The 55714-nt window shown below is 64.4% G+C and carries 56 protein-coding genes and 1 pseudogene (1 of these 57 cut by a window edge); 20 read left to right on the top strand and 37 right to left on the bottom strand.

Annotated elements, in window-relative coordinates; genetic code table 11:
• Window positions 1-549, top strand: the final stretch of a protein-coding gene (locus LB520_RS15090; RefSeq protein ID WP_224638011.1) for a sodium:proton antiporter. Its footprint begins 873 nt before the window's first position; only the last 549 of its 1422 coding nucleotides appear in the window; its start codon lies off the left edge, out of view; its stop codon occupies window positions 547-549.
• Between the two features lie 239 nt (window positions 550-788).
• On the opposite strand, the gene LB520_RS15085 is transcribed toward LB520_RS15090, so the two are convergent.
• The 8 genes from LB520_RS15085 to gcvA (LB520_RS15050) all read right to left on the bottom strand — a co-directional run bounded on the left by LB520_RS15085 (window position 789) and on the right by gcvA (LB520_RS15050) (window position 9843).
• The gene (locus LB520_RS15085; protein WP_224638010.1) at window positions 789-1517 is read right to left on the bottom strand and encodes an ABC transporter ATP-binding protein; all 729 of its coding nucleotides are present in this window, start codon (window positions 1515-1517) and stop codon (window positions 789-791) included.
• Complete coding sequence (locus LB520_RS15080; protein ID WP_140846411.1) at window positions 1510-2238, bottom strand: ABC transporter ATP-binding protein; 729 nt, start codon at window positions 2236-2238, stop codon at window positions 1510-1512. Before LB520_RS15080 ends, LB520_RS15085 begins: the two co-directional genes overlap by 8 nt.
• Complete coding sequence (locus tag LB520_RS15075) at window positions 2235-3197, bottom strand: branched-chain amino acid ABC transporter permease (RefSeq protein WP_224638009.1); 963 nt, start codon at window positions 3195-3197, stop codon at window positions 2235-2237. The genes LB520_RS15080 and LB520_RS15075 overlap by 4 nt, the downstream gene beginning before the upstream one ends.
• Window positions 3194-4075 (bottom strand): branched-chain amino acid ABC transporter permease, encoded by an 882-nt coding sequence (locus LB520_RS15070; protein WP_224638008.1) that lies wholly within the window; start codon window positions 4073-4075, stop codon window positions 3194-3196. The genes LB520_RS15075 and LB520_RS15070 overlap by 4 nt, the downstream gene beginning before the upstream one ends.
• Window positions 4076-4290: 215 nt before the next feature.
• On the bottom strand, window positions 4291-5595 hold the full coding sequence (locus LB520_RS15065) for an ABC transporter substrate-binding protein (protein WP_224638007.1): 1305 nt from the start codon (window positions 5593-5595) through the stop codon (window positions 4291-4293).
• 153 nt (window positions 5596-5748) lie between these two features.
• Window positions 5749-7191, bottom strand: a complete 1443-nt coding sequence (locus LB520_RS15060) for a hypothetical protein (RefSeq protein WP_224638006.1) — start codon at window positions 7189-7191, stop codon at window positions 5749-5751.
• 183 nt (window positions 7192-7374) lie between these two features.
• Window positions 7375-8679 (bottom strand): nicotinate phosphoribosyltransferase, encoded by a 1305-nt coding sequence (pncB, locus tag LB520_RS15055; protein ID WP_224631517.1) that lies wholly within the window; start codon window positions 8677-8679, stop codon window positions 7375-7377.
• Between the two features lie 189 nt (window positions 8680-8868).
• Window positions 8869-9843, bottom strand: coding sequence for a transcriptional regulator GcvA (gcvA, locus tag LB520_RS15050; protein WP_095768121.1), 975 nt, complete (start codon window positions 9841-9843; stop codon window positions 8869-8871).
• A 212-nt stretch (window positions 9844-10055) separates the two neighbouring features.
• On the opposite strand from gcvA (LB520_RS15050), the gene speB reads away from it, so the two are divergent.
• The 4 genes from speB to LB520_RS15030 all read left to right on the top strand — a co-directional run bounded on the left by speB (window position 10056) and on the right by LB520_RS15030 (window position 13437).
• Window positions 10056-11111, top strand: a complete 1056-nt coding sequence (speB, locus tag LB520_RS15045; protein ID WP_224531636.1) for an agmatinase — start codon at window positions 10056-10058, stop codon at window positions 11109-11111.
• 140 nt (window positions 11112-11251) lie between these two features.
• Window positions 11252-12049: a transporter substrate-binding domain-containing protein gene (locus tag LB520_RS15040; RefSeq protein WP_224638005.1), complete on the top strand. Its 798-nt coding sequence runs from the start codon at window positions 11252-11254 to the stop codon at window positions 12047-12049.
• A gap of 75 nt (window positions 12050-12124) precedes the next feature.
• Window positions 12125-12793, top strand: a complete 669-nt coding sequence (locus tag LB520_RS15035; RefSeq protein WP_224638004.1) for an amino acid ABC transporter permease — start codon at window positions 12125-12127, stop codon at window positions 12791-12793.
• Complete coding sequence (locus tag LB520_RS15030) at window positions 12790-13437, top strand: amino acid ABC transporter permease (RefSeq protein WP_224629654.1); 648 nt, start codon at window positions 12790-12792, stop codon at window positions 13435-13437. Before LB520_RS15035 ends, LB520_RS15030 begins: the two co-directional genes overlap by 4 nt.
• Before the next feature lie 40 nt (window positions 13438-13477).
• Here LB520_RS15030 and LB520_RS15025 read toward each other — a convergent pair whose 3' ends face one another.
• Entirely contained in the window at window positions 13478-14881 is a 1404-nt protein-coding gene (locus LB520_RS15025) for an MATE family efflux transporter (protein WP_224638003.1), read from the bottom strand.
• Window positions 14882-15122: 241 nt separating this feature from the next.
• Between LB520_RS15025 and LB520_RS15020 the strand changes: the two genes are divergently transcribed.
• From LB520_RS15020 to LB520_RS14995, 6 genes are all read left to right on the top strand, one after another.
• Window positions 15123-16040, top strand: coding sequence for an AraC family transcriptional regulator (locus LB520_RS15020; protein WP_140846401.1), 918 nt, complete (start codon window positions 15123-15125; stop codon window positions 16038-16040).
• A 277-nt stretch (window positions 16041-16317) separates the two neighbouring features.
• Window positions 16318-17592, top strand: coding sequence for an ABC transporter substrate-binding protein (locus LB520_RS15015; protein ID WP_224638002.1), 1275 nt, complete (start codon window positions 16318-16320; stop codon window positions 17590-17592).
• Between the two features lie 102 nt (window positions 17593-17694).
• Window positions 17695-18561 (top strand): carbohydrate ABC transporter permease, encoded by an 867-nt coding sequence (locus LB520_RS15010; protein ID WP_224531626.1) that lies wholly within the window; start codon window positions 17695-17697, stop codon window positions 18559-18561.
• Window positions 18562-18572: 11 nt separating this feature from the next.
• Window positions 18573-19385 (top strand): carbohydrate ABC transporter permease, encoded by an 813-nt coding sequence (locus LB520_RS15005; protein ID WP_411969894.1) that lies wholly within the window; start codon window positions 18573-18575, stop codon window positions 19383-19385.
• Window positions 19386-19399: 14 nt separating this feature from the next.
• The gene (locus tag LB520_RS15000) at window positions 19400-20446 is read left to right on the top strand and encodes an NAD(P)-dependent alcohol dehydrogenase (protein WP_224638000.1); all 1047 of its coding nucleotides are present in this window, start codon (window positions 19400-19402) and stop codon (window positions 20444-20446) included.
• Between the two features lie 2 nt (window positions 20447-20448).
• Window positions 20449-21534 (top strand): ABC transporter ATP-binding protein, encoded by a 1086-nt coding sequence (locus LB520_RS14995; protein ID WP_224637999.1) that lies wholly within the window; start codon window positions 20449-20451, stop codon window positions 21532-21534.
• A gap of 364 nt (window positions 21535-21898) precedes the next feature.
• Here the strand turns inward: LB520_RS14995 and LB520_RS14990 are convergent, their stop codons facing one another.
• From LB520_RS14990 to gcvA (LB520_RS14950), 9 genes are all read right to left on the bottom strand, one after another.
• Window positions 21899-23485, bottom strand: coding sequence for an FGGY-family carbohydrate kinase (locus LB520_RS14990; RefSeq protein WP_224637998.1), 1587 nt, complete (start codon window positions 23483-23485; stop codon window positions 21899-21901).
• The gene (locus LB520_RS14985) at window positions 23482-24165 is read right to left on the bottom strand and encodes an HAD family hydrolase (protein WP_224637997.1); all 684 of its coding nucleotides are present in this window, start codon (window positions 24163-24165) and stop codon (window positions 23482-23484) included. The genes LB520_RS14990 and LB520_RS14985 overlap by 4 nt, the downstream gene beginning before the upstream one ends.
• A gap of 82 nt (window positions 24166-24247) precedes the next feature.
• Window positions 24248-25726, bottom strand: coding sequence for a mannitol dehydrogenase family protein (locus tag LB520_RS14980; protein WP_224637996.1), 1479 nt, complete (start codon window positions 25724-25726; stop codon window positions 24248-24250).
• A 148-nt stretch (window positions 25727-25874) separates the two neighbouring features.
• Entirely contained in the window at window positions 25875-26645 is a 771-nt protein-coding gene (locus LB520_RS14975; RefSeq protein ID WP_224637995.1) for an L-iditol 2-dehydrogenase, read from the bottom strand.
• Window positions 26642-27646: an ABC transporter ATP-binding protein gene (locus LB520_RS14970; protein ID WP_224544809.1), complete on the bottom strand. Its 1005-nt coding sequence runs from the start codon at window positions 27644-27646 to the stop codon at window positions 26642-26644. Before LB520_RS14970 ends, LB520_RS14975 begins: the two co-directional genes overlap by 4 nt.
• 46 nt (window positions 27647-27692) lie before the next feature.
• Complete coding sequence (locus LB520_RS14965) at window positions 27693-28517, bottom strand: carbohydrate ABC transporter permease (RefSeq protein WP_140846390.1); 825 nt, start codon at window positions 28515-28517, stop codon at window positions 27693-27695.
• Between the two features lie 205 nt (window positions 28518-28722).
• On the bottom strand, window positions 28723-29595 hold the full coding sequence (locus LB520_RS14960; protein WP_224637994.1) for a carbohydrate ABC transporter permease: 873 nt from the start codon (window positions 29593-29595) through the stop codon (window positions 28723-28725).
• A gap of 143 nt (window positions 29596-29738) precedes the next feature.
• Complete coding sequence (locus LB520_RS14955; protein WP_224637993.1) at window positions 29739-31049, bottom strand: ABC transporter substrate-binding protein; 1311 nt, start codon at window positions 31047-31049, stop codon at window positions 29739-29741.
• Window positions 31050-31223: 174 nt separating this feature from the next.
• Window positions 31224-32132 carry a transcriptional regulator GcvA gene (gene gcvA / locus LB520_RS14950; protein ID WP_224637992.1) on the bottom strand — a complete coding sequence of 303 codons (909 nt, stop codon included), beginning with the start codon at window positions 32130-32132 and terminating at the stop codon, window positions 31224-31226.
• Between the two features lie 110 nt (window positions 32133-32242).
• Here gcvA (LB520_RS14950) and LB520_RS14945 point away from each other — a divergent pair, with 110 nt between their 5' ends.
• On the top strand, window positions 32243-32428 hold the full coding sequence (locus tag LB520_RS14945) for a hypothetical protein (RefSeq protein ID WP_095768101.1): 186 nt from the start codon (window positions 32243-32245) through the stop codon (window positions 32426-32428).
• Between the two features lie 21 nt (window positions 32429-32449).
• On the opposite strand, the gene LB520_RS14940 is transcribed toward LB520_RS14945, so the two are convergent.
• Entirely contained in the window at window positions 32450-33406 is a 957-nt protein-coding gene (locus LB520_RS14940) for a sugar-binding transcriptional regulator (protein WP_095768100.1), read from the bottom strand.
• 208 nt (window positions 33407-33614) lie between these two features.
• Between LB520_RS14940 and LB520_RS14935 the strand changes: the two genes are divergently transcribed.
• Window positions 33615-34247, top strand: a complete 633-nt coding sequence (locus tag LB520_RS14935) for an HAD family hydrolase (protein WP_224637991.1) — start codon at window positions 33615-33617, stop codon at window positions 34245-34247.
• A 407-nt stretch (window positions 34248-34654) separates the two neighbouring features.
• Here the strand turns inward: LB520_RS14935 and LB520_RS14930 are convergent, their stop codons facing one another.
• The 8 genes from LB520_RS14930 to ureC form a co-directional block, all read right to left on the bottom strand.
• Entirely contained in the window at window positions 34655-35422 is a 768-nt protein-coding gene (locus LB520_RS14930) for a class II aldolase and adducin N-terminal domain-containing protein (protein ID WP_224637990.1), read from the bottom strand.
• An 82-nt stretch (window positions 35423-35504) separates the two neighbouring features.
• Window positions 35505-36137, bottom strand: a complete 633-nt coding sequence (gene ureG / locus LB520_RS14925; protein ID WP_224637989.1) for an urease accessory protein UreG — start codon at window positions 36135-36137, stop codon at window positions 35505-35507.
• Window positions 36134-36574 (bottom strand): DUF3995 domain-containing protein, encoded by a 441-nt coding sequence (locus LB520_RS14920; protein ID WP_224637988.1) that lies wholly within the window; start codon window positions 36572-36574, stop codon window positions 36134-36136. The genes ureG and LB520_RS14920 overlap by 4 nt, the downstream gene beginning before the upstream one ends.
• Window positions 36571-37281: an urease accessory protein UreF gene (locus LB520_RS14915; protein WP_411969893.1), complete on the bottom strand. Its 711-nt coding sequence runs from the start codon at window positions 37279-37281 to the stop codon at window positions 36571-36573. Before LB520_RS14915 ends, LB520_RS14920 begins: the two co-directional genes overlap by 4 nt.
• Window positions 37235-37795, bottom strand: a complete 561-nt coding sequence (ureE, locus tag LB520_RS14910) for an urease accessory protein UreE (protein ID WP_224637987.1) — start codon at window positions 37793-37795, stop codon at window positions 37235-37237. The genes LB520_RS14915 and ureE overlap by 47 nt, the downstream gene beginning before the upstream one ends.
• Window positions 37792-38397, bottom strand: coding sequence for a glutathione S-transferase family protein (locus tag LB520_RS14905; RefSeq protein WP_318012097.1), 606 nt, complete (start codon window positions 38395-38397; stop codon window positions 37792-37794). The genes ureE and LB520_RS14905 overlap by 4 nt, the downstream gene beginning before the upstream one ends.
• A 58-nt stretch (window positions 38398-38455) precedes the next feature.
• Window positions 38456-39049: a hypothetical protein gene (locus LB520_RS14900; RefSeq protein ID WP_224637985.1), complete on the bottom strand. Its 594-nt coding sequence runs from the start codon at window positions 39047-39049 to the stop codon at window positions 38456-38458.
• A gap of 93 nt (window positions 39050-39142) precedes the next feature.
• Window positions 39143-40855, bottom strand: a complete 1713-nt coding sequence (gene ureC, locus LB520_RS14895) for an urease subunit alpha (protein ID WP_411969889.1) — start codon at window positions 40853-40855, stop codon at window positions 39143-39145.
• Window positions 40856-41022: 167 nt separating this feature from the next.
• On the opposite strand from ureC, the gene LB520_RS14890 reads away from it, so the two are divergent.
• Together LB520_RS14890 and LB520_RS14885 are read left to right on the top strand one after the other, a co-directional pair.
• On the top strand, window positions 41023-41400 hold the full coding sequence (locus LB520_RS14890; RefSeq protein WP_140843685.1) for a hypothetical protein: 378 nt from the start codon (window positions 41023-41025) through the stop codon (window positions 41398-41400).
• A gap of 159 nt (window positions 41401-41559) precedes the next feature.
• The gene (locus LB520_RS14885; protein WP_224638120.1) at window positions 41560-42045 is read left to right on the top strand and encodes a hypothetical protein; all 486 of its coding nucleotides are present in this window, start codon (window positions 41560-41562) and stop codon (window positions 42043-42045) included.
• 20 nt (window positions 42046-42065) lie between these two features.
• On the opposite strand, the gene LB520_RS14880 is transcribed toward LB520_RS14885, so the two are convergent.
• The 5 genes from LB520_RS14880 to LB520_RS14860 are packed head-to-tail and all read right to left on the bottom strand — an operon-like array spanning window position 42066 to window position 44470.
• Window positions 42066-42371 carry an urease subunit beta gene (locus tag LB520_RS14880; RefSeq protein WP_095768089.1) on the bottom strand — a complete coding sequence of 102 codons (306 nt, stop codon included), beginning with the start codon at window positions 42369-42371 and terminating at the stop codon, window positions 42066-42068.
• Window positions 42372-42378: 7 nt separating this feature from the next.
• The gene (locus LB520_RS14875; RefSeq protein WP_224631543.1) at window positions 42379-42972 is read right to left on the bottom strand and encodes a HupE/UreJ family protein; all 594 of its coding nucleotides are present in this window, start codon (window positions 42970-42972) and stop codon (window positions 42379-42381) included.
• 25 nt (window positions 42973-42997) lie between these two features.
• A complete protein-coding gene (locus LB520_RS14870; RefSeq protein WP_224637984.1) occupies window positions 42998-43252 on the bottom strand; it encodes a DUF1272 domain-containing protein in 255 nt (84 codons plus the stop codon).
• 12 nt (window positions 43253-43264) lie between these two features.
• On the bottom strand, window positions 43265-43567 hold the full coding sequence (locus LB520_RS14865; RefSeq protein ID WP_095805092.1) for an urease subunit gamma: 303 nt from the start codon (window positions 43565-43567) through the stop codon (window positions 43265-43267).
• 21 nt (window positions 43568-43588) lie between these two features.
• Entirely contained in the window at window positions 43589-44470 is an 882-nt protein-coding gene (locus LB520_RS14860) for an urease accessory protein UreD (RefSeq protein ID WP_224637983.1), read from the bottom strand.
• Between the two features lie 204 nt (window positions 44471-44674).
• On the opposite strand from LB520_RS14860, the gene LB520_RS14855 reads away from it, so the two are divergent.
• The 3 genes from LB520_RS14855 (at window position 44675) to LB520_RS14845 (ending at window position 46976) form a co-directional block, all read left to right on the top strand.
• Complete coding sequence (locus tag LB520_RS14855) at window positions 44675-44929, top strand: acyl carrier protein (protein WP_041003067.1); 255 nt, start codon at window positions 44675-44677, stop codon at window positions 44927-44929.
• Window positions 44930-44933: 4 nt separating this feature from the next.
• Window positions 44934-46142, top strand: coding sequence for a beta-ketoacyl-[acyl-carrier-protein] synthase family protein (locus tag LB520_RS14850; protein ID WP_224637982.1), 1209 nt, complete (start codon window positions 44934-44936; stop codon window positions 46140-46142).
• A 129-nt stretch (window positions 46143-46271) separates the two neighbouring features.
• Complete coding sequence (locus tag LB520_RS14845; protein WP_224637981.1) at window positions 46272-46976, top strand: glutathione S-transferase family protein; 705 nt, start codon at window positions 46272-46274, stop codon at window positions 46974-46976.
• A gap of 420 nt (window positions 46977-47396) precedes the next feature.
• Here LB520_RS14845 and LB520_RS14840 read toward each other — a convergent pair whose 3' ends face one another.
• The 4 genes from LB520_RS14840 to LB520_RS14825 form a co-directional block, all read right to left on the bottom strand.
• Complete coding sequence (locus tag LB520_RS14840) at window positions 47397-47717, bottom strand: hypothetical protein (RefSeq protein WP_224637980.1); 321 nt, start codon at window positions 47715-47717, stop codon at window positions 47397-47399.
• Between the two features lie 152 nt (window positions 47718-47869).
• Window positions 47870-48496, bottom strand: a complete 627-nt coding sequence (locus LB520_RS14835; protein ID WP_140843669.1) for a nucleoside triphosphate hydrolase — start codon at window positions 48494-48496, stop codon at window positions 47870-47872.
• Window positions 48497-48865: 369 nt separating this feature from the next.
• Window positions 48866-49972 (bottom strand): hypothetical protein, encoded by a 1107-nt coding sequence (locus LB520_RS14830; protein ID WP_224637979.1) that lies wholly within the window; start codon window positions 49970-49972, stop codon window positions 48866-48868.
• A gap of 241 nt (window positions 49973-50213) precedes the next feature.
• Window positions 50214-52022 (bottom strand): methyl-accepting chemotaxis protein, encoded by a 1809-nt coding sequence (locus LB520_RS14825; protein WP_224637978.1) that lies wholly within the window; start codon window positions 52020-52022, stop codon window positions 50214-50216.
• Between the two features lie 462 nt (window positions 52023-52484).
• Here LB520_RS14825 and LB520_RS14820 point away from each other — a divergent pair.
• Window positions 52485-53333, top strand: a pseudogene (locus tag LB520_RS14820) (D-alanyl-D-alanine carboxypeptidase family protein); the annotation flags it as partial.
• A 205-nt stretch (window positions 53334-53538) separates the two neighbouring features.
• On the opposite strand, the gene LB520_RS14815 reads toward LB520_RS14820, so the two are convergent.
• Window positions 53539-53988: a universal stress protein gene (locus tag LB520_RS14815; RefSeq protein ID WP_224637976.1), complete on the bottom strand. Its 450-nt coding sequence runs from the start codon at window positions 53986-53988 to the stop codon at window positions 53539-53541.
• Between the two features lie 501 nt (window positions 53989-54489).
• On the opposite strand from LB520_RS14815, the gene LB520_RS14810 reads away from it, so the two are divergent.
• Window positions 54490-55413: a DUF1003 domain-containing protein gene (locus LB520_RS14810; protein WP_224608179.1), complete on the top strand. Its 924-nt coding sequence runs from the start codon at window positions 54490-54492 to the stop codon at window positions 55411-55413.
• The last annotated feature ends 301 nt before the right edge of the window (window positions 55414-55714 follow it).

Below are 55714 nucleotides of genomic sequence, written 5' to 3'. Positions count from 1 at the left end.
CTGGTGCGCGACGCCATCATCCTGGCGCTCGCCTTGCTGTCCCTCAAGGTGTCGTACAAGAGCCACCGCGAGGCGAACGGCTTCACCTGGGAGCCGATCGCCGAGGTGGCGAAACTCTTTGCCGGCATCTTCACCTGCATCGTGCCGGTGATCGCCATCCTGCGAGCCGGCCATAACGGCGCGCTGGCGCCGCTGGTGGCCCTGGTCACATCCGCCGACGGTCAGCCGAACAATCTCGCCTATTTCTGGCTGACCGGGGCGTTGTCGTCGTTTCTCGACAATGCGCCGACCTATCTGGTGTTCTTTGAGCTTGCCGGCGGCGATGCGCACCACTTGATGACCGAGGCCGCCTCGACATTGGCCGCGATCTCGGCGGGCGCCGTGTTCATGGGAGCCAACACCTATATCGGCAATGCGCCGAACTTCATGGTCTTCGCCATCGCCCGGCATCGCGGCTTCAAGATGCCCGGCTTCTTCGGCTATATGGCGTGGTCGGGGCTGGTGCTGATCCCGACGTTCTTGATCGCCGGGTTAATGTTTTTTCGATGAGCTGAGCTACTCAATTTCCACCGCCGGCGCTGCCCCTCATCTGGCTGCCGCCATCTTCTCCCCGTGAACGGGGAGAAGGGGGCTGGCATCGCCGATTTCGCCAATCACCAACGTTGCAGAATGACCGCCGAGGTCGCGGCCAGCTTCTTTCTCCCCGTTCACGGGGAGAAATGCCCGGTAGGGCAATGAGGGGCAGCGCAGCCGCCGATAGTCTTGGCACCGACGCGCATTCGGCGCGCCTATCCCACCCCCACATACCTGCGCACCGCCGACGGGTCGGCGCGCAGTGCTTCGACCTCTACCGTCTCGCGATTGCGGCCGTTCTCGATGAACGAGACGCGGTCGGCGACCGAGAGCACGGCGTCGACGCGCTGCTCGACCAGGATGGTCGAGACGCCAAGCTCGCGCAGCTTCGCCACCGTCTCGCGGATTTTGGCGATCATCGAGGGCATCAGCCCTTCGGTCGGCTCGTCCAGCAGCAGCACCTGCGGCTCGAGGCAGAGCGCGCGGGCCATTGCCAGCATCTGCTGCTCGCCGCCGGAGAGTGTGCCGGAGCGTTGCCTCAGCCGCTCCCTGAGCAACGGGAAGAGATCGAGCACGCTCTCGCGGGTTTGCTTGCCCTTGCCGCGCGCCATCAGGCCGATCTCGATGTTTTCCGCCACCGTCATCTCGGCGAACAATCGCCTGCCCTGCGGCACATAGGCGACGCCGGCCTTCGGCACGTCATGCGCGGCGAGCCCGGTCAGTTCCTTGCCGTCCAGCCTGATCGAGCCGGCAGCCGCCGGAACTAGACCCATGATCGCCTTCAGCGTCGTCGTCTTGCCGGCGCCATTGCGGCCGAACAGGCAAAGCACCTCGCCTTTGTTGAGGATGAGATCGAGGCCGTAGAGCACCTGCACCTCGCCGTAGAAGCAATCGAGGCCGGAAATGGTGAGCAATCCGCCATTGGCTCCAATGGAGTCAGCCATGGGTCGCCCCGAGATAGGCATCCTGAACTTGCGTGTTGGCGCGGATCTCACCCGGCGTTCCTTCGGCGAGGATCTTTCCCGAATTGAAGACGGTGATGCGGTCGGCAAGCTGCATGACCACCGGCATGTTGTGCTCGATCAAAAGCACCGTAGCGTCCCTGGCGATCTCGCGCACCAGCATGATGAAATTGTCGATCTCGCTGTCGGCGAGACCCTGCGTCGGCTCGTCGAGGATCAGCAGGCGCGGCTTCAGCGCCAGGCCCATCGCGACTTCGAGCAGGCGCTGGTGGCCATAGGAAAGCTGCCCGGCAAGCGTGCCGGCGCGGTCGGCAAGGCCGGTCCGCTCGAGTGCCGCCATGACGCCGCTTCTCACCTGGCCCTTCGTGCGGCCGTCGGTCAACGTGCGCTGCACCGGCAGCGCGACATTGTCGAAGGCGGTGAGATTGGCGAAGACGCTGGTGATCTGGAATGTATAGGCGACGCCGAGGCGAACCCTTTTGTAAGCCGGCATGGCGGTGATGTCGGCGCCGTCGAAGACGACCATTCCGGAGGACGGCCGGATGCGGCCTGAGAGCAGGCTGACGAAGGTGGTCTTGCCGGCGCCGTTGGGGCCGATGATGGCGCGGATCTCGCCCGGCATCAGCGCGAAGTCGACGCCGTCGACGGCGCGCAGGCCGCCGAAATGGCGCGACAGGCCCTTGGTGGTGAGCAGCGGCATCATGGCAGCCACCTCAGCCAGCGCTCGCGGATGCTGCCCAGAATGCCTTTTGGGAAGAACAGCACCAACAGGATGAGCGCCACGCCGACGATCAGCAGATAGGCGGAGGTGAAGCCGCTGGTGATGTCGGTGACATAATACATGAACAGCGTGCCTACGAGCGGCCCGAGCGTGGTCGCGGCACCCCCGAGCAGGACCCAGAGCAGCGGCAGGATGGAATATTGCACGGAAGCGAAGCTCGAGCCGACATAGCCGAACAGCAGCGCATAGGCCGCGCCCGAGGCCGCGCAGATGGCCCCGGAGGCGACGACCGCGGCGAGCTTGTTGGCGACCGTGTCGTAGCCGAGCATCTTGGTGCGCTCCTCATTCTCGCGAATGGCGACCAGCACGCGGCCGAAGCGGGAGCGGACGACGGCTAAGGTGACGAGCAGAATGATCGAGAAAAGCGCCAGCGCGCTCATGTAGCGCACGGTCGGGTCGGTCAGGTCGAAGGATGCGCCGCCGATCGCGATCACCCGCGACGCCTGCTGGATGACCAAGCCCTGGTCGCCGCCCGTCCATGCGGCGAAATAGAGGATGAGCAGATAGAAGACCTGGGCGAACATCATGGTGACGATCATGAAGGCAACACCGGACGTGCGCAGCGCCAGCAGGCCGATGACCAGGGCGAGCAGCGCGCCACAGGCGATACCGGCGACAAAAGCTTCCGGGACGCCCCAGCCGAGATGATAGACGGTCAAGCCGGCGCCGTAGAGGCCGGCCGAGAAAAACATGGCGTGGCCGAGGCTGAGCAGGCCGACATAGCCGAAGAGCAGATTGTAGCCCATGGCGAAGACGGCGAGCGCCATGATGCGGGCGAACAGGCCCTGGTGGTAGTCCGGCAGGACGAAGTTCAGCGCGAACAGCAGCGCGATGACGCCGACATGCAGCGCATAGGTCTTTGCCGGCGAAGCATCCCTCATCGCGGCGTGGTCCCGAACAGGCCTTGCGGCCGGAACACCAGCACCATGGCGACGACCAGCGTGGCGATAATCTTCGCCAGGGTCGGCGAGAAAAACATCGAGATGATGCCGTCGGAAAGGCCGATCAGGACGGCGGCCACCACGGTGCCGCGCAGCGATCCCAGGCCGCCGATGATGACGACGATGAAGGAGAGCAGCAGCGGATCCTGCCCCATCAGGTAATGGGCCTGGCTGATCGGCACGATCAGCACCGCGGCGATCGCCGCCAGCATGGCGCCGACGGCGAAGACGCCGGCATAGACGCGCTCGACCGGGATGCCGAAGGCCTGCGCCGTCTCGCGGTCATATTGGGTTGCCCGCATGATCAGGCCGATCTTCGTTCGCGTCAGCACCAGCCAGGTGATGACCAGCAGAATGGCGGAGGCGGCGACCACCGAGAGTTTGTAGCCGGAATAGCCGAACCACGGCAGGAGAATGCGGTAGCTGAAAGGCGGCTCGACCGGGCGCGCCTCGGGACCATAGAAGGTCAGCGCCAGCTGCTGGATGATGTAGAGCATGCCGATGGTGGCGACGATGGTGCCTTCGGGATTGTAGTGGAGGCGGCGCAGCACCAGGCGTTCGGCAATCAGCGCGACCAGCCCGACCAGCAAGGGCGCGATCACCAGCGCGGCGATGAAACCGATCGCCGGGTGGCCGGAAATCGCCGTCGAAACCGCCCAGGCGAGCACCGCGCCCAGCATGAAGAACTCGCCATGCGCGACATTGACGACGCGCATGACGCCGAACACCAGAGACAGGCCAAGCGCCGTCAGCGCCAGCACGGCGGAGGTGACGAAGCCTTCGAGGGCGGCGAGGAGGAGATGGGGTCCGAAGTGCATCTAAACGCGAACGGATGCGCGAGGCACCCCCCTCTGCCCTGCCGGGCATCTCCCCCTCAGGGGGGGAGATCGGCTGTCCCTACCGCTTTCGCCAATCGCAAAGGCCGATAGGTGGCCGTCTTCGCACGAACTGCCGATCTCCCCCCTTGCGGGGGAGATGGCCGGCAGGCCAGAGGGGGGTGCCTTGGCGCTCACGTTTGCAGGAGCAGCTAAGCTCACAGCGCCTGCGTCGTGTAGTCCCCTTCCGGCTCGTAGAGACCGTCCTCGATCTTGGTCTTGTGGACGACCTTAAGCTTGCCGCCTTCGACCTTGGAGATGTTCTGGACGCCGAAGCATTGGTGGATCTTGCCGTTGAAGGTCTTCGGTCCCTGCGGATGCTCCGGCCCTTCGGCGAACTCCTTCAGCGCCTCGGTCGCCTCGACCAGCTTGGCGCGGTCTTCGGGTCCCTTGTAGCCGGCGTCTTCCATCGCCTTCTTGACCACGTAGAGCGTTTCCCAGCAGCCGAACATGTGGGCGGCGGTGGAGACGTCCTTGGGGTCGCCGACCGCGGCGCCGTTGTCGTCGATGCCGACCGCGGCGCGGTAGGCTTTCTGCGCCGCAGAATCGTCAGGCTGCGCATAGCGCGGAGAGCCTTCCCAGAAATGGCTGCCGTCGAGGAATTCGAGGCCGGGGCTGTTGATGTCGACGGCTTCGAGCGAGTCGATGAAGCCGAAGAGCTGCGGCCGTTGCGAGCCGTAGAACTCGCCGAGCTCCTTGACGAAGGTCAGCACCGCAGGGCCGACCATGACATGGTAGATCACCTCGGTCTCGGCCGGGATCTGCGGGAAATATTTCGTGAAGGACGACTCCGTCGGCGGGATGGCGATCTGGGCGATCACGTCGGCGCCCTGCGCCTTCAGCGCCGGCGGCAGGTAGTCGCGATGGTCGTAGCCGAAGGCGAAGTCGGGGAAGATCTGCGTCACCTTCTTGCCCGCGTTCGCCGCGATCCACGGCGCCATCGACTGGATCTGGCTCTTCACGTCGGTGATGCCGGGCTGGAAGACGTAGCGGTTAAGCTTGGTGGAGGCGACGTGATGGCCTTCGCTGACGACGAAATAGGGGATCTTGTTCTCGCCGGCGGCGGGCGCCGAGCCGATCACGACATGCGAGAACAAGGTGCCGAAGACGATGTCGGTCTTGTGCTGTTTGGCGAATTTGTTGACCACCTCGGCGCCGCGCGCCGGATCGGTGCCGTCGTCCTCGATGACCAGCTCGACCTTGCGGCCGCTGATGCCGCCGGCGTCGTTGATCGCCTTGACAGCGGCGGCGCTGGTCTTCTCGTACCAGCGACCATAGGCGGCGCCGATGCCGGTGCGGTGCAACTGGAAGCCTATTTTGATCGGCGCCGAGCTCTGCGCCTGGCTGTAACGGACGAAGCCCGGCGCCAGCGCCAGGCCGGCCCCGGCGGCGATACCCTTCAGCGCGGCGCGGCGCGACAGCGTCGTCTTGGAGAGGTCGAAAAATCCGTTCTTGTCAGCCATGTCGGTTCCCCTGTTTTTTCAGTCTTGACCAGCGATAAGGCGGCTAAGCCATCCCCTTCCGAAGGATGGGAAAATTGCATGTGTACAAACTAAATCACCAAAGCCGCGACGTGGCAAGCTAGCTTCCCTCGCGTCATGGCGGCGGCCCTTGTCTCATCCCGCCGTCGGCGTGGCAAGCAGCCACAGGCCGAACATTGTGTAGGCGATCATCAGCAGCGTGAGTGGAAGCTGGCTGAGCGCTGCGCGCGACGGCTGAGGATGAAGACGCCAGGCAAGGCCATGCGCGACCAGAACCGCCAGCACATGGCCGGCGATGATGACGCCGGCCTGCAGGTTCCACAGCCGCCAGGCGGACTCGGCGCCGGCGACGACACCGGCCTCGACCATCCTGTTGGCCGTGCCGAACAGGTTCCAGCCGAGCGCGAAAGGATCGGAGAGCGCGACCAGCGCATACTGGCCGTCGACCAGGAGCACGGTGAGGTAATGCGCGATATGATAGGCGAGCGCGATCGGCACGATCGACCAGACCAGCAGGCCGGCGGCTTTTCCGAGCGACTGCGCATCGCCGGCGAGGCGCTGTCCAAGAAAGGCGGCCAACGCGAACACCGCCGCAAGCAGGACGAAGGTGAGCACAAGGCCAAAGCTGCCGACGCCGATCAGCGCGGTGCGGCCGGGAAATTCCAGCGGGTTGACGCCGAACAGGCTGAGCCAGAAGAAGGTCTTCGACAGGCCGTCGAAGGACACCGAAGAAAGCGCCAGCAGGAGGAAAGCTGTGCCGCTCAGCGGCAGCGGGTCGCCGGCAAGCAGCTTCGCACCGGGCCAGCAGAGCGAGAGCCGACCATCAAGGCGTTCGGCAGGCGCGAAGCGGGCCACCATGGCGAAGAATACAGTGAGGAATTCGCCGCGATTGCTCCAGGCGTCGTAGCCGAAGATGAGCATCGCGACGAGGCTGGCCAGCCAGTAGAGGCCGGCGGCAAAAGCCAGGCGGGCCGGATCGTCGGGTGCCGGATCGATCAGCTCAAACCAGGCGAAGGCGAAGAACAGCACGAAGGCCGGCCAGTAGCCGAGCCAGTTGATCGGGCGCGACGGCGGGGCTTCGGCCCGTCGGCTGCCGACAAGCCGGCTCACGACGCGCCAGGGCCCATACCATGGGTTGAGCCACGCCCACAGGTCGCCGAGCATGCCTTGCAGCAGGGTGAAGCCGGCCCAGAGCGGCGTCCAAATCACGAGTGGGAGAGGGTTGGAAAGCGGGTCGCGACTGCCGGAGAGACCGGCAGCGACGAGAAGCGCAAAGCCGGCAAAGGAAATCAGGCTGACGACAATGCGGGGGGTGTCGCTGAAAGCAAATAGGGGTAGGCGCCGACGCCGAAAATTGTCGAGGGCGGCAGGCGGCAGCAGCGCCAGCACGAGGAAGCTGACGGCTACCGCCAGCGCGCCGCCGGCGATGTAGTAACCGGTCGGGAGGAGCAGGACGTGGCCGCGGTCGGAGGCATGGGCGAAGGAGGGCGTGGGGAGAGTGGCCGCCAAGGGAGTTGCGAGAAAGGCCAACCTCCAACGTTGGCGCTCTACGGCGCCCCCCTCTGTCCTGCCGGACATCTCCCCCTCTTGGGGGGAGATTAGCAGTTTCGGCGCCAGCTCTCCTCCTGCGACGTCGGAGATTGGCGAAAGCGGCGATGACAGCGTAATCTCCCCCCTAGAGGGGGAGATGTCCGGCAGGACAGAGGGGGGCGCGAAGGAACTCGGCTTATCCGGGAATTCCATTCGTCCGGGCCTTAAGCCTCACACCTTCACCAGCTGCTCCACCCGGCCCTTCTCGCCAAAAATCCTCAGATACCGCTTGATCTCCTTTTCGTCCCCAGTCGCCTTGGCGGGGTTGTCCGACAGTTTCACCGCCGGCCGGCCATTGGCTTCACTGACCTTGCAGACGAGCGAGATGGCGTCGAGGCTCTTGGTTTCGGTTGGCGCGCAACCCTCGAAATCATTGGTGAGGTTGGTGCCCCAGCCGAAGGACATGCGCACCTTGCCGCGGAAATGCTTGTAGGTCTCCTCGATGGTCTCGACTTCCAGACCGTCGGAGAAGATGAGCAGCTTCTGCTTGGGATCCCTGCCTTTCTCACGCCACCAGGAGAGGACCTTCTCGCCGCCTTCGATCGGCGGCGCGCTGTCCGGCCGGAAGCCGGTCCAATCGGCGATCCAGTCCGGCGCATCGCGCAGGAACGCGGCGGTGCCGAAAGTGTCGGGGAGCACGATCAGCAGATTGCCGCCATAATAGCGCTGCCAGTCCTGCAGCACCTTGTAGGGTGACTGCCTCAGCTCCTCCTCGGAATTGGCAAGGGCGGCGAAGACCATGGGCAATTCATGCGCGTTGGTGCCCAAAGCCTCGAGGTCGTTGTCCATGGCCAGAAGCACGTTGGAGGTGCCGGTGAAGGCATCGCCGATGCCTTCCTTCAGCGCCTCGACGCACCAGCGCTGCCACAGGAAGGAATGGCGGCGTCTTGTGCCGAAGTCGGAAATGCGGATGCCGGGCAGCGCCTTCAGCCGCTCGGTCTTAGCCCACATCTTGGCCTTGGCGCGGGCGTAGAGCACGTCGAGCGCGAACGGGCCGAAGGAGCGCATCGCCGCTCGCGAGCGCAGCTCGTTGATGATCGCAAGTGCCGGGATCTCCCAAAGCGTCGTGTACATCCAGGGCCCGGCGAAGGAGAGCTCGAACTGGCCGTCGCGCCTGGAAAGCTCGTATTCGGGCAGGCGGAAATCCTCGAGCCAGGCGAGGAATTCCGGCTCGAAGATCTGCTTGCGGCCGTAAAAAGTGTTGCCGCCCAGCCAGATCATTTCCTTCTTCGAGAAGCGCAGGGTGCGGGCGTGGTCGAGCTGTTCGCGCAACTCGCCCTCATCGATCTCATCGGCCAAACGCACCGAGGTGGTGCGGTTGATCAGCGTGAAGGTGGCATCGACTTTGGGATACATGCCCCAGATCATCTGCAGCATCAGAAGCTTATAGAAGTCGGTGTCCAGCAGGCTGCGGACGATCGGGTCGAGCTTCCAGGTGTGGTTGTAGACGCGCCGCGCTATATCCGTCTTTGCCATGCTCGCTCACCCATAAAGCACAACGCACGGGAACGCGGGCGCCACGCTTCAAATCCTTGTTCGATCAATTCCGGACGGAACCCCGTTGCGCGGAATTGCTTTAGCAACTGCCTCTTAGCACCGTATTTTCGAACGCGCTTGCTGCTTTGCAAGCTGGCCCGACAAAAAGCAGCTATGCAAGTCCAGCCGTCAGGACGCGGTCCTGGCGCCTATGACCTTGAGGGCGGGGCGTTTTCTGCGGCTCGGCACGCGGCCGGCGACCGGCGCATCGGCGCGGGCCTCGTCCTGCTCCTTCTCGGCGAACAGCCAGTCGATGAAGAGCTGCACGATCGGCGCCGAGCGCATCTCGTTGCGGCAGACGACGTAGAAATCGTCGACCGCCGGAACCGACAAACTGAAGGGCGCCACGAGCATGCCCCTGGCGAGCAAGGCGCGCGCAGTGACGGAATCGCCGAGCGCCACGCCATGGCCGTGCACGGCGGCCTCCGTCGCCATGCGGGCATCGCCCAGACGGTGGCGGCGGCCGCGTTCGAGATCGAGCGCGTCCGCGGCGGCCAGCCAGGTGTGCCATTCACGGCCATCGTCGCCATGCAGGAAGACGTGGTCGGCGAGGTCGCGGACGCTGCGGATCGGGCGGTTGTTGATCAGCGTCGGACTGACAACCGGAAACAGCTCCAGGCCGGACCACTTGCGTATCCAGCAGTCGCTCCAGCTGCCGTCGCCATAATGCACGCAGACGTCGATGTCCGCGGCGCGGATATCTTTGGGATCGTTGGACGGGATCAGCGTCAGCTGGATGTCCGGATATTGCGCCGTGAAGGAGCCGAGCCGGGGCGTCATCCAGAGCAAGAGCAGCGCCGGCACGCAGGAGACCGACAGCGCGCCGGCGCTTGCCGGCCGCGTCATGCGCTGGGTGGCGGCGGCGATGCCCTCGAAGGCCGCCGAGACCGCCGGCAGGAACTCCGCGCCATGCGGCGTCAGCTTCACGCGCTGCCCGCTGCGCTCGAAGAGCTTTACGCCCAGCGACTGCTCGAGTGCCTTGATCTGGTGGCTAACGGCGCCGTGCGTGACATTGAGCTCACCCGCCGCCTTGGTTAGCGAGGCGTGCCGCGCCGTGGCCTCGAAGGCGCGCAGAGGGTTCAGCGGCGGCAGGCGCTTGGCCATGAGGGGCTCCTCCTTTGTGAGATTTTCTCACAGCCAAGACCCTAACAATATCAATTGATTTTTCAAAGCGGCTGCCCGACACTTTTGCCCGGAACAGCTTCAAGAGACGTGGAATCCGCAACGCAGCGGCGGACAGCGATCCAGCCGGACAACAGGCTGGCTTGGCAAATCGCCCATACGGGCAGCGCTGCAGGCAGGCAGGAGGACCGGACATGGGTTACGATCGCGGCAAACTCGAAGCGTTGCGCCGCAAATATGGCGAGAGCCATGGCGGCGAGATGTTCGACCCGAAATTCCGCAAGGTCGCCGACAAGATCTTCAACAAGTCGGGCACACGCCTCGCCCCCTATTCCGGCATCCCGACTTTCCTCGCCGCGCCCTACCGCGAAATCGCGGCCGACAATCCGGATTTTGGCGACCTGCAGGTGGCGATGATCGGCGTGCCGATGGATCTCGGCGTCACCAACCGTCCCGGCTCGCGCTTCGGGCCGCGCGCGTTGCGCGCCATCGAGCGCATCGGCCCCTACAATCATGTGCTGGAATGCGCGCCGACGCATGAGCTGCGCGTCGCCGATATCGGCGACACGCCGTTCCGCAGCCGCTACCGGCTGGAGATCAGCCACGAAGACATCGAAAAGCGGACCAATCAGATCGTCGACGCCGGCGTGCTGCCGCTCTCCGTCGGCGGCGATCATTCGATCAGCCATCCGATCCTGAAGGCGGTCGGCAAGAAGACCCCAGTCGGTATGATCCATATCGATGCCCATTGCGATACCAGCGGGCTGTTCGACATGACCAAGTTCCACCATGGCGGACCGTTCCGCAACGCGGTGCTGGACGGCGTGCTCGACCCCTCGCGTACGATTCAGATCGGCATCCGCGGCTCGGCCGAATATCTGTGGGAATTCACCTACGAGTCCGGCATGACCGTCGTGCATGCCGAGGAGGTGACCGGCCTCGGCATCCCGGCCATCATCGAAAAGGCGCGCAAGATCGTCGGCGACGGCCCGACCTACATCTCCTTCGATGTCGACAGCATCGATCCGGCCTTCGCGCCCGGCACCGGCACGCCGGAAGTCGGCGGGCTGACGACGCGCGAGGTGCTCGAATTGCTGCGCGGGCTGAAGGGCCTCAACATCGTCGGCGGCGACGTGGTCGAGGTGGCGCCGCAATATGACGCGACCACCAACACCGCCCATGTCGGCGCGCAGGTCCTGTTCGAGATTCTGAGCCTGATGGTGTTCAGCCCAGCGATCAAGAAGGGCTGATGCCTCGCGCAATTCCGGACCGAAGCTATGGCGAAGGCGCCAAGCCTAAACCGCGTCTTCCGGAATTGCTCTGCCAACACGACCGCTGCGCTGGAGCCGGCGGCCGGTTTCAACAACAAGCTTCCAGCAGGGGAATAACAATGTTACTTCGCAACGCACTGAAATCCGTCATCACCGCAGCCGTCATCCTTGGCGCTGGTCTCGCCACGCAGGCGAAAGCCGACGCCGTCGACGACATCACGAAGGCCGGCGCCATCAATGTCGGCATCTTCTCCGACTTCCCGCCCTTCTCCTCGGCCAGCGCCGACATGAGCATCAAGGGCTACGACATCGACGTCGCACAGGCGATCGCCGATTCACTCAAGGTGAAGCTCAACCTGGTCAGCGTAACCGGCCAGAACCGCATCCCTTATCTCACCGACAAGCGCGTCGATATATTGATGAGCGTCGGCTACTCCAAGGAGCGCGAGCAGGTGATCGATTTCGCCGCCGCCTACGCGCCCTATTACATCGCCGTCATCGGCCCGGCCGAGCTTGCCGTCAAAGGCAAGGAAGACCTCGCCGACAAGTCGGTCGCCGTCAATCGCGGCACGCTTGAGGATACCTCGCTGACCCAGGCGGCGCCGGCTTCGACCGACATCCGCCGCTTCGACAACTACAATTCCGTCATCCAGGCCTTCATCTCTGGTCAGACGCAGCTGATGGTGGTCGGCAACGATGTCGGGGCGCAGGTGCTGGCCAAGCAGGATGCGCTGAAGCCGGAGCAGAAATTCCAGCTGCTCACCTCGCCCTCGCATATCGGCCTCAACAAGAATGAAGACCGGCTGAAGAAGGCGGTGAACGACGCCGTCGCCAAGATGCTGGCCGACGGCAAGCTTGACGAGAGCTCGAAGGCTTGGCTGAAGACGCCGCTTAATCCGGACAACCTGAAGGATTGATCTGCCTACCGGTTCGGCGCCGTAAGGGCGCCGAACCCCCTCTTAGGTCAGGCACCTCCAACAAGGTCAATCGCCATGGGCTACAGCCTCGACTTCGGCTGGCTTGCGGGTGCGGCGGGCGTGATCGCGCGCGGCGCGGCGATGACGCTGCTTTTGATCGCCGTCACGACGCTGGCGGGCACGTTCCTCAGCATCCTCGGCGCCGCCGGCAAGAGAAACGGCCCGAAGCCGCTTCAGCTGGCGATCGGCATTTATGTCGAGGTGATGCGCAACACGCCATTCCTGGTGCAGCTGTTCTTCATCTTCTTCGGGCTGCCCACGCTCGGGATCAGGCTCGACCCGATCCTTGCCGCGATGTTGGCGATGACGCTCAACATGGCGGCCTATACGATCGAGATCGTCGGCGCCGGGCTCGACGCCGTGCCGCGCGGCCAGAGTGAAGCCGCGCTGGCGCTCGGCCTCAGGCCCCGCCAGGTGTTCGTCAAGATCGTGCTGCCGCAGGCGCTGAAAGTGATCTATCCGGCGCTGACCAGCCAGATCGTCATCATGATGCTGGAATCGGCCGTGGTGTCGCAGATCGCGGTGCGCGAATTGACGTACGAGGCCGACATGCTGCAGGCGCGCACTTTTCGCGCCTTCGAGACCTATTTCGTGGTGACGATGGTCTATCTCGGCCTGTCTATGGGGCTGCGCCGGCTGCTGGTCGGCGGCGGCCGCCGTGTTCTGGGGGCGGGCGTGTCATGATCGAGTTCACCTTCTGGGACATCGTCCGCAACCTGCTGCTCGCCGCGCGCTGGACGGTGCTGCTGTCGCTCGCCGCGTTCATCGGCGGCGCGCTGGTCGGGCTGGCGGTGCTGTTCTTTCGCATCGCCAAGAACAAATGGGTCAAACGGATAGCCTCGGGCTATATCGCGCTCTTCCAGGGCACGCCGCTTTTGATGCAGCTCTTTTTGATGTTCTTCGGGCTGCCGATGCTGGGGCTGCGCATAGAGCCATGGACGGCGGCAGCGCTCGGGCTGACCTTCTTCGCCAGCGCCTATCTGGCCGAGATCTGGCGCAGCGGCGTCGACGCGCTGCCGCGCGGCCAGTGGGACGCCGGCGCCAGCCTCGGGCTTCACTATCTGCAGGAGCTCAGGCTGATCATACTGCCGCAGGCCTTCGCGATCACCCGCGCGCCGACCGTCGGCTTCCTGGTGCAGCTCATCAAATCGACGGCACTGACCTCAATCATCGGCTTCGAGGAACTGGTCAGGACCTCCAACGCCATCAACAACGCGACCTTCGAGCCGTTCAAGGTCTACGGGCTGGTGGCGCTGATCTTCTTCGTCATGTGCTTTCCGCTGACGCAATATGCACGGCGGCTGGAGCAGCGTGCAGGGGCGCGCTGAGCCGCCAAAAGGCCGCCGACCGGACCGCAGCCTTTGTTGATCAATGCCCGAAGGCGAGATGCGGCGCGATGCGGTCGCGCCTGAGCCAGCGCGCGAGCAGCAGCGCCGCCACTACGGCCAGTCCCGAGGCCAGGCCGATCCAGATGCCGACGCCGTTCAGGCCGAAATGGAAGGCGAGCAGCACGCCGAGCGGCAGGCCGACGCCCCAATAGCCGATCGCGGCGTAGATCATCGGCACCTTCGTGTCGTGCAGGCCGCGCAGCATGCCGGCCGCAACGGCCTGGGCGCCATCGAAAATCTGGAACAGCGCGGCGAAGGCAAGGAACGAGACGGCAAGCGTGATCACCCGGGCATTGGCGGGATCGGCAAGATCTATGAAGGCGCTGATCAGCGTGTGCGGCCAGAGAATCATCACCAATCCCATCAGCGCCATGAAGGACACGCCGATGACGAAGGCGGTCCAGCCGGCGCGCGATACGCCTTCCGGGTTGCCGGCGCCATGCGCCAGCCCGACCCGGACCGTGACCGCCTGGTTGAGACCGAGCGGCACCATGAAGGAGATCGAGGCGATCTGGATGGCGATGGCGTGGGCGGCCAGCGAATCCGCGTCGATCAGGCCCATCAGCAGGGCCGCTGCGTTGAAGATCGTCACCTCGAAGGCGAGGATGCCGGCGATCGGCAGGCCGAGCCTCAACAGGCCGCGGAAGCGCGGCCAGTCGGCGCGCCAGAAGCGGCCGAACAGACGGTAACGGCGAAACTTTTTCTCCTTGATCACCACGGCGGCGAGGCCGACGAACATCAGGGTGCTGGACAAAGTCGTGGCGAGGCCCGAGCCGGCGATGCCCATCGACCTGACGCCGAGATTGCCGAACATGAACACCCAGTTGAAGAAGGCGTTGCAGGCGACCGCGACGAAAACGATGATCAGCGCCCAGCCCGGCCGTTCCAGCGCCGAGATGAAGGAGCGCAGCACGATATAGCCATAGAAAGGCAGCACCGCCCATTGCAGCCAATGCAGATAGATGCCGGCCTCATGCGCGAGCTCCGGCTTCTGGCCCATGGCCAGAAGCACCGCTTCGCCATGCCAGAGAAAAATCCAGATCGGGATCGAGATGAGGATCGCCAGCCACAGGCCCTGGCGCACGGTGCGGCGCAGGTCGCGCACGGAATGGCGGCGGCGGCCGAGCTCGGTCGCCATCATCGGCGAGGTCGCCAGCATCAGGCCGAGGCCGAAGATCAGCGGCATGAAATAGAGGTTGGAGCCGAGCGCGCCTGCGGCGAGCGTATCGGGCCCGAGGCGGCCCATCATCATGACGTCGGTCGCGGTCATGGCGGTCTGGCCGAGATTGGTCAGCACCATCGGCCAGGCGAGCGCGATCGTTGCCCTGATTTCCTGACGCCAAAGGTTTTCCGGCGCGCGAGCGCCGGCTTCGATCGCAGACATTGTTCCGCTCTTTCAGAACACGGCGCGTCGGCCAAAGGGCCGGAAGCCGCACACACGGCGCAAAATGGCGCCATTTGCGTCGCCTTGTGAACGAAATGCGACATCATGGCAAGGGCAGAGGTCCGGCTAGCGATTGATCCAGGCGAAGCCGGGATTCCGCGACGCCTCTTTCATTTGCCGGCCGGGGGCTGCTACGGATGCCCTGGCATATTAAGCCGGCGCGCCATGCCGGGAGGAACGAATGCCGTTCAGGCGCAGAAAGAACACAGCCGCGATCCCGCGCACGGCGCCCGCCTTCGAGCACATCGTGACGGAGGCCAGCGAGAGCTTCCTGTGGCGGCTGGACGATTATCCGTGGGAGCGCAATGTCTGGAATTTCCATCCCGAATACGAAATCCATCTCTTGCGGAAATCGTCCGGCGTCGTGCTGGTCGGCGACCATATCGGCGAGTTCGGGCCGGGCTATCTGACCATCGTCGGCGGCGGGCTGCCGCATGACTGGGTGACGGCAGTGCAACCCGGCGAGCTTATCGAAGGCCGCGATATCGTGCTGCAATTCGATCCCGAACGGCTGCGCGGCTCCTCGGGGCTGCTGCCGGAGCTGCGCGAGCTGGAGCCGTTCCTGGAACGCTCGCTGCGCGGAATGGTCTTCCATGGCCAGACGGCGCTCGACGGCGCCGAGCTGATGGAACGAATGGGCGAGGTGCATGGGCTGGCAAGGTTCCGCATGTTCCTCGAACTGCTGGACCTTCTGGCCACCACCCAGGAATACGAGCTTCTGTCGTCGCCGGATTTTTCTCCGCTTCTCGACGCGGAATCGCTGGATATTATCCAGCGCTCGCTGACCTATCTGTTCCAGCACTTTGCCGAGGATCTGAAGCTGCCGGAGGTGGCGGCGTTGGCCGGGATGAGCGAAAGCACTTTCTCGCGCTTCTTCCAGAAGAACACCGGCAACTCGTTCAGCGACCACGTCGCCAAGCTCAGGCTCTGGCAGGCCTGCAAGCTGCTCGCCGACACCGAGATCCCGATCACCGACATCTGCTTCCAGGTCGGCTATATGAACATCTCGAACTTCAACCGCGCCTTCCTGCGCAAGCACAAGATGACGCCGTCATCCTACCGCAAGCTGTCGCGGCAGCGGCTGACGCTGCGGGCCTGATTTCGCCACCTAGCTTTTTGTTTCATCGCAATTCCGGACGGAAAACCGCTGCACACTTTCTGGAATTGCTCTAATCGTACTGATACTCGTGTGACGGACAGACTCTGCCGGTGCCATTTTTTGCGCCGCACAATGCATAAAAGTACAGGTCTGCTGCAACGGGGCTTCTAGTCTCGCCCCTTCCAACTCCTCATTTTGGCGGCGGGTCGCAGTCATGCGGGCGACGGTGAGGGTCGCTTAGCCCGCGGACTTGCTTGTTCCTGGAGGAGAAACATCAATGAAATCAAACCGGCTCGCTGCCAGCCTCGGTGCAGCTTTCGTGCTTACCGCTTCCGTTTCAACCGCAGCACTGGCGCAAGCGCCGGTCTGCTCGGCGCCAGTTAAGGTGCTGGCGCAGCCGCGCGACGGGCTGACGCTTCTGGAGGACTCCAAGGACGAGTTCAAGAAGTTGTCCGGCGCCTCGTTCCAGATCGACTATCTCAACGAGAACGACCGCCGCGCCAAGTCGCGCGCCGACGCCTCGACCGTCGGCAACTACAATGTCTACTATGTCGACGAGGCGAACGTCGCGCTGTTCGCTTCCTCGGGCTGGATCGCGCCGCTGACCGATTATTATCCGGCTGAATACGATTTCGCCGATTTCGATCCGGGCCGCCAGAAGGTCGCCACCTATGACGGCAAGGTCTGGTTCGCGCCGCTGACCGGCGGCGGCGACCTGATGGTCTATCGCAAGGACGTGCTCGAGGCCGCCGGCATCCAGCCGCCCAAGACGCTGGACGAGCTGATCGCCGACGTGCCGAAACTGACCAATGCCGACAAGGGCGTGTACGGCATCGCGCTGCGCGGCGCGCGCGGCTCGGGCGCCAATGTCTGGCGCTGGATGCCTTTCTTCAAGGCCTATGGCGGCAAGTGGTTCGACGGCGACAAGCCGGCTTTCAATTCGGACGCCGCAGTCAAGGCAACGGAGACCTATCTCAAGCTGTTCAAGGACTCGGCCCCCGGCACGCAGACCGGCAGCTGGGATGAATCGACCGGCGCCTTCCTCTCCGGCCAGGTCGCCATCCTCGTCGAATCGACGCCGCTGTCGGGCATGGCGGTGGACCCGAAGACCTCGCAGGTGGTCGGCAAGGTCGGCTTCCTGCCGCCGCCTTCGCCGCTGCCGGGCGGCGGCTATGGCCATGGGCTCGCCATCGGCACCAAGGCCAATGCGGATGACGCCGCGAAGAAGTGCGCCGGCCTGTTCATCGCCTGGGCGACGTCGAAGGAGAACGAGAAGCGCCGGCTCGACGCGCACCAGTTCGGCGAGCTGAACCGCACCAGTGTGCTCTCCAGCAAGGAATTCGCCGACATCTACGGCGCCGATCTCGGCAAGGCGCTGGCCGAAACCGGCAAGGTGACGGCGGTGAACTTCTGGCAGGATCCGCGCTGGCCCGATCTCGGCGACCGCTGGGGCATCATCCTCGAGGAACTGGTCACCGGCACTCGCACCGACATCAAGGGTGGCCTCAACGAGCTCGAGGCCTATGCCAACGAGCTGGTGAAAAAGAAGTAATCCTCCCGCCCGCGGCGCGTGGTTCGCGGCATTCGTCCGAATGCCGGAACCTGCGCGCCGCGGGACCTTCACCAGACAGCAGTAAAAATCCAAGGATAGGCAATGCGCCGACGTTCTTCCCTGCCGGTCACATTTCTGGTTCCTACTCTCGCCATCCTTCTGGTGCTGTCGATGGTGCCGACGCTCTACGCCATCGTGATCGCCTTGCAGAACCGCGAGTTGAGCACGACCGGCTACTCATGGGTGTGGTTCTCGAACTTCGCCGATCTCTTCCTCGACCGCCGTTTCCTCAACGCCGTCTGGGTTTCGGTGAAATGGGAGATCGTCACCGTGGTAGCGACGATGGTGGTGGCGATCGGGCTGGGTGTGCTGATGTTCGAGGTCGCCGGCCCACGCCTGCGCAATTTCTATTGCCTTTTGTTCATCATCCCGGTGCTTTTGCCGCGCGTCTCGGCCGCCTTCGTCTGGAAGTTCGCCTATCACCCGCTCTACGGCATCGCCACCTATCCCTACCGGCTGATCACCGGCGGGCTGATCTTCGATCCGCTGTCCAAGCCGGGCACCGCGCTCTTCGCCGTCGCTTCGGTCGATGTCTGGCAATGGGGCCTGTTCTTCGCCGTCATCGTGCTGAAGCTGCTCGAAACACTGCCGCCGCAGCCGATCGAGGCGGCTAGGCTCGACCACGCCAAGCGCTGGCAAATCCACGCCTACGTCACCTTGCCGATGCTGAAGGCGCCGCTGATCAGCCTGATGTTCGTCAAGATGATCGAGTCGCTGCGCTCCTTCGACCTGATCTATGTGATGACGCGCGGCGGGCCGGGCGTCGCGACCGAAACGCTCGACATGTACGCCTTCTCGCAAGGCTTCATCGAGTCCGGCAAGGTCTCCTACGCATCGGCCATGGCGGTGCTGATGATGATCGCGACGGTCATCACCTTCACCATGCTGTGGAAGCGGGTGCAGGCATGAAGCCATATCCGATAAGACCGGGCCGTCTGGTCGCCAAGGCCATCCTGGCGCTGGCCGGGTTCCTGGCCGTGTTCCCGCTTCTGTGGACGGCGCTCAACGCGCTGAAGAACAATGTCGACATCATCACGCGGGTGCCGAAGGTGATCTTCAAGCCGACGCTGGCCAATATCGGCTACATCCTCGGCCGGGACAGCGTGCTGACCGGGCTCTACAACTCGGTCGTCGCCTGCGGTTCGGCGGTGCTGATCGGCATCGTGCTCGGCCTGCCGGCGGCCTATGCGGTGGCGCGCTATCCCAACCGCTTCGCCGGCGACATCCAGTTCTTCGTCCTGTCGCTGCGTTTCCTGCCGCCGGTGGCGGTCGCCATCCCGCTGATGGTGATCTGGCTGCAAATCGGGCTCTACGACACTTTGCCGGCGCTGATCGTCACCTACTCGCTGCTGACCATCTCGGTGATCATGTGGCTGGCTATCCCGGCCTTCCAGGGCGTGCCGAAGGAGATCGAGGAGGCGGCCTTCGTCGACGGTTACGGCGTTTATGCCGTCTTCTGGCGGATCGCGCTTCCCGTCGCGGCGCGCTCGCTGATCGGCGCCATCGCCTTCAGCTTCGTGCTGGTCTGGAACGAGTTCCTGATCGCGCTGATGCTGTCGAGCTCCAACGCCAAGACGCTGCCGATCGTGGCTTCCGAGCTCTCCCAGCAAGGCATGAACGTGCCCTGGGGAATCCTCAACGCCTCGGTCGTGCTTCTGTCGCTGCCGCCGCTTTTGTTCCTCGGCGTTCTGAGCGGCTTCCTGAATTCCGTTTTCCGGCAAAAGAAAAGTTGATGCGAGGATACCCGATGCGGGCACTGGTGCTTGAGAAAAAAGGCGAACTGTCGCTGCGCGAGATCGCGCTGCCGCAAGACGTCGGACCGGACGACGTCAGGATCGCCATCCACACGGTCGGGGTCTGCGGCAGCGACGTGCATTACTACACGCACGGCGCCATCGGCAGCTACATAGTTCGCGAGCCCATGGTGCTCGGCCATGAGGCTTCGGGAACCATCGTCGAGGTCGGCGCCAATGTCACGAATCTCAAGGTCGGCGACCGCGTCTGCATGGAGCCCGGCGTGCCGAACCTTGCGTCGCGAGCGACGAAGCTCGGCATCTACAATGTCGACCCGGACGTCCGCTTCTGGGCAACGCCGCCGGTGCATGGCGTGCTCGCGCCCTACGCCGTCCATCCGGCGGCCTTTACCTACAAGCTGCCGGACAATGTCTCCTTCGCCGAGGGCGCGATGGTCGAGCCCTTCGCCATCGGCATGCAGGCGGCGGCGCGCGCTCGCATCGTGCCCGGCGATGTCGCCGTCGTCGTCGGCTGCGGCCCGATCGGCATCATGATCGCGCTCGCCGCGCTGGCGGGCGGCTGCTCCAAAGTCCTGATCTCGGACTTTTCCGCGCCGAAGCTGGAGATCGCTGCCCAGTATCCAGGCATCGTGCCGGTCGATATCGGCAAGCAATCGCTGGTCGACGCCGTCGCGGCGGCCACCGACAATTGGGGCGCCGACATCGTGTTCGAGGCGAGCGGCAGCCCGAAGGCCTTCGCCAACCTGTTCGACGTGGTGCGGCCGGGCGGCGCGGTGGTGCTGGTCGGGCTTCCGGTGGAGACGGTCGAGCTCAACGTGCCGGCGGCGATTTCCAAGGAAGTGCGCATCGAGACCGTGTTCCGCTACGCCAACATCTTCGATCGCGCCCTGCAGTTGATCGCCTCAGGCAAGGTCGACCTCAAGCCGCTGATCACCGGCACCTATGATTTCTCCGAGAGCATCAAGGCGTTCGAGCGCGCGGCGCAAGGCAGGCCGCAGGACGTCAAGCTGCAGATCCTGCTGACCGGGGAGAAGGGATAAAGATGTCCGCGATCGTTTGCTCCCATGTCGACAAGGCCTATGGCGCCACGACCGTCATCCGCGACCTCAACCTCGCGATCGAGGAACATGAATTCGTCGTGTTCCTGGGGCCGTCCGGCTGCGGCAAGTCCACGCTTCTCAGGATGCTGGCCGGGTTGGAGGATATCAGCGGCGGCGAGGTGTCGATCGGCGGCAAGGTGGTGAACGATCTCGAGCCCGGCGATCGCGGCATCGCCATGGTGTTCCAGAATTATGCGCTCTATCCGCACATGACGATCTTCGACAACATCGCCTTCGGATTGAAGCGGCAGAAGGTGCCGGCGAACGAGATCAGGAAGCGGGTCGAGGCGGTCTCGAAGACGCTCGGGCTGGAGCCCTATCTCGGCCGCAAGCCCACCGAGCTTTCCGGCGGCCAGCAGCAGCGTGTGGCGATCGCGCGCGCCATGATCAAGACGCCGAAAGTGTTCCTGTTCGACGAGCCGCTCTCCAACCTCGACGCCAAGCTGCGCAATCATATGCGCGTCGAGATCGCCAGGCTGCACCAATCGCTGAAGACCACCACCGTCTATGTCACGCATGACCAGCTCGAGGCGATGACGCTGGCCGACCGCATCGTGTTGTTGAAGGATGGCGTGATCGAGCAGATCGGCTCGCCGGCCGAAATCTATCGCCGCCCGGGCAATCTGTTCGTGGCCGGCTTCATCGGCACGCCGAACATGAATTTCATCGACGTGACGGTCGGCAAGGGCAAGGATGGCTGGACTCTGACCGGCGCCGGAACCGTGCTTTCGCTCGGTGGCCAGAGTTTCCACCTGCAGCACGGCGATCGCGCCGTGCTCGGGATCCGGCCGCCCGACCTGACGCTGGCCGGCGTGGGCGCAAGCAACGTCCTGCAAGGCACCGCCGATCTCATCGAGTTCCACGGCAACGACGCGCTGGTAACCTTCGGCTCCGGCGGCAAGGAGATCAGCGCGCTGGTGCCGGCCCGCGAATGCCCGGAGTTACGCGCGCCCGTGCGCTACACGTTCGAGGAAGAGAGCATCCACCTGTTCGACGCGGAGACCGGCAAGTCGCTGCGCAAGCAGTAGAGCAATTCCGCCCGGAATTGCCTGGGGGATGCACACATTTCCAAGTGGCTGGTCTATGGCGATAGCGTGCATTGGAGCTTGGCGCATGCATTGGCTAATGTAGCGCTGGTCGACCCCCACTCCGTCTCGGCTTCGCCGAGCCACCTCTCCCCCGTTCGACGGGGTAGAGGAAAGGCGCCAAGCTTTTTAGCCATCAACTGTCGTCCAGCAAGGCTCCCTTCCTTTCCCTCCGGAGGGGGGAAAGGTGGCGCTGCGAAGCAGCGACGGATTGGGGGAACCACGCGGCAATCAAGCCTCGGCCTGATCCGTCACGCCAGTCACAGAAGATGTGTGCATGGCGTAACCGGAATTGCGTGGATGGAAGCTATCCGATCGCGTCGAGCGCCTGCCGCTGGCGGTGCATCTCCAGGAAGATCCGGTAGTCGCGGTCGAAGCGGGCGCCGGCTTGCTTGTTGGGGGCGCGCGTCCTGCCGCCCTGCTGCATGGCGACGCAGGCCGCGTTGAGGTCCGGGTAGAGGCCTGCGGCGGTCGCCGCCACCATGCCGGTGCCGAGCAGCACCGCCTCGTCGGCCAACGGCTCGACCACCGTGCAGCCGGTGGCGTCGGCATAAAGCTCCATCAGAAGCGGGTTCTTGGTGTGGCCGCCAGTGACATGCAGCGTGTCGATCAGGTAGCCGTTCTCGTTCAGCGCTTCCAGCACATGGCGCACGCCGAGCGCGATGCCGACGGCGGTGCGCCAGTAGAGCTTGCACAGGCTGTCGAAGGAGGAATCGAGCGTCAGGCCGCTGATGACGCCGACCGCGTGCGGGTCGGCGAGCGGCGAACGATTGCCGTGGAAATCCGGCAGCACATGCAGCCTTGCCGCCAGCGCGTCGCCATCCTCGGCGCGCAGCTCGGCGACGCGCCGAGCGATCTTCATATGCATGGCCGCGTCCGGCTCGCCGCCGGCGCCATGCCAGCGGATGATGTGGTCGAGCAGCGCGCCGGTGGCCGACTGGCCGCCTTCCGACAGCCACAGCCTCGGCAAAGCCGCGCCGTAATAAGGGCCCCAGACGCCGGCAAAGGGCTGCGGGTCGGGCGACATCGCCATGACGCAGGACGATGTGCCGGCAATCAGCGCCAAGTGCCGGCTGATGTTCTTCTCGTCGCCGGCAAAGCCGCCGAGAACGCCCAGCGCGCCGGCATAGGCATCGATGACGCCGGCGCCGACCCGGCACTTCTCGGTCAGGCCGAGCTCGGCCGCGGCCTTCGCCGTTAGCGGACCGATATCGGTGCCGACCGGGCTTGCCTTTTCCGGCAGATTGCCGTGCTCGAACAGGTCGCCGAGCCCGACGAGCTCGAAGAAATCGCGCCGCCAGCTCTTTTCCTCATGCGCGAGATAGGTCCATTTCGCCGTCAGCGTGCATTGCGAGCGGGCGAGCGAGCCCGATGCCTTCCAGGTCAAGAAATCGGCAAGGTCGAATAGATAGCCGGCTTCATTCCATGTGCTCGGCAGATGACGCTTCAGCCACATCAGCTTCGGCGTTTCCATCTCCGGCGACATCACACCGCCGATATAATCGAGCACGGCGTGACCGCTTGCGGTGCATTCATCGGCCTCGGCGATGGCGCGATGATCGAGCCAGACCATCGTGTCCCAGCGCTTCTCGCCCGTGACCGATACGCTGATCTGGCCACCCTGCCTGTCGCGCGCGACCAGCGAGCAGGTCGCGTCGAAAGAGATGCCGGCGATATCGCCGGCGGCGACGCCGGATTTTTGGAGCGCGGACCGCACGGATTGGCACACCGCCGACCAGATGTCTTCCGAATCGTGCTCGGCATGATCGGGCTTGGGCTGATGCATGGCGATCGGATGATCGGCGCGGCCGAGCAGGTTGCCGCGCGCGTCGAGAATGCCCGCGCGGGCGCTCCCGGTGCCGACATCGACCGCGCAAACGAAACTCTTGATCAAGATGCTTTTTCTCTCGCTCCCAGGCCTGCAATCAAATCGGGCAATTGCAGCATGTCAGCGAATATAAAGTCCGGTTCCGTCGACGCAAGCCGCGCCTTGAGGGCGGGATTGGCGGCATGCGAGCCGCCGGTGAAGGCCAGGACGCGCATGCCGGCCGCGCGCGCGGCGGCAACGCCGGCCGGGCTGTCCTCGATGACCAGACAATTGCAAGGACGCGCCTGCATGCTGGTGGCGGCATGAAGGAAAAGGTCGGGCGCCGGCTTGCCGCGTTCGACCATGCTGGCGCTGAACAGATGCGGCTCCAGCAGCGGCAGCAGGCCGGTCACGTCGAGCGCATAGCGGATGCGCTCCAGCGTGCCGGACGAGGCGACGCAGCACGGCAGTCCGAGCTTCGGCAGCACCTCCTTGACGCCGGGGATCGGCTTCAATTCCTCACGGAATTTGCGCATCAGGTCGACGCGCATGGCGGTCAGATGCTGGTCGCTGATGTCGAGCCCGAACTCTTGGCCGAGTATCTCGCGCACGCTCTTCATGCTCTTGCCCAGGAAATGCTCGTAGGCCGCGTCCTCGCTGACCGTGCCGCCGGCGAGCTCGATCATGCCGAGCAGCGCCGAGACCGAAAGCGCCTCGCTGTCGACCAGCACGCCGTCACAGTCGAAGATGACCAGCTCAGGCGTCATCGCGGATGCTTCCAGCTAAGCATTTCCAGGAAAAGTGTGAGCGGTTTTCCGTCCGGAATTGCGTAAAAAGAGACAGAGGCTTTCAGAGCTTTCCAGCGAGATAGCGCGTCAGGGTTTCGCGCGCGCCGTCCGCCCACAGCGCCTTCAACGCATGGCCAAAGGCCTCGGCGAAGGCGGGCGAGCGGCCGACATCGCCGTAGATGTCTTCCATCGCCAGCCAGGCCTTGGGATCGGCCTTAGCCGCCTTCGCGGTCGCCTGCATGCGGTCCCAGTTCGGATCGTTCGGCTCGATGACGGCGCCGCTGTCAGTGGTGCCGAAGCAATAGCGGCACCACAGGGCCGATTCCAGCGCGAGGCCGGCGACGCCCTTGCCCGCCTTCAGCCGGTCGGCGATCGTCGGGATGATGAATTTCGGCTGGCGGTTGGAGCCGTCGAGGCAAAGCCGGCGGATCGTGTCGCCGATCTTGGGATTGGAGAAGCGGCGCTCGATGAGCTCGTAATAGTCCTCCAGATCGGTGTTGGGCACCGGCGGCACGGTCGGGATGATCTCGTCATGCTCGAGCATCGACAGGAATGCGCGCACCAGGGGCTCCTGCATGGCTTCATGCACGAAATGGATATCCATCAGGCCGGCCGGGTAAGCGATGGTGGCGTGGCCGCCATTGAGGATGCGTATCTTCATCAGCTCGTAAGGCGAGACATCCTTGACGAATTGCACGCCGACCTTTTCCAACGCCGGGCGGCCGGCGGTGAAACGGTCCTCCAGCACCCATTGCTTGAACGGCTCGCAGAACACCGGCCAATTGTCCTCCAGCCCGAAATCGTCGGCGAGGATCTTGCGCTCGCGGTCGGTGGTGGCAGGGGTGATGCGATCGACCATGCCATTCGGGAAGGCGACCTTGTCCTCCACCCATTTGGCGAGGTCCTCGTCGATCAGCCGCGCAAGGCCGATGACGCCGTCGGAGGTGACGTGGCCGTTATGGGGGATGTTGTCGCAGGACATGACGGTGAACGGCACGATGCCGTCGGCCCGCCGGCGCAGCAGGCCGGCCAGGATGATGCCGAACACGGTCTTGGGCACAGCACCCGGCTGCGCGTCGGCGACGATGTCGGGATGGGCCGGGTTGAACTTGCCGGAGGCCGGGTCGATGAAATAGCCGCCTTCGGTGATGGTCAGCGAGACGATCTTGATCGCCGGATCGGCAAGCCGCTCGATGGTGGCGGCCGCATCGCCGGGCGTCAGGAAATCGATCATCGCGCCGGTGACGCGGGCGCTCATATGACCCTGGTCCTGCTCGACGACGGTGGTCAGCCAGTCCTGTTCCTGCAGCTTGGCGCGACCGATCTTCTCGCCTTCGAACACGCCGGCGCCGATCAGCGCCCAGTCATGGCCCTCGCCGGTGCCGAACAGGTCGTCGAGATAGACCGCCTGATGGGAGCGATGGAAGTTGCCGACGCCGAAATGGACGATGCCCGCCTTCAGGACAGAGCGGTCATATTTCGGGCCGGCGACCTTGGCCGGCAGCATGGCGAGGTTCGAGGAAGAGAGTCTTACGGTCATCTCATTTACCCTTTGGCCGATCTGCAGCCCGACTGTTCCGCCTCCTTCGGATGGCGAGGATGAGGGGCAACACCCGGTATTCCAGTATGCTGCCCCTCACCTGCCCCATGGCGTCTTCTCCGGAGGAAAGAAGAGAAGCGCCTCCCCCTCAACTCATCCATTGGCCGCCGTCGACATTGTAGGTCTGGGCGACGATGTATTCGGCCTCGTCACTGGCGAGGAACACGGCCATGCCGGCGAGATCTTCCGGCTTGCCCATGCGACCGTAAGGCACACCTTCGCCGACCAGCCGCTTCTTCTCGCCCTTGGGCCGGTTCTCATATTTTGCGAAGAGCGCATCGACCTGGTCCCACATGTCGCTGTCGACGACACCCGGCGCGATGCCGTTGACGTTGATGCGATGCTTGATCAGGTCGAGCCCGGCCGATTGGGTGAGCGAGATGACGGCCGCCTTGGTGGCGCAGTAGACCGCGACCAGCGGCTCGCCGCGGCGACCGGCCTGGCTCGCCATGTTGATGATCCTGCCGCCTTTGCCACGCGCGATCATCGAACGGGCAGCCGCCTGCAGCATGAACAGCGTGCCGGCGACATTGACCGCGAACAGTTTTTCGTAGCTCGCCCTCGTTATCTCGACGATCGGCGCGAGGTCGAAGATCGCCGCGTTATTGATCAGCACGTCGAGGCCGCCGGCCTTCACTTCGACCGCCTTCACCGCGGCCTCGATCGAAGCCTGGTCCGTGACGTCAAGCCTGATCGCGTAGGCGGCAGAACCGATCGCTTTCGCCGTCGCTTCCGCCGCTTCAATGTCGATATCGGCAATTGCGACTGTCGCGCCTTCGCGCGCATAGGCTTCGGCGAAGGCCCTGCCGATGCCGCGCGCCGATCCGGTGATCAGCGCCGATTTGCCTTTCAACCTCACTGCACCAGCGCCTTGCCGTCGGCGCCGAAGCGATGGAGCTTGGCCTTGTCGGGGGTCAGATAGACGGTGTCGCCATGCTTCACCGCGACCTCGCCGTCGGCGCGGACATTGATGGTGCCGATGCCGTCCGCCTGGACGTGCAGGAAAGTGTCGGAGCCGAGGTGCTCGGCAACGCCGACCGTCGCCTTCCAGTCGCCGGCCGAGGTCGAGATGTTGAGATGCTCGGGCCGGATGCCGATGGTCTTGGCGCCATATTTCTCTGCCGGCGCGCCTTCGATCATGTTCATCTTGGGCGAGCCGATGAAACCGGCGACGAAGAGGTTCTTCGGCGTCTTGTAGAGCTCCATCGGCGAGCCGACCTGCTCGATGTTGCCGGCATTGAGCACGACGATCTTGTCGGCCATGGTCATGGCTTCGACCTGGTCGTGGGTGACGTAGATCATCGTCGTCTTCAACTGATGATGCAGCTCGCTGATCTCAAGCCGCATGGTGCCGCGAAGCGCAGCGTCGAGGTTGGACAGCGGCTCGTCGAATAGGAAGGCCGAAGGCTGGCGCACGATGGCGCGGCCGATGGCGACGCGCTGGCGCTGGCCGCCGGACAGCTGGCCTGGGCGGCGCTCGAGATAGTTGGTGAGGTTCAAAATGCGCGCGGCGTCCTTCACCTTCTTGTCGATGGTCGCCTGGTCTTCGCCGGCCATCTTCAGCGGAAAGGCGATGTTCTTGGCGACCGTCATATGCGGATAGAGCGCGTAGGACTGGAACACCATGGCAAGCTTGCGCTTGGCCGGGGCCTCGCGGGTGACGTCGCGGCCATCGATGCTGATGGCGCCGCCGCTGGTGTCCTCGAGCCCGGCGATCAGCCTGAGCAGCGTGGACTTGCCGCAACCCGACGGGCCGACGAACACCACGAACTCGCCGTCCTCGATGTTGAGGTCGATGTTCGGAATGATCGTCGTCGACCCGAAGGACTTGGAGACGTTCTTGAGCGCGATGTTTCCCATGGTTTCCTCCCGGGGATGGTCTTCGTCGTCCGCCGCTTGGGCGTTGCTACTTCACGGCGCCAAAGGTCAAGCCGCGCACCAGCTGCTTCTGGCTGAACCAGCCCATGATCAGGATCGGCGCGATCGCCAGCGTCGAGGCCGCTGACAGTTTTGCCCAGAACAGGCCTTGCGGACTGGAGAAGGAGCTGATGAAGGCCGTCAGCGGCGCGGCATTGGTGGTGGTGAGCCGGATGGTCCAGAACGCCTCGTTCCAGGCCAGGATGATGTTCAAGAGCATGGTCGAGGCGATGCCGGGAACCGCCATCGGCGTCAGCACATAGATGATCTCGTTCCACAGCGAGGCGCCGTCCATGCGCGCCGCTTCCAGGATCTCGCCCGGGATTTCGCGGAAATAGGTGTAGAGCATCCAGACCACGATCGGCAGGTTGATCAGCATCAGCATGACGGTGAGGCCGATGCGGCTGTCGAGCAGGCCGGTGTCGCGGAAGATCAGGTAGATCGGGAACAGCACCGCGACGGCCGGCATCATCTTGGTGGACAGCATCCACATCAGGATGTCCTTGGTGCGCTTTGTCGGAGAGAACGCCATCGACCAGGCCGCCGGGACCGCAATCAGGATCGCAAGCAGCGTCGAGCCGACCGACAGAATCACCGAGTTCAGGAAGAACTTGAAATAGCCGCTCTGCGCCTGCACCTCGGCATAGCTCTCCATGGTGCCGGACGGGATCAGTGCAAAGCCCTGGATCGCCTCCTGCTCGGACTTGAACGAGGTGATGATCGTATAAAGGATCGGAAAGAAGATCAGCAGGGCGACGATCCAGGCCGCGGCCGTGGCGATGGTCTTGTGCTGGGTGGTGACTGCGCGTGCCATGTCAGGTCCTCCCGTATCGGCGATGTTGGCAGCAGGGTCGCCCCCCACTCCGGTTTGCTGCGCAAACCACCTCTCCCCCGATCGACGGGGTAGAGGAAGGGCGCGGCTTCGATGCAGGCGTTTCCTCTCCCCCGGGCAGGGGGAGAGGTGTCCCGCGCAGCGGGACGGAGTGGGGGTGGTTCAGCGCAAGCGGCATCGTCTCCCCCTACTTGTCCAGGTTCTTGCCGACGGCGCGCATGGCGAAGAAGGCAACGATGTTGGCGAGAATGACGGCGATCACGCCGCCAGCGGACGCCTGACCGATTTTGAACTCCAGGAGCGCCTTCTGGTAGACGAGGAAGGGCAGGTTGGTGGAGGCATAGCCCGGGCCGCCATTGGTGGTGACCAGGATCTCGGCATAGACCGACAGCAGGAAGATCGTCTGGATCAGGATGACGACGGTGATGGCGCGCGACATATGCGGCAGCGTCAGATAGATGAACCGGCTAATAAAGCCGGCGCCGTCCATCTCGGCCGCTTCCTTCTGCTCGCCGTCGAGCGATTGCAGCGAAGTCAGCAGGATCAGCGTGGCGAAGGGCAGCCACTGCCAGGCGACGATGAGGATGATAGCGGTCAGCGGATGCTGGCCGAACCAGTCGATCGGCTCGGCGCCGAAAAAGCGCGCTATATCGGCAAAGACGCCGTATTGCGGATGCATGATCATGTTCTTCCAGACCAGCGCCGCGACCGGCGGCATGACGAAGAACGGCGAGATGACCAGGATGCGCACGATGCCCTGGCCCCAGATCGGCTGGTCGAGCAACAACGCCAAAAGGATGCCCCCGATCACGGTGATGACCAGCACGCTGACAACGATGATGAGCGTGTTGAGGATCGAGGAGAGGAAGGCCGGGTTGGAATAGAACAGCGCGTAATTGGAGAAGCCGACAAAGCCGTTACGGATCGGGTTCAGCGGATTGTATTGCTGGAACGAGAACCACAGCGTGAACAGCAGCGGCACGATCATCCAGACGAACAGCAGGATCACCGATGGCGCCATCATGAAACGGGCAAGCGAACGGGTTTGCTGAGTAGCCATGACGGTCACCCTCCCAAGGTCAGCCGGATTTTCAGAGTCGTGCCAGAATTTTCCCGATTTTGAAGGGTGGCCGCCCGAACTGGGTTTCGGGCGGCCCCTTGCCGGTCATGATGCGCTACCGGCGTTCGGCACCGGGAGGAGCCTTACTTGATGTAGCCGCCTTCCGTCATCGCCGCGGTGGCGGCGTCCTGAGCCTGCTTCAGCGCGTCGTCGACGCTCGACTGGCCGGCAAGGGCTGCCGAGAAGAGCTGGCCGACGGTGGTGCCGAGGCCCTGGAATTCAGGGATGGCGACGAACTGCACGCCGACATAAGGCACCGGCTTGACGGTCGGATGCGTCGGGTCGGCGGCATTGATGGAGTCCAGCGTCATCTTCGCGAAGGGCGCCGCCTTCTGGTACTCCGGATTGGCGTAGAGCGAGGAGCGCGTTCCAGGAGGAACGTTGGCCCAGCCCTCCTTCGAGGCGACGAGCTCGAGGTAGTGCTTCGAGGTCGCCCATGAAACGAATTTCTCGGCGGCGTCGGCCTTCTGGGTGCCGGCGGGGATGGCGAGCGACCATGCCCACAGCCAGTTGCCGCGCTTGCCGAGGCCGTTGTCGGGCGCCAGCGCATAGCCGACCTTGTCCGCGACCTTCGAGGCCTTCGGATCTGAGACGAAGGACGCCGCGACCGTGGCGTCGATCCACATGCCGCACTTGCCCTGCTGGAACAGCGCCAGATTCTCGTTGAAGCCGTTGGACGAAGCGCCTTCCGGACCGTCGGCCTTCATCAGGTCGACATAGAACTGCAGCGTGTTCTTCCATTCCGGCTGATCGAATTGCGGCTTCCAGTTCTCGTCGAACCAGCGGGCGCCGAAGGAATTCGACATGGCGGTGAGGAAAGCCATGTTCTCGCCCCAGCCGGCCTTGCCGCGCAGGCACACGCCATTCACGCCATTGGCGCGGTCGGTCATCTTGTCGGCGGCCTGCTTGATGAAGTCCCAGGTCGGCGCGTCGGGCATCTTCAAGCCAGCCTTTTCCATCAGGTCCTTGCGGTACATGACGAAGGAGCTCTCGCCGTAGAAGGGCGCGGCATAGAGCTTGCCGTCGACCGAAAGGCCGCCGGCGATGGCCGGGATGATGTCCTTGACGTCATAGTCGTCGCCGAGCTTGTCGAGCGGCAGGAGCCAGCTCTGCTTTGCCCAGATCGGAACCTCGTAGGTGCCGATGGTCATGACGTCGTACTGGCCGCCCTTGGTGGCGATATCGGTCGTGACGCGCTCGCGCAGCACGTTCTCTTCAAGCGTCACCCAGTTGAGCTGGATGTCGGGGTTGGCCTTGGTGAAGTCGTCCGTCAGCTTCTGCATGCGGACCATGTCGCCATTGTTGACGGTGGCGATGGTGATGGATTCGGCATGCGAGGCGAAAGCGAGGGCGCTGGCCGACAACAGGCCCAGGGTGAGCGTGCGAAGTTTCATCAAATTCCTCCCATAAACCAAGATGAGCATTTGCCTTGGTTCTGAGCAATTACTCACTTGGCGTGAATTATGTCAACCCTGAATCTGTGCTGCAGCGCAGCAGAAATGATGCCGCGCGACCCGGTCGAGCGACGCGCCGGTATCCTAGGGAGGAGGACGGTGAGGGCTATTGGCTTACGGGCAGGCGATCTCGGCCAGGAGCCAGTCGCGGAAGGCGCGGATCTTCGGCACGTTGCGGCGCGCCGTCGGATAGACCAGCCAATAGGCATGGCCGTCGTCGCCGACGAGGTCGAAGGGCTGGATCAGCCGACCGTCGGCGATCTCGTTCTTGAACAGGGCCCTGGTCAGGATCGCAACGCCATGGCCGGCCATGGCCGCGTTCGCTTCATAGGCCTGCGCGCCCATGCTGGAGCCCGGCCGTTTGGCGAGATCATGCCCAGTCACGCCGGCGGCCTCGAACCATTGCGTCCACCAGATGTCACCGGGGTCGAGGATCGGCAGGCGCAACAGGTCCGCCGGCTCCTTCACGCCGCCGATGCTCGCCGCGAGCTTCGGGCTCAGCATCGGCGTGAAATCGGCGTCGAGCAGCTTATGCGCCTCCAGGCCCGGCCATTTGCCGGCGCCGGAGCGAATGGCGAGATCGACATCCTCGCGCGCGAAATCGGTCAGGCGGCTCGACGTGTCGAGCCGCACGGCAAGTGCCGGATGCGCGAGCTGGAACGCGCCCAGATGCTGCGCCAGCCAGTTCGAGGCAAAGGTCAGCACGGTGGTGATGCAGAGCAGGCCGTCGGCGCCACCGCGCGCCGCGGCATAGGCCTGACCCAGGATAGCGAAGGCTTCGCTGACGGCGGGCGCCAAGCGCTGGCCGGGCTCGGTCAACTCGATCTGTCGTGGACGGCGCAGGAACAGCGGCGCGCCGATGCGCTCCTCGAGCAGCTTGATCTGGTAGCTCGCAGCCGCCTGGGTCATGCCCAGCTCCTGCGCGGCCTTGGTGAAGGACAGGTGCCTGGCCACCGCCTCGAACACTCGGATCGCCTGCAGCGGCGGCAGGGGCGCAAGCTGCGGAGAGCTGAGATCGGGCATAAGGCCTCCTTATGGGTCATGATCGAGGTTTGATTGGAAGCACGAAGCGGCCAGACCGATATTTGGGGTCGACGATCAATCCAGTTCAAGCATTGCGAAGGCTGACGATCATGGTCACGGTTCAGGAAAAGCTCGTTTCCACCCCGGCACAAGGCTGGTTTTTCACGCTCCTGCGGGAATTTGCAAGGTTTTCGGGCCGCAGGCGCGGCTATCTCGATGTCCGGGAATTTTCCGAGCATCTGCAGCGCGACATGGGTTTTCTCGACGGCAACGATCCGCGCGGCCGCTCGCAATAGCCCGGCACTTTTTATGGGCAATCAGCCGGCAAGCAGTGCTTCGGCCGTGCGTTCGTCGGTGATGAGGCCGTTGACCAGCCGGCGGTTGACGGCGGCCAGGATGCCCGCCAGCTTGCGTTCGCCCATGGCCAGAGCGATGACCAGCGACCTTTCCCGCGACGGCAGCGCGGCGGAAGACACGCGATCGTTGGTGATGCCTTCGATCATGCGGCCTTCGCGGTCGTACACCCAGCCGACGATCTCGGCGATACCGCCTGCCTTCTGCAGCGCCTTCAACTCGTTTTCGGAAATGAAGCCGTCCTCGTAGAGCGGGGCCTTGGGCCCGAGATCGCCGATGCCGACGAAGGTGACATCGGCCTCGGCCGCCAGCGCCAATGTAGGCTGGATCATCGGCTGGTTGAGCAGCATCTCGCGCTCTTCCGGCGAGGAGGCGATGACCGGCAGCGGCATCGGGAATGACCGCGCCTTGACGCGGTCGGCCATGGTGAAGATGACGTTGTAGAAGGCGGCCGAGCCATCGGGCGAGATGTTGCCGGTCAAGGACACGACCTTGTGCTGCGGGCAGTCCATCGGCGGCAGTTGCTCGATCGCCGCCTTCAGCGTGCGCCCGGTGCCGATCGCCATGACGATGGGGGCCTCGGAGCGCAGCCGGCGTTCGATCTCGGCCGCGGCCGCCTCCGCGATGCCGATCGTCGTCGAGCTCGACGTCGGGTCGCTCGGCACCACTTCGACAAGGTCGAGCGCGAAGCGCGACTTAAGCCGCGCGGCGAGGTCCAGGCAGTTGGCGATCGGATGATCGACCCGCACCTTGATCAGGCCCTCCGACATGGCGAGCGATACCAGCCGCTGCGCCGTCTGCCTGGAGATGCCGAGCTTGGCGGCGATCTGGTCCTGCGTGTTGCCGGCAACATAATAAAGCCAGCCGGCGCGCGCGGCGTCGTCCAACCTGGTGCTGCCGATTTCCTGTCGCGAATTCACGTCTCGCCTCCCAGCCCGCAGAATGCTGAAACGGGCGCCATAGCTTACAGCGATTGCGCCGACGCGCAATTGTCTATCGAAAGAGCAATTGCTTGGCAGTTTTCCTGATCCCGAAGGATCAATCCGCCGCTTGCCCAACCATTTGCCGGCGGGACGGTTTATCTCCACCGGGAAACCGATTAAGGGGGATCGGCGAAGGGAGCCGCGCATGACGCCGAAAGCCGTTTTCTGGGATATGGACGGGACGCTGGTCGACAGCGAGCCGCTGCACGAGGCGGCACTTGTGGCGGCGCTGCGCAGCGTCGGCATCGCCCCGCCGGCCGACCTGCATCAGCGCGTGCTGGGCATCGCGGCATGGCCGGTTTACGAAATGCTGCGCGACGAGTTCGGCCTCGCACTGCCCTTCGACGATTGGATCGTGCGCAAATACGATCACTATCTGCCGCTGGCCGAAACGCTGAAGCCCCGCCCCGGCGCGATCGAGGTGTTCAACGAATTGCGCGCGCTCGGCGTCGAGCAGGCGGTGGTGTCCAACTCCGACCGGCTGATCGTCGACGCCAATCTGCGCGCCGTCGGCCTCACCTATCCGGGCATGATGACGGTCAGCCGCAATGACGTAATTGACGGCAAGCCGCTTCCCGAACCATTCCTGCGCGCCGCCTATCTCGCCGGCGTCGATCCGGCGGATGCTTTTGCCGTCGACGACAGCCTGACAGGCGCCATGGCCGGACTGGCGGCGGGCATGAAGACGATCTTCTGGCCGGAGGCGCCGATGGAAGGCCCGGCCGGCGCGATCGTCATCAACAGCGCCGAGGAGCTGCGGGCGCAACTGGGGCTCTGAGCAGCTTCAGACCTCGGCGCCGCCCCGCCCTTCGGGCATCTTCTCCCCGTAAAACGGGCTACGGCATGCACACATTTCCAAGCGGGCTGGCCTTTGGCGATAGCGTGCATGGCAGCTTGGCGCATGCATTGTCTTATGTAGCGGTGGTCGACCCCCACTCCGTCTCGGCTTCGCCGAGCCACCTCTCCCCCGATCGACGGGGTAGAGGAAAGGCGCCAAGCCTTTTGCCGTCAACGCCCGCCCAGCAACGCTCCCTTCCTTTCCCTCCGGAGGGGGGGAAGGTGGCGCTGCGAAGCAGCGACGGATCGGGGGAACCACCTGGCAATCAAGCCTCGGCCTGATCAGTCGCGCCAGTCACAGAAGATGTGTGCATAGCGTAACCGGGGGAAGAAGGAAGGAGTCCAGCATCAATTCCGGTAGACCGGCTCTTCCTCGTCGAGGATCGCCTTCAGCTCGGCCAGATGACGCTCGGCCTGGCCGGGATAATCGTCCATCTCGCGCGCGGTCTTCTCGGCGATCTCGTCCGAGAGCGTGCGCAGCGGACGGCCGGTCCACAGCGCCTTGATGTAGGTCTCGGCGGCGCGTTCGAAATAGAACATGCGGTTGAAGGTGTCGGCGACGGTGTCGCCGATGACCATGACGCCGTGATTGCCCATGATCATCACCTTGACCTTGGGGTCGGTGAGAAGCTGCGAGCAGCGCTCGCCCTCTTCCTCGAAGGCCAAGCCGCCATAATTGGCGTCGACGACATGGCGGTTGAAGAACATGGCCGAGTTCTGGTCGACCGGCGGCAGCGTCGAATCGGCGAGCGAAGCAAGCACGGTGGCGTGGATCGAATGGACATGCATGGCGCAGCGCGCATGCGGGACGTTGCGGTGGATGGCGCCGTGCAGGCCCCAGGCGGTCGGGTCGGGCGCGTTGGGTCCGGACAGCGTGTCGGGATCGTTGGCGTCGATCAGCAGCAGGTCGCTCGCCTTGATGCGCGAGAAATGCACCTGGTTGGGGTTCATCAGGAACTTCGTGCCGTCCTCGTTAACGGACAGCGAGAAATGGTTTGCCACCGCTTCGTGCATGTTGAGCCGCGCCGTCCAGCGGAAGGCGGCGGCGAGATCGACCCGCTCCTCATAATAGGGCAGATTACTCAGCGGTTCCTTGTGCAGGCGGGCAAGGCTCATCGAAAATCCTCCGCTTGGGTTTGTTTTCCGAGAATGCCGCGCATGGCGGCTGCCAGCAACCGATAAACGCTGGCTCAGCGGATCAAGCCGCCGGGCGCGCCGACTGCAGGCCGCCCTGTTCGACGATAAAGTCGATCACTTGCTGCAATCCCTTGCCGCGCGACAGATCAGTGAAGCCGAACGGCCGTTTGCCGCGCATGCGGCCGGCATCGCTCTCCATGACGTCGAGGTTGACGTTCACATAGGGTGCCAGATCGCTCTTGTTGATGACGAGGAAATCCGATCGGGTGATGGCCGGGCCGCCCTTGCGCGGGATCTCCTCGCCCTGGCAGACCGAGATGACGTAGAGGGTCAAGTCGGCAAGGTCAGGCGAGAAGGTGGCGGCGAGGTTGTCGCCGCCGGATTCGATGAAGATGATGTCGAGATCCGGGAATTTCTTGTTCAGCTCGGCAATGGCGCGCAGATTGATCGAGGCATCCTCGCGGATGGCGGTGTGCGGACAGCCGCCGGTCTCGACACCGACGATGCGCTCTTCGGGCAATGCTTGTAGCCGCGCGAGCATCATCGCATCCTCCTTGGTGTAGATGTCGTTGGTGACGACGGCGATCGAAAAGTCGTCGCGCAGCGCCTTGCAGAGCTTTTCGGTGAGCGTCGTCTTGCCGGAGCCGACCGGGCCGCCGATGCCGATGCGAAGAGGGCCATTTTTCGACGTCATGCCGGAAACTCCGTGATGGCAAGGATTGCGAAGCCTGCCCCGATCAAGAGGCAAAGCGGCGAATAAAGACTTTGGTCAAGCCGCGCGAAAGGCTGTTCGGGCGCAAGCCGGCGCCACCAGGGCGTGAAGCCGGCGATGCCGCGGCCGAGGAAGACGAGGCCGATCATCAAAGCCGTGGCAGCCAGGCCTTCCCGTGGAAAGGGCGTCGCAAAGACACCCGCGAGCGCCAGTGGCCAGAGCGTCGCGAGCGCGAGGCAAGCGGCGACAGCAAAACTCGCGAATGACGACGGCATCTCGTCGACGCCGCGGAAACCGACCACGGCGCGGGCGCAGGATGCCTGGTCCGTGCCCGGCCAGATGCCGCCTATGCCCCAATAGACATGCAGCGTTGTGATCAGGAGCAGGACGAAGGAGAGGATGACAGCAAGCACGATCATGAGCGGAACAGCCTGGAGTACTGCGTCTCATGCTGCATCGCCATGATGTCGGACATGAAGGCCGCGCCGCCCAGATCGTCCAGGCGGGAAGCGGCGGCGCGCGATGCGGTCGCCAGCGCCACAGGTTCGAAGGCGGCTAATGATGTGACGGCATCGACCTGGCCGACGACACCCAACCTGATTGCCGCCTGCAGGAGGTTGGAGAAGAAAGCCTGCAGGAAAGCGGAGAGCGCCTCCGAAAGGCCGATGCCGCCGCTGCCCGCAACGGCGCCTACCGCAACACAATAGGGGCAATCGGCCGGCAAACGCTCCAGCACCGGAGACGACCAGGCCGACGCCGCCTGGAGGAAGGCTGTGCCCTGCAGCATGGTTTCCGTGTGCCGCTCCTGCGACCCGGCAAGCGCTTCGGCCAGCGCGGCAACCTCGCTGAGATCGCCGCCGTCACGTCCGCGGCGCCAGCTTTCGGCGAAGAGCACAGCGTCGTTCCAGCCCGAGCCGATCTCGACCAGCATCTCCAGCCAGCCGGCGAGATCGTCACGATCCGCGATCAGCCCGTCATGCACGGCGCGCTCGATCCCGTGGCTGTAGGAGAAGCCGCCGACCGGAAAGGACGGCGACAGCCAGGCCATCAGCCGCAGCAGCGCGACACTGGAAAGCTCCTCAGTCATGATGATGGTGATGGTCGTGGTCGTGATCGTGATGATCATGGTGCTGGTGGTCATGATCGTGATGGTCATGCGAATGGCCGTGGTCATGGCCGGAATAGGCGCCGCGCACTGGGCTGAAGGGCTGCGAAACCTCGTTCACCGTGGCGCCGAGGCCTTCGAGCATCGCCTTGATGACGTGGTCGCGCAGGATGAGGATGCGCTCCGCCTCGATCGCCGCGGCGAGGTGACGGTTGCCGATGTGCCAGGCGAGCTCGGCGAGATGAACCGCGTCGCGGGCGCGGATGTCGTAGACCTCCTCGGGCGCCGCGACGATTTCGAGCTGGCGGCCGTCCTCCAGCACCAGCCGGTCGCCATTTGCGAGCGCCACCGGCTCGGGCAGGTCGACCAGCACCTTTTCGCCGCCCGCCGTCTCGATGGCGCGGCGGCGCAGGTGCCGCTCGTCATGCGGCAGCACTGCCTTGTCGTAGGGCGGCGCTGAGCCGGCCTCGCCGGCTGGAACGACTGAGACAGCGCGCGGAAACTTGGTGAAATCGGTGGTGATGTTGAGCTTCATTTCATGGCTCCGCCATTGGCTTGGGCACGGGCACGAGCGGGGCGCCCGAGGACACGATCGAAATAGGTGTTGACGCGCTGGGACTCGATCGGAAAACGGCCAGCACGAGCCCAGCCGCCAATATCGCCCAGCAGCACGTCGACGGCCGAGAACCGGTCGCCCAGCGCAAAGGGCTTGTCGCCAAGCCGCCGTTCCAGCGCCTTTATTTCGGATGCGAAATCATAGGCTGCGGCCGGGCCGACATCGACCCGCACATCCTTGGGCAGCAGGAAGCGGTGGCGCAGCTTGTTCCACAGCGGCGCTTCCAGCTCGCTCTGGGCGAAATGCATCCAGGAATCCATCTCGGCACGGCCGGCAAGACCCGGATTGGCGCCCATGCCTTTGTCGGCATGCTTGTCCGCCAGATAGACGCAGATCGCCGCTGAATCCGTGACCTTGAGCTCGCCGTCGATCAGGATCGGCACCTTGCCGGAGGGGTTGAGCGCGTAAGCCTCCGGCGAGCGCAGCTTCACCTCGACGAATTCGTAGGGCTGCCCGAGCTCCTCGAGCATCCAGAGCACCCGGCTGACCCGGGATCCGCGCGATCCGACGGCCTTGTACATGGTTGAACCCTGCATTTCCCCCAATCCTAGATCAATGCAAGCATCGGCCCAATGCCACTTACACGATGGTGTCGAAGAGCCGCAGGATGAAGGATATCTGATAAATCAGCGCAGCCGCGATAAAGGCGATGTGGAAGCGGCGGTCGCGCACCAGGATCGCGACGATGCAGAGCGCGACGAAGACCGGCGTGCGGAACAGATACTCATTGCCGAAGCGGGCAAAGTGCTCGGGACCCTTGAGCAGCGTGTCGACGACGTCGAGCAGATAGGTGAAGCCGAGCAGTCCGAAGAACCAGGCGCGGCGCGAGTAAAAATAATCCTCGTAGCTGGTATAATCGAGCATCGAATCCGGAAACAGCAGCGCACAGAGCAGGAACAGCGTGATGGCGTAGAAGATGATGAAAAGATATTTGCCGAAGGTCCAGTTCTCGATGGCGTAGAGGCCGAACTCCCACCACCAGAAATGCACCAGCATCAACAACACCGAACCTACCCAGGCGAGATGCACCGCGTAGAGCCGGTACTGGCCTGGATGCTGGACGATGCGGGCAGTTCCCGAAAGCAGACGCGTGACGCCGAGGCCGATCACCATGCCCATGACGATGCGGATATGCGGAAAGATGTCATGCGGGGAGGCTATTTCGGTGGCCATGCGTAATCACAATGCGGCTGCTGCTTTGCCGCATATTGCGGTCTGCGCGCGCGAGCCGCAACGATATTTGCCCATTCGCCGATCAGCCGCCTGTCAAAACAGGAAATACCGTTGCGCCATCGGCAGCACGGTCGCGGGCTCGCAGGTCAAGAGCTCGCCGTCGGCCCGCACTTCGTAGGTTTCGGGATCGACCTCGACATGTGGCGTGGCGTCGTTGAGCACCATCGAATGCTTGCCGATGCCGCCGCGCGTGTTCTCGACCGCGATCATCGCCTTGTCGACGCCCAGCCTGCCCTGCAGGCCGGCGTCGAAGGCGGCCTTCGAGACGAAGGTCACCGAGGAGTTGGTCAGGGCCTTGCCATAGGCGCCGAACATTGGCCGGTAGTGCATCGGCTGCGGCGTCGGGATCGAGGCGTTCGGATCGCCCATGGGTGCTGCGGCGATCGAGCCGCCGACCAGCACCATCTCCGGCTTGACGCCGAAGAAGGCCGGGTTCCACAGCACCAGATCCGCCCGCTTGCCGACGGTGATCGAGCCGATCTCCTTCGACAGGCCATGCGCGATGGCCGGATTGATGGTGTATTTGGCGATGTAGCGGCGGACGCGGAAATTGTCGTTGTCGCCGGTTTCGTCCGGCAGCGCGCCGCGCTGGCGCTTCATCTTGTCGGCGGTCTGCCAGCAGCGGATCGCCACCTCGCCGACGCGGCCCATGGCCTGGCTGTCGGAAGAGATGATCGAGAAGGCGCCGATGTCGTGCAGGATGTCCTCGGCGGCGATCGTCTCCTTGCGGATGCGGCTCTCGGCGAAGGCGATGTCCTCGGGGATCGAGGGCGACAGATGATGGCACACCATCAGCATGTCGAGATGCTCGGCCAAGGTGTTGACCGTGTAGGGCCTGGTCGGATTGGTCGAGGAGGGGATGACGTTGGGCAGGCCGCAGACCTTGATGATGTCGGGCGCATGGCCGCCGCCGGCGCCCTCGGTATGAAAGGCATGGATGGTGCGGCCCTTGATGGCCGCCACCGTGTTCTCGACGAAGCCGGATTCGTTCAGCGTATCGGTATGGATCATCACCTGCACGTCGTAGGCGTCGGCGACCGACAGGCAGCAATCGATGGCGGCCGGGGTGGTGCCCCAGTCCTCGTGCAATTTCAGCGAACAGGCGCCGGCCAGCACCATCTCTTCCAGCGCCGCCGGCTTTGACGCATTGCCCTTGCCCGACAGGCCGATATTCATCGGGAACGCGTCGAAGGACTGGATCATGCGCGCCATGTGCCAGGGCCCGGGCGTGCAGGTGGTGGCCAAGGTGCCGTGCGCGGGGCCCGTGCCGCCGCCCAGCATCGTCGTGACACCGCTCATCAGCGCTTCCTCGATCTGCTGCGGGCAGATGAAATGGATATGCGCGTCGAAGCCGCCGGCCGTGAGGATCTTGCCTTCGCCGGCGATGATCTCGGTGCCGGGGCCAATGATGATGGTGACGCCAGCTTGCGTGTCCGGATTGCCGGCCTTGCCGATCGCGGCGATGCGGCCGTCCTTCAGGCCGATATCGGCCTTGATTATGCCGGTGAGCGCGTCGACGACCAGCGCATTGGTGATGACGGTGTCGACCGCGCCGCCGGCCCGCGTGACCTGGCTTTGGCCCATGCCGTCGCGGATGACCTTGCCGCCGCCGAATTTCACTTCCTCGCCGTAAACGGTGAAATCCTTCTCCACCTCGATGAAGAGCTCGGTGTCGGCTAGCCGCACCTTGTCGCCGACCGTCGGTCCATACATCTGCGCATAGGCGGCACGGCTTATCCTGGCCATCAGCGATTGCTCCCGAAATTCAGGTTGAATGAACGCGAGGTGCACATTGTCGCCACCCAATGGTCACGCAATGACCCGCTCGGCGACACCTTGCGCTCCCATTTGGCGGTTGAGGTGCCCCGGTCAGCCCAGAACGACCGTTTGCCAAACCGATGGAAGGAATATCCATGCTCAAAGCGATTCTTCTCGCCGCAACCGCCACCACGTTGATGGCGGGCACTGCCAATGCCCAGCAGCAGCCGACGCCGCAGCCCAGCCCCGCGCCGACCGCGCCCGCCGCGCCGAAAGCCCAGCCCGCAGCGCCCGCGATCCAAAGCGTCAACGTCGTCGATATCACCGAACTGCCCAAGGACACGCAGACGCAGGTCAACCAGATCGTGGCGCAACGCGGCGATGCCGGCCTGCAGACATTGCGCAAGTCGATCGACGCCACGCCCAAGGTCAAATCCGCGCTCGAAGCCAAGGGCATGAGCTCCGCGCAAGTGATCGCTGCAAGCATGCAGCCCAATGGCGCGCTGACGCTGATCACCAAGAAAGCGAGCTGATTGCACGCCCAGGCGGGCCGCCTTGCGGTCCGCCAGCCATATTTTGAAGGGAATGCGGGCCGCGTCACGGTCCGCCTGCCGGCTTTTGAAGGGAACCTCCGGCCAAGCAGGACCGTTTCGTTGTTTTCGCCCAGCCACGAGTTCAGTCAGGAGCGAGCGATGGCGAAAGCCCCGCGTTTTAAACGATGGAGTTCCGCGGTTGCCGCCACGCTTTTCGTGGCTGCGCCCCATGCGGCGCCCGCGGCGCAGCCGCTGGACAACGACAGGCCCGCCGCGGCAATCGTCGATTCCGACATCCGACAGGAAGAGGCGCTTTCCTCGACGGAGGCCGGAAAGGTCATCACTGCCATCGACCGCACCCGCGACAACATCGGCACGGTGCGAAAGACAACCAAGCTCGATACGGTCGACATCGTGTTCCTGACCGACGCGGCGCGCAGCGAGGGCGGGCCGCCGCCGGCGATAGAGAACAAGGTGAAGCAGCATCAGGAGGACGTGGCCGAACTGCGCCAGGAGATCGAGGCGAACGCCCTGCTCTTCAACGCGATCGATTCGCGGCGCGTGCAGGCCGAGGACGTGCTCGCCGTAGAGTTCGACAATCCGGGGAAGGTCGTCATCTATGCCGCCGCCAAGCCTCCGAAGTGATGTGAGCGCGCCGGCGGACGTCACAGCTTGCCCATCACCTTTTGCTGGAAGCCATAGACCTCGCGTTTGCCGCCCAGCGGCACCAGCGTGACGTCGCGCTCCTGCCCGGGCTCGAAGCGCATCGCGGTGCCGGCGGCGATGTCGAGCCGCATGCCGCGCGCGCTCTCGCGGTCGAATTTCAGGCCCTCATTGGTCTCGTAGAAATGATAGTGGCTGCCGACCTGGATCGGCCGGTCGCCGCTGTTTGCGACCTTGAGCGTCACGGTGGGCAGGCCCTCGTTGAGCGCGATCTCGCCCTTGGCCGCGATGATTTCGCCGGGGATCATCGCGCCCTCACAACACGCCGAAGGCGAGGCCGACGCCGGCCGCCGCGCAAGCCGCACCTGCAGCGCGCGCCAGGCTGCGGAAGCGCATGCCGAGGCTGAGGGCCGCCGCGATGCCCACGGCATGGAGAAGGGCCGTCGCGGCGGCGAAACCCGCAATGTATTCCAGCCCGCCGGCGTTTTCGGGCACTTCCGTGCCGTGGGCGTGACCATGGAACAGCGCGAAAAGACCGATGACCGCGATCCCGGTCGAGACCGGCAGGTCGATCGCCAGCGCCACCAGCAGGCCCAGCGTCACCACGGAAGCGAGGATGCCGGGCTCGACGAAAGGCATCGGCACATGCAGCATGCCGAGCGCGCCGCCGGCCAGCATCACGCCGACAAAGGCCAGCGGCCAGGCCCAGATAGCCTTGCCGCCCTTCAGCGCCGCCCAAAGGCCCACGGCGATCATGACCGTCATGTGGTCGAGACCGGACAGCGGGTGCGCGAAACCGGCGGCGAAGGACGAGGTCGTGGCGATGCCGACATGGGCATAGGCCGGCATGGCGGCTGCCAGGAAAAGGATCGCGGCAAGCGTGCTACGTTTCGTCGAAGCGGGGATCATCTTTCTGCCCTTCCAATTGAGCCGGTCAAGCGGCCTTGCGCGGACCGCAGCCTTCGGCCTTGAGCACGCGCCTGGTCGACGGCGGATATTTCGTCAGCTTGGCCGCCGGCCGGATCGGCCGCGGCGCGAAATTGCCGCCGCAATTGGGGCAGACGCCAGCCAGCACATTGTCCACGCAGTCGGCACAGAAGGTGCACTCGAAGGTGCAGATCAGCGCGTCGGTCGCTTCCGGCGGCAGGTCCTTGTCGCAGCATTCGCAATTCGGCCTGAGCTCCAGCATCTGTCTTCCTCCTCACCGGATCGGTTCATGCACGGTCACCAGCTTGGTGCCGTCGGGAAACGTCGCCTCGACCTGGACGTCATGGATCATCTCGGCGATGCCGTCCATGACTTGGGCGCGGGTGACAACATGCGCACCCGCCTCCATCAGTTCCGCGACCGGGCGGCCGTCGCGCGCGCCTTCGACGACGAAGTCGGTGATCAAGGCGATGGCTTCGGGATGGTTGAGCTTGACGCCGCGCTCCAGCCGCTTGCGCGCCACAATCGCCGCCATGGCGATCAGCAGCTTGTCTTTTTCACGCGGCGTCAGGTTCATGCAACTTCCCGATATTTTAAATCAGAGTGACCACAATTTGGGCAGGCCCGCCCGCCCATTGAGCAGTTCGACGAGCGGAACCAGCCGCTTGCGGAGCTGGTAGCCGTCGCCGGCACAGAGCCTCGCAAGAAGCTTGCCAGATCGGCCGACGCGCCAGAAACTGGCGCCGCCCCAACCACCGATGGCGGGGCCGCCGATGATGGCGCGGGCCGGCTCCAGCAGACTTTCAGCCTGCGGCGACACCAGCAGCAATGTGGCGACGGCAAGCGCGCCGCCGGTCGCCGCCCGCCACTGGAGCGTTGCGGCGATGTCCGGGCCGAGCCGGAAATCCTCCGCATGGACCAGCGCACCGCCCTGGCGAACCCGCCAGCGGTCACGGAAACTGCCTTGAACCATCCGCTCGCCCATCGCCAGCCGGCCGAACAGCGTGGCTTCGAGCATCAATGCCTCGGCATCGTCGCCAAGCTCGACATCCAGCGTGCGGACGAAGGCGGCCCGGTCGAAAACGATGGTTTCCTGCGGCAGCCAGGCGATGCGGCCGCCCGGACCGACCCGCAGGTTGACGCTTGTCTCGGCCCTGTCGGCGGCGGCGCGATAGACCTTCTCGCAGGCCTGGGTGGTGACGGCGGCGGAGGCGTCGGCGCCGACCTCGACCGTCCAGCCGAGGCGATCGCCGCCGGTCAGCCCGCCGGCGGTGTTGATCAGCACCGCCTCGAGCGGATCGCCTTGCACCGCCGGCAGGCGGACCTTGGCCGATCCGTCCTGATAAAGCCGCCGCAGGCGCGTCCGGCCGCCGCTCTTGCTGCAGAAAAGCCTGCCCAGTCCGGCAACACGTTGCGGGGCAGGCAAGGGAGGGACGGCCAAAGGCGAGGCAGGCTGGGATGTCAAAGTGTTGCCGATCATGTCCATGATCCCAGGTTAAGCACTCCGGCGGCTTTGTCGATATCGCTTGTTGCTTGACATCGTTTCGGTTTCTATAGAGGGAAGCCACCTTGGAGCGGTCGCGCGGTGTCTGGCGAGGTAAGGGCAACGGCGTTTGTTGGGTCCGGGGATCAAAAAAAGAGGCGCTGATCAGTTGGCGTCGGGCAACGACAGGGAAGGAACCGAATGGCTGACCAGCTGACGACCGAGATCATCGAAAAGATCAAGGCGCATGCCGATACCGGCGGCGAGGAAATCACCGCCAGCACCGATCTCGGCACGCTCGGCATCCATTCGCTGGAGCTGACCGAGATCATCTTCGATCTCGAGGAAAAGTACGGCATCGAGATCGAGATGAACACGGTCGATGCCTGGAGCAACCTCAAGAACGTCGGCGACATGGTCGAGGCGGTTCGCGAACTGATCGCGAAAAAAGCCTGACTGCATGCAAAAACGCGTCGTCATCACCGGTATTGGCGGGATTTGCGGGCTCGGCAACGATGCGGCGGCGATATGGGACGCCATGCGCGCCGGCCGCTCGGCCATCGGCCCTATCGACAATCCGTCGCTGCATGACCTCAAGGTCAAGACCGGCTGCGAAATCAAGCAATTGCCGGACCATGGCATCGACCGCAAGCAGGTCGTGTCGATGGACCGCTTCAGCCTGCTGGCCGTGATCGCGGCGCGGGAAGCCATGCAGCAATCGGGCTTGACCGCGCATGCCGACAACACCTACCGGATGGGCGCAATCGTCGGCATCGGCGTCGCGGGCTTCGAGACGATCGAGGAGAACTACCGCGCCATCCTGCTCGAAGGGCGCAACCGCGCCGCCATCTTCACCGTGCCGAAAGTGATGCCGGGCGCCGCCGCCGGCCAGGTCAGCATGAATCTCGGGTTGCGCGGCCCTGTTTTCGGCGCCACCTCGGCCTGCTCGTCGGCCAACCATGCGATTTCCTCGGCGGTCGACCAGATCAGGCTCGGTCGCGCCGACGTGATGGTCGCCGGCGGCACCGAAGCGCCGCTGGTGTGGGGCGTGCTGAAGGGCTGGGAGGCGCTCAGGGTGCTTTCGCCCGACACCTGCCGGCCGTTCTCGGCCGATCGCGCCGGGCTGGTGCTCGGCGAAGGCGCCGGCATGGCGGTGCTCGAAAGCTACGATCACGCGATGGCGCGCGGCGCCACCATCTTGGCCGAGATCGCCGGCGTCGGGCTTTCGGCCGATGCCTCCGACATCGTCGCGCCGACCATCGAGGGACCGGAAGCGGCAATGCGTTTTTGCCTGGCGGATGCCGGGCTCAATCCGGAAGATGTCGACTATCTCAACGCGCACGGCACCGGTACCAAGGCCAACGACCAGATCGAGACAGCGGCGATCAAGCGCGTCTTCGGCGAGCATGCCCGTTCGCTTTCGGTGTCGTCGACGAAGTCGATGCATGCGCATTGCCTCGGCGCTTCGGGCGGACTGGAGATGATCGCCTGCGTGATGGCGATCCGCGACGGCATCGTGCCGCCGACCGCCAATTACCGCGAGCCGGACCCGGAATGCGATCTCGACGTGACGCCGAACACGGCGCGCGAGCGCAAGGTGCGCGCGGCGCTCAGCAACAGTTTCGCCTTCGGCGGAACCAATGCGGTGCTGGCCTTCAAGACGGTTTGACCGCGGCCCACTGGTTGACTGTGTGTCCATGCCAAGCCGCTTGCCGGTGTATTGATCCCGGCCGGCCGGGGACCTAATTCTCCCTCACCCGCCAAAAAGCCCCGCGCCAATCCGCATCCGGAGTTTGCGATGACCGACCTGTCCGCCTTTCCGATCGCCAAGCGCTGGCCGGCCAAGCACCCCGAGCGCCTGCAGCTTTATTCCGCCACGACGCCCAATGGCGTGAAGGCGTCGATCGCGCTGGAGGAGATCGGCCTGCCTTATGAGCCGCACTATGTCGATATCGGCAAGAATGAGAGCTGGACGCCGGAATTCCTGTCGCTCAATCCGAACGGCAAGATACCGGCGATCATCGATCCGGACGGTCCGGGCGGCAAGCCGATCGGCTTGTTCGAATCCGGCGCCATCCTGCTCTATCTGGCCGACAAGACCGGCAAGCTCATTCCCGCCGATCCGGCGCGCCGCTACGAGGCGATCCAGTGGGTGTTCTTCCAGATGGCGGCGATCGGCCCGATCTTCGGGCAGGTCGGCTTCTTCCACAAATTCGCCGGACGCGAGATCGCCGACAAGCGGCCGCTGGAGCGTTACCGCGATGAGTCGCGGCGGTTGATCGGCGTCATGGAAACGCGCCTGAAGGGTCGCAAGTGGATCATGGACGACGACTATACCATCGCCGATGTGTCGATGCTGGGCTGGGTGCGCAACCTGATCGGGTTCTACGAGGCGCGCGACCTGGTCGGTTTCGACGATTTCCCGACCGTTGCCGAATGGCTGGAGCGCGGCCTGGCACGGCCTGCGGTGAAGAGGGGCCTGACCATCCCGGCGAAGGGCTGAAGTAGCTTCGGGAAACGTGCAGCGGTGGGCGCAACAAAAAAAGCCCTGCGGGCGCGCTTGACCGAGGTTGATCGCGCGGCCCATGCCGGGCTGGTTCGACGCTCGGAAAAGGCGCTTTGGCTGAAGATGGCGGTGGCTAAGCGGGCGCGGCTAGCGCCTGCGTTGGAGATTAGCCGAAACCCCCGTGTCGTCGTCATACTCGGGCTTGACCCGAGTATCCATGCCGTGGCCCTTGCCGTAGAGTGCAACGGTGCAGAATTCTGTAACCGCAGCAACGCCTTAGCGTCACGGCATGGATTCTAGGGTCTGCGCGCGTCGCTTCGCTCCTTGCTCCGCCCTAGAATGACGACCGTGCTGTCGTGGTGGCCAATCGCGAAGGTCCGGCTCGGCGACTTCGCCGTCCGGAATCGCGTAAAGGGGCTACTTCGCCTTGGCCTTGGCACCACCGCGACCGAACACGGAAGCCGCGAGCCGCGCGGTGGCGACGACCGCTCCTGTGGCGACGCTGGCCACGGTGCGGATCGGCCCCGATTTGCTTGCCGGCGACTTGGCATGTTTCGCGCTCTTGGCTGCGACCTTGTGGGCCGCGCCGGGCGTCACTTTCTTCGGCGCTGCCTTACCGAAGGCCGGCTTGGCGTCCTTCGATCGTTCGGCCGCCGCGGGGCCGGCTTGGGCTTGCGTCGTCCTGGATTGGCTGGCCCTGGCCTTCTTGGGCGCGGTTTTTCTGCTGTTCGTTGCCATCTGACGGCTCCTGCATTCTCGGTTCGCAGTTTCGGAGGGAAAGCGTACACCCGCCTTCCTGGAATTGCTCCGGCGCCGGACAATTCGGGATACGGTCATAACGGCGCGAAAACCTTAAAGTTCCCGCCGGAAAATATTGAAAATTGAGCAGGTTAACCAATAACCAAGGAACCAACGACCATATCGGCCGGCCGGCGCCGCGCCAGCACCCGCTCGATGTTGGGCATGTCGTTGGAGGCGATCCAGGCGCGGGCGTCCTCGTCGGACTTGCCGTGCTCGCGCCAGCGCTCCATCAGGCGGCTTTCGAGCTCGGCCCGCGGCACGTCGACGAAGATGGTGAAATCGAACAAAGGCGCCAGCCGCGACCACGGCTCCTCGTCGAGCAGCAGATAGTTGCCCTCGACCAGGATGAACTTGGTGTCGGTGCCGACGATTTCGGCCGCCGCGCGCGACAGTTCCATGCTGCGGTCGAACACGGGAATCGCGATATCGGGCTCGCCGGAGCGGATGCGCTTCAAGAGCGTCTCGAAACCGGCGAAATCGAACGTTTCCGGCGCGCCCTTGCGCGGGCGCAGGCCGCGGCGGTTGAGAATGATGTCGTCATAATGAAAGCCGTCCATCGGTACTACTTCGGATGTGCCTTCCGGCAGCAGCTCATGCAATGCAGCGGACAGCGTCGACTTGCCGGAGCCGGGCGGACCGGCGATGGCGACAACGAAGCGCCTGGCTCCGCCGGCGCGCTTGAAGATGGCGGCTGTGATATGGGCGATCTCGGACATCGGCGGCTTTCCGGCTGCGGTTCAGCCGACATCTTGGCGGGTGTCGGCGGAAAATTCAAACCTTAGGACGTCGTTTAGACTGCAGCCTGGCAGTCGCATGCTGCCAGTTCATGCAGAAATCCAAAACGCCGGCGGGACAGCACCCCCCTCTGTCCTGCCGGAAGGGGGGAGATTGGCGGTTCCGTCGACCGCGCTCTTCCTTCAACGCAGGCGATTGGCGAAAGCGGTGGCGACGTCTAATCTCCCCCTTGCGGGAGATGGCCGGCAGGCCAGAGGGGGGTGTGACGGAACTCGGCGTCGCAGAGCAACGTAACCGTCCTTCCTTAGAGGCCCGCCCGGAATGACGAATTTCTAGACGCACTGCCCCAACTACGCAGGAACCGAGCGGCCGATGCGCAGGAACCCGCCGTCGAACGGCACCTCCCGCGCTGCCCCGCCGGCAGCGAGGACACGCAGGCGGTCAGGCGCCGATTCCAAGCCGCTCGGCGGCTCCACGTCCGCGGACGGAACCCCACCGATGACATGACGAAACGACACCGACCGCCCTTCGGCGAGTGCAAAGACTGTGGCCACGCCTTCATGCTTCAACCAGTTGTCACCGAGCGAAGCGGCGTGGCCGACGGCCGTGCGGCCGTCCTCGATGCCGAGCACGCCGACGTGACGGCCGCTCCAGGGCGCGTAGTCGCGGCCGCCATTCGAGAACCACAGCATGGTGACCGGCAGCTCGGCCGGGTTCTTCAGCACCAGAACCAGATCCTGCTCGGCGCGCCGGGCAATCGCCGTCCAGCCCGGGCCGCCGTGATCCGCCTCGACCAGGGTGATGAAATCCTCGCGCCTGTCCTCCATGCGGTAGTCGGTAAGGTCGGTTGTGCCGCCGGCGGTAAGCGGGAATTTTGTGAGGTCGGCGGCGCGAGCCGGATAGGCCAGCATGAAGCGGCCGCGCGCCGGATCGGGCTCCGGCGGCATCGGCGGCGTGACGGCCATGCGCTTCGCAGAGAAGGCGAGCCGACCGCCGCCCGTCATCGCCGTCATCGGATGATGGGCGACGGAAATCGCGCCGGCGCCGCCGGAAAAGACGTGCTCCTGGTAGAGGAAAGGATGGCCATCGCGCAGCGTGAAGACCTTGTCGACAGTGGCGCCCATGACCTTGCGGCGCAGCCGGAAGACGGCGCGCCAGCCGCCGGGAACCGCGCCGTTGTCGACGACGTCCCACTCGCTGTTGGCGGGCCAGCCATGCAGGGGTGCGGTCTCGACGTCGCTGGTGGAGAAAGGCGCGCAGAGGAAATCGCCTGAGAGCCGCACCGTGCCTTCGGGGAGGTTCGCGGGCAATGTCTCGCGCGGCGAGCCGACCCAGGGCGCGCGATGCAGGGGCTTCAGGAGGCGGCCTTCGGCCTCGACCTCCATGGCACTGATGTGACCGACGGCAAGATCGAGCGAAACCGAGATGCCCTTTGCGCCGATGGTGAGCGTGTCCATGAATGCTTCCCGAATCTTTTCTCGCGGCAGCAAAGCCTGTCCAGCACCGGATACGCAAGCGTGATGGCTGGCAATTTGCATCAGGCTTTTTCGCCCCCGCCAACCTATCCTTCGTCATTCTAGGGCGAAGCAAGGAGCGAAGCGACGCGCGCAGACCCTAGAATGACGAAGGATAGGTCGCCGCTTCACGCGCGATAAAAAATCGCAAGGAGAGGGGAACAGCGCCACGCTGAAAACGACCCTACTGCCTTTTATACTCCCTGACCGGCGACTTGGTGCCATCGGTATAGGTCACCTGCACCGCCATCGATTTCACGTCGTCCTTGATCTTGAGGTAGGGCTGGTAGTCGGAAGGAATCGCATAAGGGTCCTTGGCGTCGCAGGGTGGCATCTTGATCTCCTTGTCGAGCGCAGTTCCGTTCAGGCTGTAATGCACTTGCCTGATGGCGCAGCGGAAGGAGAGCATCTGGGTGAAATAGACCAGGCCGCGATTGCCGCCTGCGTCGAAGGCGATCCACGACGTCCAGAACTGGTCGAGGATCTGCTTGTTGCCCTGCTGGAGCGCCGAATCCGGATCGAAGCGGATGTCGAACGGGCCGGTCTCACGACCGCGGATGTCGAGATATCTGATGCCGATATTGGTCGCCGCGGTGCTGTCCGGCAATTCGAAGCTCGGATTGGGCATCGGCTTGCCGGTGCGCTGGTCGTTCATCGCCAGCATGCCGGTCTCGGTGAACGGGCCATTGGCGCCGAGCCGCCACGAAATCGCCGTCGCCGGCTCGGGCAGCGAGATCGTCATCGACCAGCCGGCGTTGGAGCGCGTCGGCGTCAGCGTCGGCACGAAGCGCGACGGGTCGAGCACGTCGCCCAATGCCGTCAGCCGGGCGCGGCTGCGGTCGAGCCAGTCGGCCAGTTGGGTCTGATCGACGAAATATTTGAGCAGGCCGCCATCCTTCTCGTAGGAAACGAACTTGGTCAGCGCGGTCGCCTCGCTGCGCTTGTCGGCCAGCGTCTGGCTGCCCAGGCGGTCTTCCGAAAACTCCTGCGCCAGGAGAAAGTAAGCCGGCACGTAATCCGGGTTGGCGGCGATGAAGGCGTTGAGCTTGTCGAGCCGCTGGACATCGTCGAACTGCAACAGATGGACGAGCTTAATCGACGGCGCCCTGGCCTTTTCCGCCAGAGAACCCAACACTTCGCGGGCGCCCGCCTTGCCGTCCTGGACCCTGAGCAGCGTGGCAAAGCGCGTATAGGGGTCGATCGCATCGACATCGAAGCCGGCAAAACCAAGATAGGAACGGCGGGCGTTGAGCATGTCGCCGGCCAGCTCATAGACGCGGGCATTATGATAGAATTCGTCCGGGCGCTTCGGATCGGCTATCGTTCCGCCCTGCGCCGCAAGCTGCGCAAAGCCCTTGGCGATGGTGTCGATAGAAGCGGCGATCTGCTCGGTGGTCGCCTGCAGCTTTTCCACCTGCGCCTGCTGCCGTTGCTGGCCTGCGGCCAAAGTGTCGGTGGTCTGCTTGACCGCCTCCACGGTCTTCTGCGTCTCGGTGCCCTGTTGGGTCTGCCTGGTCTGCGTCAGCGCGATCTCTTCGGTCGTCTTCGCTACCGTGTCGGTGGACTTCTTGACCGCTTCGACGGTCTTCTGCGTCTCTGTGACGGTCTTTTCGATCTTCGCCACTTTCTGCGAGACGATGCCCAGCGACTGCTGCAGCTCGGCCACCGCCGGCACGAGGCTGGCGATCACGCCGTTCTGCGAATTCGTTTGCTGCTGGATGCCGTAGACGCCGCCGGCGATTGCCGCCGCGCTGGTGGCGAAGATCAGCGCCGGCATGGCTTTTGCCGCCAGCACCAGGCGCAGCACCATGGCGATGGCGATGATCAACGCCGCGACGGCGGCGCCGAGCGCGATATAGGCGGCAAAGGGTCCGAGCGGGTTGAGCACGTCGCCAATCGCGCCGCTGACAAAGGCGAAGCTCGCCGCCCATTTGCCGGTGCGGCTAAGCGATGCCCGCAGAAGCGAGGTGGTACCCGTGGCGATTTCCGACATTGCCGATCCCCCCAAAAACCAAGCCGGGCGCATATTAACGGAAAGGAGGGGCGGAAGGCAAAGCGGGGACATCCTGCAACGCTGGCGATTGGCGAAAGCCAAGCAGCATCCGATCTCCCCCTTGCGGGCAGGGATGTCCGGCAGGACAGAGGGGGTGCGAAGAAACGCGGCTTTGCAGAAGAGCGATGTTCAATCAACGCTGCGTCCGAGGGCCTATTTCCCATGACGGCCACGCCGGCGGGACAGCACCCCCTCTGCCCTGCCAGGCATCTCCCCCGCAAGGGGGGAGATTGGCAGCTTCAGCGACGGCTCGAACCTCCATAACCTGGGCAAATGCCTTGTCACGCGCGTTAACCAATTGGACGCGGCACATGCGTTACGTTAGCTTCGCCGCATCTCAGCAACAGCTTTAGAACCGTCTTGCCCCGTCCCTTCCTCCTCCTCCAGAAACTCATCACTGCGATGGCCCTGCTCCTGCTGGTGGCCGGCTGCACCACGGCCGCGCCGCCTGAAAGCGTGCTTGCCGTGCCGGCGAAGCCGCAGAAATATGCGGCGATCGTGGTCGACGCCTCGACCGGCAAGACCTTGTTCGAGGTCAATTCCACGGCGCAGCGCTATCCCGCCTCGCTGACCAAGATGATGACGCTCTACATGCTGTTCGAGGCGCTGGAGAGCGGCCGCGTCACCAAGCAAACGCAGATCCCGGTTTCCGACCATGCTGCCTCGCAGCCGCCGACGAAGCTGCGCTTCCGGCGCGGCGAGACGATCGACGTCGATTCCGCCATCCGCGCCATGGTGGTGAAGTCGGCGAACGACGTGGCGGTGGCGGTGGGCGAGTATCTGGGCGGCGGCTCAGAGGACCAGTTCGCCGCCATGATGACTGCCAAGGCGCGCCAGCTCGGCATGACCGCCACCAACTTCCGCAATGCATGCGGCCTGCCCGACGACGGCCAGGTGACCACGGCGCGCGACATGGCGGTGCTGGGCATGGCGCTGGAAAAGCGCTTTCCGCAGCATTTCCACTATTTCTCCGAAAGCGACTTCATGTTCCGCGGCCGGCTGGTGCGCGGCCACAACGACATGCTGGGCCGCGTGCGCGGCGTCGACGGCATCAAGACCGGATACATTCGTGCCTCCGGCTACAACATCGTCACCTCCTACAATGCCGACGGCAGGCATCTGATCGTGGTGGTGATGGGCGCCGACAGCGCGCGCCAGCGCAACAACCATGTCGAGGCGCTGATCCAGCGAAGCCTGGGGCCGACGACAGCCGATGCCGGCCAGCCCAGGCTGATGTATTCCGGGCAACAGCCGGCCTCGCCGCCGCCTGGCCTGCAGCCGCCCGGCTCGGCATTGCCCGGCCTGTCCAAGCCGAATCAGGCGACGCCTGCATCGACGCTGCCGGGCCAGCCGGCGTCGGATCTGCCGTCGCCGGATCTGGCGTCGCCCAGTTCGCCTCTGCTGCCGGCGCAGTAGTATGGCGCGCTCGACGTCCAGCGCCTCGCCGTCCTAGGACCTACCGAACCACCAGCACCGGGATCTGCGTCAGCGACACCACCTCCGCCGTCTGGCTGCCCAGCACAAGGCGCCCCAGCCCGCGGCGGCCATGTGAGGCCATGACGATCAGGTCGCAGGCCTCCGCGGTAGCCACCTCGAGGATCGCCTCGGCGGGGGTGCGGTTCTCGATGTGCAGGGTTTTCGAACCGATGCCCTTCGCATCCGCCTCGGCCTTGCATTTGTCGAGCAGCTCGCGGGCAAATTTGCGCGCGCTTTCCTGGTAATTGGTGAGCTCGTCGGCGGCGACATAGCCGGCCATGGCGCCGCCCCAGGCCAGCGTCGGGAACGGCTCGGAGACGGTGACGAAAGCCACGGCGGCGCCAAGGCCCACGGCCAGCTCCAGCCCGTGGGCGACGCCCTTCTGGGCCAGTTCCGAACCGTCGGTGGCGATCAGGATTTTCTTGTACATGGTGGCGGTCCCTCATTTGCGGGCCGCTGCGCGCGGCTCAGGTGGCGGGAGCCTGAACGCTCAGGCCTGATCTCGATATAGTCAGCCTATCAGGCCCGCCACAGGGGCCAGCTTGATCTGGATCAAGGCCAGGCGGCGGAGACGATTGCTCCAGGGTGGTGAGAAATTGCCGACGGCGCTCCCCTCTCCGTCTCGGCTTCGCCGAGCCACCTCTCCCCCGCCTCCGGCGGGGGCGAGGAACCCAGGATTGCGAACGGCGCGGCAATGGCGATTGGCGTTTCCTCGCCCCCGCAAAGCGGGGGAGAGGTGGATCGGCGCGAAGCGCCGAGACGGAGAGGGGGCTGCGCCGCCAGGTGCGATTGCAGCGCGAAGGTCGGCGGAGAAAGCAACGCCCGCCCAATCACAAGAACTTGTTTCGTCACACACTTTTCACACTGACCATGGATATGCCGCGCCGGCTTGGCGTATCGTATCGCAAAGCCTCGAACAGGAGCACCGACCATGGCCAGCGACCCGAAGGCAGCCGCGCAGAAGCAGGCAGACAACGAGAACGACGTCGCCGGCGAATATCTCGAGGCGGAAACCGTGTTGGAGGATGCCCAGCACGGAGCCGACGAGATCCTCGAAGCGCCGGAAGTGCCGGATTCCGAACCGCATGTGCCCGGCCGGATCAAGCCGAAGAAAAAACCCTCGGCGATCAGCGGCCGGAAATTCCGCAAGCGCGACCTGGTGCGCATCGACGATCTCAGGCCCAGCCTTGCCGACCGCATCCGCTCCGATCATCCCGACCTGCCGCGCGGCGCCCGCATCAGCCGCGAGGAGCTCGGCCGCTACCGCATGCGCTACATGGAGGAATTGCTGCAGCAGGAGCACGGTGAGTTCTCCGAGCTCGACCGCCAGGTGGTTGAATCGATCGCGAGACAAGACACGATCTCGGAAAACTCGGAAGAGGAGTTCGAGGAGCACCGCTCGTTCGCCGACCGCGTCTCCGACACGATGGCCGAGTTCGGCGGCAGCTGGTGGTTCCTGATCTCGTTCGCCACCGTGCTTCTGGTCTGGATCGGCATCAACCTGATCGCCGGCCTGGCGCACGCCTTCGATCCCTACCCGTTCATCCTGCTCAACCTTCTGCTCTCCTGCATCGCCGCCATCCAGGCGCCGGTGATCATGATGAGCCAGAAGCGGCAGGAAGCCAAAGACCGCCTGCGCTCCTTCAACGACTACCGGGTGAACCTGAAAGCCGAGCTCGAAGTGCGCCACCTGCACGAAAAGCTCGACTATTTGATCTCGCGCCAATGGCAACGGCTGGCCGAAATGCAGCAGATGCAGCTCGACGCCATGCACGAACTGGCGGGGGCTAAGAAGCAGAAGCGGGCGACAAGGGCGGTGAGGAGGAGAGTGGCGAAGGTGGAGGCGGAGGGGTGAGACCCAAGAGCTTGGGTTCCTCGCGCCCAAAAAACCGAGGTCCGAAGGGCGGCGAGACCCGCGGCTTGCTCCGAAACGGTGGGCTCGGCGAAGCCGCGACGTCGAGGGAGCGCCATGTCCGATAGCTATCGGTGAAACAATCAACCCGTCTCAGGCCGCCGCACAATCGCCAATTGGCCGTTGAAGCCACGGCCGGCTTCCGCTATGAAGCCGTGGCTGGCCGGCTCACCGGCCGGTTCGTTTTCCCGGGAAGCACCCGTAGCTCAGCTGGATAGAGCGCTGCCCTCCGAAGGCAGAGGTC

The organism is Mesorhizobium sp. CA12 (assembly GCF_020165255.1).
Taxonomy (GTDB): domain Bacteria; phylum Pseudomonadota; class Alphaproteobacteria; order Rhizobiales; family Rhizobiaceae; genus Mesorhizobium.
The sequence above is the reverse complement of the archived record's forward strand: the minus strand, read 5'-3'. Positions and strand labels throughout refer to the sequence as shown.

Excerpts from the sequence above, each read along its gene's own strand:
- LB520_RS15075 (WP_224638009.1), bottom strand. The coding sequence starts at position 3,197 with ATGAGGGATGCTTCGCCGGCAAAGACCTATGCGCTGCATGTCGGCGTC.
- LB520_RS14905 (WP_318012097.1), bottom strand. The coding sequence starts at position 38,397 with ATGTACAAGGCCGTCGGATCGCGCGGATCCCGGGTCAGCCGGGTGCTC.
- LB520_RS14955 (WP_224637993.1), bottom strand. The coding sequence starts at position 31,049 with ATGAAACTTCGCACGCTCACCCTGGGCCTGTTGTCGGCCAGCGCCCTC.
- LB520_RS14915 (WP_411969893.1), bottom strand. The coding sequence starts at position 37,281 with ATGATCATCACGATCACGACCACGACCATCACCATCATCATGACTGAG.
- LB520_RS14875 (WP_224631543.1), bottom strand. The coding sequence starts at position 42,972 with ATGATCCCCGCTTCGACGAAACGTAGCACGCTTGCCGCGATCCTTTTC.
- LB520_RS14935 (WP_224637991.1), top strand. The coding sequence starts at position 33,615 with ATGACGCCGAAAGCCGTTTTCTGGGATATGGACGGGACGCTGGTCGAC.
- ureE (WP_224637987.1), bottom strand. The coding sequence starts at position 37,795 with ATGAAGCTCAACATCACCACCGATTTCACCAAGTTTCCGCGCGCTGTC.
- LB520_RS14855 (WP_041003067.1), top strand. The coding sequence starts at position 44,675 with ATGGCTGACCAGCTGACGACCGAGATCATCGAAAAGATCAAGGCGCAT.
- LB520_RS15040 (WP_224638005.1), top strand. The coding sequence starts at position 11,252 with ATGTTACTTCGCAACGCACTGAAATCCGTCATCACCGCAGCCGTCATC.
- LB520_RS14980 (WP_224637996.1), bottom strand. The coding sequence starts at position 25,726 with ATGACCGTAAGACTCTCTTCCTCGAACCTCGCCATGCTGCCGGCCAAG.
- LB520_RS15030 (WP_224629654.1), top strand. The coding sequence starts at position 12,790 with ATGATCGAGTTCACCTTCTGGGACATCGTCCGCAACCTGCTGCTCGCC.
- LB520_RS15080 (WP_140846411.1), bottom strand. The coding sequence starts at position 2,238 with ATGATGCCGCTGCTCACCACCAAGGGCCTGTCGCGCCATTTCGGCGGC.
- LB520_RS14890 (WP_140843685.1), top strand. The coding sequence starts at position 41,023 with ATGCTCAAAGCGATTCTTCTCGCCGCAACCGCCACCACGTTGATGGCG.
- pncB (WP_224631517.1), bottom strand. The coding sequence starts at position 8,679 with ATGGCAAAGACGGATATAGCGCGGCGCGTCTACAACCACACCTGGAAG.
- LB520_RS14845 (WP_224637981.1), top strand. The coding sequence starts at position 46,272 with ATGACCGACCTGTCCGCCTTTCCGATCGCCAAGCGCTGGCCGGCCAAG.
- ureG (WP_224637989.1), bottom strand. The coding sequence starts at position 36,137 with ATGACGTCGAAAAATGGCCCTCTTCGCATCGGCATCGGCGGCCCGGTC.
- gcvA (WP_095768121.1), bottom strand. The coding sequence starts at position 9,843 with ATGGCCAAGCGCCTGCCGCCGCTGAACCCTCTGCGCGCCTTCGAGGCC.
- LB520_RS14830 (WP_224637979.1), bottom strand. The coding sequence starts at position 49,972 with ATGGACACGCTCACCATCGGCGCAAAGGGCATCTCGGTTTCGCTCGAT.
- LB520_RS14865 (WP_095805092.1), bottom strand. The coding sequence starts at position 43,567 with ATGAACCTGACGCCGCGTGAAAAAGACAAGCTGCTGATCGCCATGGCG.
- LB520_RS14835 (WP_140843669.1), bottom strand. The coding sequence starts at position 48,496 with ATGTCCGAGATCGCCCATATCACAGCCGCCATCTTCAAGCGCGCCGGC.
- LB520_RS15015 (WP_224638002.1), top strand. The coding sequence starts at position 16,318 with ATGAAATCAAACCGGCTCGCTGCCAGCCTCGGTGCAGCTTTCGTGCTT.
- speB (WP_224531636.1), top strand. The coding sequence starts at position 10,056 with ATGGGTTACGATCGCGGCAAACTCGAAGCGTTGCGCCGCAAATATGGC.
- LB520_RS15035 (WP_224638004.1), top strand. The coding sequence starts at position 12,125 with ATGGGCTACAGCCTCGACTTCGGCTGGCTTGCGGGTGCGGCGGGCGTG.
- LB520_RS14840 (WP_224637980.1), bottom strand. The coding sequence starts at position 47,717 with ATGGCAACGAACAGCAGAAAAACCGCGCCCAAGAAGGCCAGGGCCAGC.
- LB520_RS14900 (WP_224637985.1), bottom strand. The coding sequence starts at position 39,049 with ATGGCCACCGAAATAGCCTCCCCGCATGACATCTTTCCGCATATCCGC.
- gcvA (WP_224637992.1), bottom strand. The coding sequence starts at position 32,132 with ATGCCCGATCTCAGCTCTCCGCAGCTTGCGCCCCTGCCGCCGCTGCAG.
- LB520_RS15025 (WP_224638003.1), bottom strand. The coding sequence starts at position 14,881 with ATGTCTGCGATCGAAGCCGGCGCTCGCGCGCCGGAAAACCTTTGGCGT.
- LB520_RS14970 (WP_224544809.1), bottom strand. The coding sequence starts at position 27,646 with ATGGGAAACATCGCGCTCAAGAACGTCTCCAAGTCCTTCGGGTCGACG.
- LB520_RS14930 (WP_224637990.1), bottom strand. The coding sequence starts at position 35,422 with ATGAGCCTTGCCCGCCTGCACAAGGAACCGCTGAGTAATCTGCCCTAT.
- LB520_RS14815 (WP_224637976.1), bottom strand. The coding sequence starts at position 53,988 with ATGTACAAGAAAATCCTGATCGCCACCGACGGTTCGGAACTGGCCCAG.
- LB520_RS14995 (WP_224637999.1), top strand. The coding sequence starts at position 20,449 with ATGTCCGCGATCGTTTGCTCCCATGTCGACAAGGCCTATGGCGCCACG.
- LB520_RS14880 (WP_095768089.1), bottom strand. The coding sequence starts at position 42,371 with ATGATCCCCGGCGAAATCATCGCGGCCAAGGGCGAGATCGCGCTCAAC.
- LB520_RS14825 (WP_224637978.1), bottom strand. The coding sequence starts at position 52,022 with ATGTCGGAAATCGCCACGGGTACCACCTCGCTTCTGCGGGCATCGCTT.
- LB520_RS15000 (WP_224638000.1), top strand. The coding sequence starts at position 19,400 with ATGCGGGCACTGGTGCTTGAGAAAAAAGGCGAACTGTCGCTGCGCGAG.
- LB520_RS14985 (WP_224637997.1), bottom strand. The coding sequence starts at position 24,165 with ATGACGCCTGAGCTGGTCATCTTCGACTGTGACGGCGTGCTGGTCGAC.
- LB520_RS14885 (WP_224638120.1), top strand. The coding sequence starts at position 41,560 with ATGGCGAAAGCCCCGCGTTTTAAACGATGGAGTTCCGCGGTTGCCGCC.
- LB520_RS14920 (WP_224637988.1), bottom strand. The coding sequence starts at position 36,574 with ATGATCGTGCTTGCTGTCATCCTCTCCTTCGTCCTGCTCCTGATCACA.
- LB520_RS14960 (WP_224637994.1), bottom strand. The coding sequence starts at position 29,595 with ATGGCTACTCAGCAAACCCGTTCGCTTGCCCGTTTCATGATGGCGCCA.
- LB520_RS15070 (WP_224638008.1), bottom strand. The coding sequence starts at position 4,075 with ATGCACTTCGGACCCCATCTCCTCCTCGCCGCCCTCGAAGGCTTCGTC.
- LB520_RS14945 (WP_095768101.1), top strand. The coding sequence starts at position 32,243 with ATGGTCACGGTTCAGGAAAAGCTCGTTTCCACCCCGGCACAAGGCTGG.
- LB520_RS14965 (WP_140846390.1), bottom strand. The coding sequence starts at position 28,517 with ATGGCACGCGCAGTCACCACCCAGCACAAGACCATCGCCACGGCCGCG.
- LB520_RS14850 (WP_224637982.1), top strand. The coding sequence starts at position 44,934 with ATGCAAAAACGCGTCGTCATCACCGGTATTGGCGGGATTTGCGGGCTC.
- ureC (WP_411969889.1), bottom strand. The coding sequence starts at position 40,855 with ATGGCCAGGATAAGCCGTGCCGCCTATGCGCAGATGTATGGACCGACG.
- LB520_RS15010 (WP_224531626.1), top strand. The coding sequence starts at position 17,695 with ATGCGCCGACGTTCTTCCCTGCCGGTCACATTTCTGGTTCCTACTCTC.
- LB520_RS15020 (WP_140846401.1), top strand. The coding sequence starts at position 15,123 with ATGCCGTTCAGGCGCAGAAAGAACACAGCCGCGATCCCGCGCACGGCG.
- LB520_RS14860 (WP_224637983.1), bottom strand. The coding sequence starts at position 44,470 with ATGATCGGCAACACTTTGACATCCCAGCCTGCCTCGCCTTTGGCCGTC.
- LB520_RS15060 (WP_224638006.1), bottom strand. The coding sequence starts at position 7,191 with ATGTCCGGCAGGACAGAGGGGGGCGCCGTAGAGCGCCAACGTTGGAGG.
- LB520_RS15065 (WP_224638007.1), bottom strand. The coding sequence starts at position 5,595 with ATGGCTGACAAGAACGGATTTTTCGACCTCTCCAAGACGACGCTGTCG.
- LB520_RS14870 (WP_224637984.1), bottom strand. The coding sequence starts at position 43,252 with ATGCTGGAGCTCAGGCCGAATTGCGAATGCTGCGACAAGGACCTGCCG.
- LB520_RS15085 (WP_224638010.1), bottom strand. The coding sequence starts at position 1,517 with ATGGCTGACTCCATTGGAGCCAATGGCGGATTGCTCACCATTTCCGGC.
- LB520_RS14810 (WP_224608179.1), top strand. The coding sequence starts at position 54,490 with ATGGCCAGCGACCCGAAGGCAGCCGCGCAGAAGCAGGCAGACAACGAG.